Annotated in this window: 50 protein-coding genes and 1 tRNA gene (1 of these 51 running past the window's edge); 29 read left to right on the top strand and 22 right to left on the bottom strand. The window is 65.6% G+C overall.

Annotated features, from left to right (window positions below):
* Positions 1-780, bottom strand: partial view of a class I adenylate-forming enzyme family protein gene (locus E3O25_RS13365; RefSeq protein ID WP_134361353.1) — the 5' portion only. 795 nt of this gene lie to the left of the window's left edge; only the first 780 of its 1,575 coding nucleotides appear in the window; it begins with the start codon at positions 778-780; the stop codon falls past the left edge of the window.
* Positions 781-1,048: 268 nt separating this feature from the next.
* On the opposite strand from E3O25_RS13365, the gene E3O25_RS17945 reads away from it, so the two are divergent.
* Both E3O25_RS17945 and E3O25_RS17555 read left to right on the top strand, forming a co-directional pair.
* Positions 1,049-2,323: a DUF222 domain-containing protein gene (locus E3O25_RS17945; RefSeq protein WP_134361354.1), complete on the top strand. Its 1,275-nt coding sequence runs from the start codon at positions 1,049-1,051 to the stop codon at positions 2,321-2,323.
* A complete protein-coding gene (locus tag E3O25_RS17555) occupies positions 2,233-2,880 on the top strand; it encodes a hypothetical protein (protein ID WP_370448766.1) in 648 nt (215 codons plus the stop codon). The genes E3O25_RS17945 and E3O25_RS17555 overlap by 91 nt, the downstream gene beginning before the upstream one ends.
* A 12-nt stretch (positions 2,881-2,892) precedes the next feature.
* Here the strand turns inward: E3O25_RS17555 and E3O25_RS13380 are convergent, their stop codons facing one another.
* Positions 2,893-5,370 carry an HAD-IC family P-type ATPase gene (locus E3O25_RS13380; RefSeq protein ID WP_134361356.1) on the bottom strand — a complete coding sequence of 826 codons (2,478 nt, stop codon included), beginning with the start codon at positions 5,368-5,370 and terminating at the stop codon, positions 2,893-2,895.
* A 319-nt stretch (positions 5,371-5,689) separates the two neighbouring features.
* On the opposite strand from E3O25_RS13380, the gene E3O25_RS13385 reads away from it, so the two are divergent.
* The 3 genes from E3O25_RS13385 (at position 5,690) to E3O25_RS13395 (ending at position 11,230) form a co-directional block, all read left to right on the top strand.
* Entirely contained in the window at positions 5,690-8,908 is a 3,219-nt protein-coding gene (locus E3O25_RS13385; RefSeq protein ID WP_134450367.1) for a beta-phosphoglucomutase family hydrolase, read from the top strand.
* A gap of 367 nt (positions 8,909-9,275) precedes the next feature.
* Positions 9,276-10,430, top strand: coding sequence for an enoyl-CoA hydratase/isomerase family protein (locus tag E3O25_RS13390; RefSeq protein WP_241988595.1), 1,155 nt, complete (start codon positions 9,276-9,278; stop codon positions 10,428-10,430).
* Complete coding sequence (locus E3O25_RS13395; protein ID WP_092108539.1) at positions 10,427-11,230, top strand: enoyl-CoA hydratase; 804 nt, start codon at positions 10,427-10,429, stop codon at positions 11,228-11,230. Before E3O25_RS13390 ends, E3O25_RS13395 begins: the two co-directional genes overlap by 4 nt.
* Here E3O25_RS13395 and E3O25_RS13400 read toward each other — a convergent pair.
* Both E3O25_RS13400 and E3O25_RS13405 read right to left on the bottom strand, forming a co-directional pair.
* Positions 11,227-11,943: a response regulator gene (locus E3O25_RS13400; protein WP_370448765.1), complete on the bottom strand. Its 717-nt coding sequence runs from the start codon at positions 11,941-11,943 to the stop codon at positions 11,227-11,229. The genes E3O25_RS13395 and E3O25_RS13400 overlap by 4 nt on opposite strands.
* Complete coding sequence (locus tag E3O25_RS13405) at positions 11,936-13,594, bottom strand: sensor histidine kinase (protein WP_134361357.1); 1,659 nt, start codon at positions 13,592-13,594, stop codon at positions 11,936-11,938. The genes E3O25_RS13400 and E3O25_RS13405 overlap by 8 nt, the downstream gene beginning before the upstream one ends.
* A gap of 136 nt (positions 13,595-13,730) precedes the next feature.
* Here E3O25_RS13405 and E3O25_RS13410 point away from each other — a divergent pair, with 136 nt between their 5' ends.
* The 4 genes from E3O25_RS13410 to E3O25_RS13425 all read left to right on the top strand — a co-directional run bounded on the left by E3O25_RS13410 (position 13,731) and on the right by E3O25_RS13425 (position 18,753).
* Positions 13,731-15,137, top strand: a complete 1,407-nt coding sequence (locus tag E3O25_RS13410) for a cation:dicarboxylate symporter family transporter (RefSeq protein ID WP_134361358.1) — start codon at positions 13,731-13,733, stop codon at positions 15,135-15,137.
* Between the two features lie 338 nt (positions 15,138-15,475).
* Positions 15,476-16,798: a glycine betaine/L-proline ABC transporter ATP-binding protein gene (locus E3O25_RS13415; RefSeq protein WP_241988596.1), complete on the top strand. Its 1,323-nt coding sequence runs from the start codon at positions 15,476-15,478 to the stop codon at positions 16,796-16,798.
* Positions 16,795-17,730 (top strand): proline/glycine betaine ABC transporter permease, encoded by a 936-nt coding sequence (locus E3O25_RS13420; protein WP_092108545.1) that lies wholly within the window; start codon positions 16,795-16,797, stop codon positions 17,728-17,730. The genes E3O25_RS13415 and E3O25_RS13420 overlap by 4 nt, the downstream gene beginning before the upstream one ends.
* A 126-nt stretch (positions 17,731-17,856) precedes the next feature.
* On the top strand, positions 17,857-18,753 hold the full coding sequence (locus E3O25_RS13425; protein WP_092108547.1) for a glycine betaine ABC transporter substrate-binding protein: 897 nt from the start codon (positions 17,857-17,859) through the stop codon (positions 18,751-18,753).
* 69 nt (positions 18,754-18,822) lie between these two features.
* On the opposite strand, the gene E3O25_RS13430 is transcribed toward E3O25_RS13425, so the two are convergent.
* From E3O25_RS13430 to E3O25_RS13460, 7 genes are all read right to left on the bottom strand, one after another.
* Complete coding sequence (locus E3O25_RS13430; protein WP_134361359.1) at positions 18,823-19,815, bottom strand: FKBP-type peptidyl-prolyl cis-trans isomerase; 993 nt, start codon at positions 19,813-19,815, stop codon at positions 18,823-18,825.
* 154 nt (positions 19,816-19,969) lie between these two features.
* Positions 19,970-20,563, bottom strand: coding sequence for a CbiQ family ECF transporter T component (locus E3O25_RS13435; protein WP_134361360.1), 594 nt, complete (start codon positions 20,561-20,563; stop codon positions 19,970-19,972).
* Positions 20,560-21,243: an energy-coupling factor ABC transporter ATP-binding protein gene (locus E3O25_RS13440; protein WP_092108553.1), complete on the bottom strand. Its 684-nt coding sequence runs from the start codon at positions 21,241-21,243 to the stop codon at positions 20,560-20,562. The genes E3O25_RS13435 and E3O25_RS13440 overlap by 4 nt, the downstream gene beginning before the upstream one ends.
* On the bottom strand, positions 21,240-21,848 hold the full coding sequence (locus E3O25_RS13445; protein WP_134361361.1) for a biotin transporter BioY: 609 nt from the start codon (positions 21,846-21,848) through the stop codon (positions 21,240-21,242). Before E3O25_RS13445 ends, E3O25_RS13440 begins: the two co-directional genes overlap by 4 nt.
* A 45-nt stretch (positions 21,849-21,893) precedes the next feature.
* Entirely contained in the window at positions 21,894-23,711 is a 1,818-nt protein-coding gene (locus tag E3O25_RS13450; RefSeq protein WP_134361362.1) for a glycoside hydrolase family 15 protein, read from the bottom strand.
* 41 nt (positions 23,712-23,752) lie between these two features.
* The gene (locus tag E3O25_RS13455; protein WP_134361363.1) at positions 23,753-24,196 is read right to left on the bottom strand and encodes a hypothetical protein; all 444 of its coding nucleotides are present in this window, start codon (positions 24,194-24,196) and stop codon (positions 23,753-23,755) included.
* A gap of 114 nt (positions 24,197-24,310) precedes the next feature.
* Entirely contained in the window at positions 24,311-24,499 is a 189-nt protein-coding gene (locus tag E3O25_RS13460; protein WP_134361364.1) for a hypothetical protein, read from the bottom strand.
* A gap of 129 nt (positions 24,500-24,628) precedes the next feature.
* Here E3O25_RS13460 and E3O25_RS13465 point away from each other — a divergent pair, with 129 nt between their 5' ends.
* From E3O25_RS13465 to E3O25_RS13505, 9 genes are all read left to right on the top strand, one after another.
* Positions 24,629-26,890, top strand: a complete 2,262-nt coding sequence (locus tag E3O25_RS13465) for a bifunctional alpha,alpha-trehalose-phosphate synthase (UDP-forming)/trehalose-phosphatase (RefSeq protein WP_370448767.1) — start codon at positions 24,629-24,631, stop codon at positions 26,888-26,890.
* Positions 26,891-26,921: 31 nt separating this feature from the next.
* Positions 26,922-28,616, top strand: a complete 1,695-nt coding sequence (gene ilvD / locus E3O25_RS13470) for a dihydroxy-acid dehydratase (RefSeq protein WP_092108564.1) — start codon at positions 26,922-26,924, stop codon at positions 28,614-28,616.
* Positions 28,617-28,700: 84 nt separating this feature from the next.
* The gene (locus tag E3O25_RS13475) at positions 28,701-30,494 is read left to right on the top strand and encodes an acetolactate synthase large subunit (protein ID WP_134361365.1); all 1,794 of its coding nucleotides are present in this window, start codon (positions 28,701-28,703) and stop codon (positions 30,492-30,494) included.
* A gap of 2 nt (positions 30,495-30,496) precedes the next feature.
* Entirely contained in the window at positions 30,497-31,006 is a 510-nt protein-coding gene (gene ilvN / locus E3O25_RS13480; RefSeq protein WP_092108568.1) for an acetolactate synthase small subunit, read from the top strand.
* Positions 31,007-31,054: 48 nt separating this feature from the next.
* The gene (gene ilvC / locus E3O25_RS13485; protein ID WP_134361366.1) at positions 31,055-32,083 is read left to right on the top strand and encodes a ketol-acid reductoisomerase; all 1,029 of its coding nucleotides are present in this window, start codon (positions 31,055-31,057) and stop codon (positions 32,081-32,083) included.
* 74 nt (positions 32,084-32,157) lie between these two features.
* Positions 32,158-32,814, top strand: a complete 657-nt coding sequence (locus E3O25_RS13490; RefSeq protein ID WP_134361367.1) for a DUF998 domain-containing protein — start codon at positions 32,158-32,160, stop codon at positions 32,812-32,814.
* 156 nt (positions 32,815-32,970) lie between these two features.
* On the top strand, positions 32,971-34,269 hold the full coding sequence (locus E3O25_RS13495) for an Nramp family divalent metal transporter (RefSeq protein WP_134361368.1): 1,299 nt from the start codon (positions 32,971-32,973) through the stop codon (positions 34,267-34,269).
* 30 nt (positions 34,270-34,299) lie between these two features.
* Positions 34,300-34,815: a hypothetical protein gene (locus E3O25_RS13500; protein ID WP_092108576.1), complete on the top strand. Its 516-nt coding sequence runs from the start codon at positions 34,300-34,302 to the stop codon at positions 34,813-34,815.
* Positions 34,812-35,183 carry a hypothetical protein gene (locus tag E3O25_RS13505; RefSeq protein WP_134361369.1) on the top strand — a complete coding sequence of 124 codons (372 nt, stop codon included), beginning with the start codon at positions 34,812-34,814 and terminating at the stop codon, positions 35,181-35,183. The genes E3O25_RS13500 and E3O25_RS13505 overlap by 4 nt, the downstream gene beginning before the upstream one ends.
* On the opposite strand, the gene E3O25_RS13510 is transcribed toward E3O25_RS13505, so the two are convergent.
* Positions 35,180-35,575: a DoxX family membrane protein gene (locus E3O25_RS13510; RefSeq protein ID WP_092108581.1), complete on the bottom strand. Its 396-nt coding sequence runs from the start codon at positions 35,573-35,575 to the stop codon at positions 35,180-35,182. The genes E3O25_RS13505 and E3O25_RS13510 overlap by 4 nt on opposite strands.
* An 86-nt stretch (positions 35,576-35,661) precedes the next feature.
* Between E3O25_RS13510 and serA the strand changes: the two genes are divergently transcribed.
* Complete coding sequence (gene serA / locus E3O25_RS13515; protein WP_092108583.1) at positions 35,662-37,254, top strand: phosphoglycerate dehydrogenase; 1,593 nt, start codon at positions 35,662-35,664, stop codon at positions 37,252-37,254.
* Between the two features lie 70 nt (positions 37,255-37,324).
* Here the strand turns inward: serA and E3O25_RS17780 are convergent, their stop codons facing one another.
* Positions 37,325-37,888 (bottom strand): TetR/AcrR family transcriptional regulator, encoded by a 564-nt coding sequence (locus tag E3O25_RS17780; protein ID WP_134361370.1) that lies wholly within the window; start codon positions 37,886-37,888, stop codon positions 37,325-37,327.
* A gap of 220 nt (positions 37,889-38,108) precedes the next feature.
* Here E3O25_RS17780 and E3O25_RS13525 point away from each other — a divergent pair, with 220 nt between their 5' ends.
* Positions 38,109-39,602: an MFS transporter gene (locus E3O25_RS13525; protein ID WP_241988603.1), complete on the top strand. Its 1,494-nt coding sequence runs from the start codon at positions 38,109-38,111 to the stop codon at positions 39,600-39,602.
* Here E3O25_RS13525 and E3O25_RS13530 read toward each other — a convergent pair whose 3' ends face one another.
* Positions 39,603-39,854, bottom strand: a complete 252-nt coding sequence (locus E3O25_RS13530; RefSeq protein WP_092108587.1) for a DUF6458 family protein — start codon at positions 39,852-39,854, stop codon at positions 39,603-39,605. It abuts the gene before it with no gap.
* A gap of 123 nt (positions 39,855-39,977) precedes the next feature.
* On the opposite strand from E3O25_RS13530, the gene E3O25_RS13535 reads away from it, so the two are divergent.
* From E3O25_RS13535 to E3O25_RS13545, 3 genes are read left to right on the top strand one after another with little or no spacing between them, the layout of a single operon-like run.
* Positions 39,978-41,048, top strand: a complete 1,071-nt coding sequence (locus E3O25_RS13535) for a 3-isopropylmalate dehydrogenase (RefSeq protein WP_134361371.1) — start codon at positions 39,978-39,980, stop codon at positions 41,046-41,048.
* Complete coding sequence (locus E3O25_RS13540) at positions 41,045-42,148, top strand: branched-chain amino acid aminotransferase (RefSeq protein WP_092108591.1); 1,104 nt, start codon at positions 41,045-41,047, stop codon at positions 42,146-42,148. The genes E3O25_RS13535 and E3O25_RS13540 overlap by 4 nt, the downstream gene beginning before the upstream one ends.
* 34 nt (positions 42,149-42,182) lie before the next feature.
* Positions 42,183-42,902 carry a fumarylacetoacetate hydrolase family protein gene (locus tag E3O25_RS13545; protein WP_134361372.1) on the top strand — a complete coding sequence of 240 codons (720 nt, stop codon included), beginning with the start codon at positions 42,183-42,185 and terminating at the stop codon, positions 42,900-42,902.
* A gap of 59 nt (positions 42,903-42,961) precedes the next feature.
* Here E3O25_RS13545 and E3O25_RS13550 read toward each other — a convergent pair whose 3' ends face one another.
* On the bottom strand, positions 42,962-43,567 hold the full coding sequence (locus E3O25_RS13550) for a TetR/AcrR family transcriptional regulator (RefSeq protein WP_092108595.1): 606 nt from the start codon (positions 43,565-43,567) through the stop codon (positions 42,962-42,964).
* A gap of 101 nt (positions 43,568-43,668) precedes the next feature.
* Between E3O25_RS13550 and E3O25_RS13555 the strand changes: the two genes are divergently transcribed.
* Positions 43,669-44,700 (top strand): NADP-dependent oxidoreductase, encoded by a 1,032-nt coding sequence (locus tag E3O25_RS13555; protein WP_134361373.1) that lies wholly within the window; start codon positions 43,669-43,671, stop codon positions 44,698-44,700.
* A 60-nt stretch (positions 44,701-44,760) separates the two neighbouring features.
* On the opposite strand, the gene E3O25_RS13560 is transcribed toward E3O25_RS13555, so the two are convergent.
* Positions 44,761-45,849: an aminotransferase class V-fold PLP-dependent enzyme gene (locus E3O25_RS13560; protein WP_134361374.1), complete on the bottom strand. Its 1,089-nt coding sequence runs from the start codon at positions 45,847-45,849 to the stop codon at positions 44,761-44,763.
* Between the two features lie 81 nt (positions 45,850-45,930).
* On the opposite strand from E3O25_RS13560, the gene E3O25_RS13565 reads away from it, so the two are divergent.
* The 5 genes from E3O25_RS13565 (at position 45,931) to E3O25_RS13585 (ending at position 50,291) form a co-directional block, all read left to right on the top strand.
* Positions 45,931-46,884, top strand: coding sequence for a LysR family transcriptional regulator (locus E3O25_RS13565; RefSeq protein ID WP_134361375.1), 954 nt, complete (start codon positions 45,931-45,933; stop codon positions 46,882-46,884).
* 125 nt (positions 46,885-47,009) lie between these two features.
* Entirely contained in the window at positions 47,010-48,533 is a 1,524-nt protein-coding gene (gene gltX / locus E3O25_RS13570; RefSeq protein WP_134361376.1) for a glutamate--tRNA ligase, read from the top strand.
* A gap of 104 nt (positions 48,534-48,637) precedes the next feature.
* Positions 48,638-48,709: transfer RNA gene (locus E3O25_RS13575), tRNA-Gln, on the top strand.
* A 174-nt stretch (positions 48,710-48,883) separates the two neighbouring features.
* Entirely contained in the window at positions 48,884-49,090 is a 207-nt protein-coding gene (locus E3O25_RS13580; protein ID WP_241988597.1) for an AlpA family transcriptional regulator, read from the top strand.
* A gap of 7 nt (positions 49,091-49,097) precedes the next feature.
* The gene (locus tag E3O25_RS13585; RefSeq protein WP_241988598.1) at positions 49,098-50,291 is read left to right on the top strand and encodes a tyrosine-type recombinase/integrase; all 1,194 of its coding nucleotides are present in this window, start codon (positions 49,098-49,100) and stop codon (positions 50,289-50,291) included.
* An 811-nt stretch (positions 50,292-51,102) separates the two neighbouring features.
* Here E3O25_RS13585 and E3O25_RS13590 read toward each other — a convergent pair.
* The 6 genes from E3O25_RS13590 to E3O25_RS13615 all read right to left on the bottom strand — a co-directional run bounded on the left by E3O25_RS13590 (position 51,103) and on the right by E3O25_RS13615 (position 57,603).
* On the bottom strand, positions 51,103-52,140 hold the full coding sequence (locus E3O25_RS13590) for a hypothetical protein (protein ID WP_134361378.1): 1,038 nt from the start codon (positions 52,138-52,140) through the stop codon (positions 51,103-51,105).
* 401 nt (positions 52,141-52,541) lie between these two features.
* Complete coding sequence (locus tag E3O25_RS13595) at positions 52,542-53,108, bottom strand: DUF4913 domain-containing protein (RefSeq protein WP_241988599.1); 567 nt, start codon at positions 53,106-53,108, stop codon at positions 52,542-52,544.
* A gap of 7 nt (positions 53,109-53,115) precedes the next feature.
* The gene (locus E3O25_RS13600; RefSeq protein WP_134361379.1) at positions 53,116-53,565 is read right to left on the bottom strand and encodes a single-stranded DNA-binding protein; all 450 of its coding nucleotides are present in this window, start codon (positions 53,563-53,565) and stop codon (positions 53,116-53,118) included.
* A gap of 103 nt (positions 53,566-53,668) precedes the next feature.
* Positions 53,669-55,570: a type IV secretory system conjugative DNA transfer family protein gene (locus E3O25_RS13605; protein ID WP_134361380.1), complete on the bottom strand. Its 1,902-nt coding sequence runs from the start codon at positions 55,568-55,570 to the stop codon at positions 53,669-53,671.
* Between the two features lie 144 nt (positions 55,571-55,714).
* Positions 55,715-57,178 carry an ATP-binding protein gene (locus tag E3O25_RS13610; protein ID WP_134361397.1) on the bottom strand — a complete coding sequence of 488 codons (1,464 nt, stop codon included), beginning with the start codon at positions 57,176-57,178 and terminating at the stop codon, positions 55,715-55,717.
* Between the two features lie 23 nt (positions 57,179-57,201).
* Positions 57,202-57,603, bottom strand: a complete 402-nt coding sequence (locus tag E3O25_RS13615; protein WP_134361381.1) for a hypothetical protein — start codon at positions 57,601-57,603, stop codon at positions 57,202-57,204.
* Positions 57,604-57,671: the final 68 nt, after the last annotated feature.

Genomic DNA, 57,671 nt, shown 5'->3' on the forward strand with positions numbered 1-57,671 from the left:
GCTCGCGTGGGTTGCAGCCAGTCTCGCCGCCTGTGAGAACCAGCGCGATGCGCTGAAAGTCGAGGTGAGGGCAACACTGGCCCCGACCGCGATGGCCGGCGCAAAGCAATAGAACTGGCTGTTCCCGTGAAACAGCGGTAGCGTGACCAGCCATCGATGCTGCGGCTGGAGTGAGATGATTTCGGCCATCGAGCCGGCAAGCCCGCGGTAATTGCGCTGGGTGAGCACTACTCCTTTGGGTTCTGCCGTTGTGCCTGACGTGAACATGGCGGCAAGGCGATCCATCGGCAGGACGGTATCGAAGACACGATCGTCGATCATTGTGTTCGGAGCCAGAAGGGGGGAACCGGGCAGGGCGTCAGCTGCGGCCTCCGTGAGCTCAACGACCGATTCCAGTTGTCCGTCCGCGGCGGCAAGATAGACATCCCGCCTTGCTGCGGCGTAAAACCCCACTTTGGGCTTGGTCCGGCGAATTTGCGACGCCAGGTCTCGAGCAGTGGATGCGGGGTCGACGGGAATGATCCACGCGCCAAGTCGTGTCGCCGCGAGCCAGAGCAGTACGAAGGCGGGACAGTTGCGGAGCGCCAGGTGGATGGGATCACCGTGCCGGACGCCGAGATTGCACAATGTCCTTGCCGTGGCGGCGACGAGATCGTCGAACTCCCAGTAGGTCCACGCGGTGGGCTCGGAGTCCGAGTCGCTGAAGACCAGGAATACGCGACTGCTGTGCTCCGTGACCGCGTCGGCCCATAGCTGGTGGAACGTTTCTGTGTCGTGCATGGGAACCAAACGCCTTTGCTTTAGGGATCCGCCCGAACTTCGTTGATCGAAGACGTGTCCACACTATTCCCGCGCAACCCCAACCACGATGTGAGTTCCTCACTGAAAAGTGCGGTTGAGGTGTGCACTCATCACGGCTGTGCACGTCAGAGCGCCCAAAATGTTGTTCGCGAAATGCGACTGGACGTCCGAATGCAGCTTCGCTCAGAATTCCCAAAAGATCTGAGAATCCCTCGACTTGAGCGGTTGAGCTTGGTACACTTGTTCTATGAGCCAGAGCGGCGACACCCCCCAGCCGGGCCTCGTCGATCCGTTCTTCGCTGCCCACGGCTACCGGCCTTCCACCGCCGAGGAGCGCGCCGAGTTCGAAGTGTTCTGGGCGCAGTGCCAGGCAGACTGGCGGGTCGAGATTGCTGAGGGCCTCGGTCAGTTCGCTCCGTACGACGCCCTCGAAGACGTCGATACGGAGCCTTTCAGCACCGACCCCTTCCTATCAGATCTTGTCGGTCCGGAATGTGTCGGCCCGGAGTCCTATCGCCGTGAGATGCCTGACGGCCCGCCGCTGCCGGCCGGCCTGGACCTGACCGAGGTGTTCGCCGCCGTGCCGCCCGCGGGCCTGTTCGATGATGACCTGCGGGAGGAGTTCCTCTACGCCGAGTACCTGCGCACGGAGCACGACAGTGACGACGAACCGGGCCCGAAGCTCCCGGCCGACGATAGTCCGGCCGATGGCAGTCTGGCCGATGACTTGAGTCCGTTCCAGCGGCATCAGGCGCAGTTCGTTGACCGGGTGCTCTTCTTCGAGAAGATCATCGCCTGGGCGCAGGCGAGCAAGGCTGAGGTCCTCACCGAGGCGTGGGACTTCACCACCAACACCGCCGAAACCGGCTGCCCCGTGTCGGGGCCGGGCCACGAGCACGACTGGGACGCCGCCTTCGCCGCGCAACAAGGCCTCGTCGCGGAGATGGCGTGCGCGCTGCGCATCCCCCAGGGCACCGCGTCCGGGCTGCTCCGAGAGAGCCGCCAACTGGTGGTCGAGCGGCCCGACACGCTCACCGCCCTGCGCACCGGAGAGATCTCCCTGCGGCACGTGAGCCGCCTGCTCGACCAACTCGGCTCCGTGCCCCGGCCCGGTCGCACCGAGCTCGAAGCAGTCCTGCTCCCGCACGCGAAACGCCTCACTCCGGCCCAGTTCGATGGCAAGGCCCGCAAACTGCGGGAACGGTTCCACCCCGACAGCATCACCGTGCGCCGGGCCAAGTGCCTCGCTGATCGTCGGGTGGAGTTCTTTCCCGACCAGGACGGCATGGCCACCCTGTGCTTGCAAACGCGTGGTTGCGCGCGGCCGGTGACGACCTCCAGGCGGTCTACACCCGCGTCACCGACGCCGCGATCAGCCTGCAAGGCCCCGACGAACCCCGCACCCTCAACCAGTTACGCGCCGACGTCGCCATCGACCGGCTCCAGCAGGGCGTCACCGGCAGCGGCCTCGGCGCCGGGCTCACCGCGAACGTCAACATCACCGTGCCGGTGCTCACCCTGATGGGTAAGAGTGAAGAGCCGGGCGAACTCGAAGGCTACGGGCCGATCGACCCCGAAACCGCCCGCCGCCTGGCCGGCACCGCGACAAGTTTCCTGCGCGTCCTCACCCACCCGCACACCGGCATCGTCCTCGACGTCAGCGCGGAACCGTTCCGAGTGCCGGCGAGCCTGAAAAAGTACCTGCGACTGCGCGATGGAACCTGCCGCTTCCCCGGCTGCAACCGCTCCGCCGGGCACAGCGACCTCGACCACACCATTGACAAACAATTCGGCGGCCCCACCACCGCCACCAACCTGCACTTCCTTTCCCCAGCCCACCACAGCGTGAAGCACTTCAGCAATTGGAAACCCATCGCCGACCCCGACGGTACCCTGCACTGGACCAGCCCCGCCGGCAAACACTACGCCACCGACCCCGCCACACGCATCAGCCCCCACCTGCAACAAACCGCACCAGCACCACCCCCGCCGACCGCACCAGCACCACCCGCGCCCAACCCTTGGAACTCCGTCTGGGACACCGACAATGGCGGGGACCCTGACCCCGAACCGTTCTAAGTCAAGCTATCCTCACACTGGGCGTCCGCGGAACCGCGCGTTGACCCGCGCTCGGATCCGTCCCAGAATCTCGACCGCGAGGCATCCGACGAACGCCGTGATCACCGACAGCTGCAGCAGCGCCGGCGGCGGCACCGCCAGATTGAAGAAGTCCCTTGGCAGGGGAATCGTGAGCATACCGACGAGCACGATGTACATCGCGAGCACGATGCCGACCCGTGCCAGGTTCAGCGGTCGCGAGACCACCACCAGAACCCAGAGCGCGATGAGCGAGAGGGTGATCACCGACGCCCCATGAACATCCTCGGTGGAGAAACCGCCGACCAGGCGCGCATAGGCGTTCACCGCGAGGATGCCGGCGGTGACGATGAGTCCGGCTGGCACGGCGAACCAGAGCGAGCGTTTCAGGAATCCCGGCCGGTAGCGGCGGGTATTCGCCATCAGCGCAAGGAAGAAGGACGGGATCCCGATGGTCAGCCCGTCGGTCGCCGAGAGCTGGCGCGGCAGGAAGGGGAACCCCCAGATCAGCGCCCCGAAGATCATCGACATGGCAATGGCATACGCGGTCTTGCTCAGGTACAGTACGGAGACTCGTTCGATGTTGGCGATCACGCGCCGGCCCTCCGCCACGACGCTCGGTAGCCGGTCAAATCGGCCGTCCAGCAACACCAGACGGGACACCGCCTTGGTGGCCGCGGCGGCCGTGTTCATGGCGATTCCGATGTCGGCGTGTTTCAGCGCGAGGGCGTCGTTCACGCCATCACCGGTCATCGCGACCACGTGGCCGCGCCGCTGGAGGGCCCGCACCATATCCTTCTTCTGTGTCGGGGTGACCCGGCCGAATACCAGTTGCTGCTCCATCATGTCGGCAAGCTGGTCCGGGTCCGCGGGGAGCGTGCGGGCGTCGTAGCCCTCCTCGACGTGGATACCGACCTCCCGCGCCACTGCAGCGACGGTCTGGGGATCGTCGCCGGAGATGATGCGCACCCCGACACCCTGGTCGCGGAAGTAGGCGAGCGTGCGCGCCGCGTCGGGGCGGACCTTCTCCCGGAATGTCAGCAGCACCGTCGACGACAATCTAGAGGGGAGGCCGGCGCCGGCCGCAGTGCCTGCGGCGCCGGCGGCATTCGTTGAAATCATCTCCGAGCTGTGGGCGAGGACGAGCGTTCTCATACCGGCCGACGCGAGGGTGTTCGCTTCGTCCAGAACGGTGGCTGCGGCCGACCCCCGGGGTGATTCCGGATTCAGTACCAGCTCAGGGGCGCCCAGTACCCAGGTTCCTGCGGCGACAGTGTCAGCGCCGAACGCGACGGCACTCCACTTGCGCTCGGACGAGAACGGGATCGCGGCAACGGCACCGAGGGCGCTGTCGGCCGTGAATTCCTCGGCGAGGCACCGGGCTGTTGCGTTGGCGTTCGGGTCAGCGCCAAACCAGCCCAAACTCTCTCGCCAACCGGGCCATTCGTCGGCCCCCGTCTCGGGCGTTGTGGCGAGGGAATGCACGGCATCGAACACGATCGCGCCCTCGGTGAGCGTGCCAGTCTTGTCCAGGCAGATGATGTCCACCCGGGCGAGCACCTCCACTGCGGCCAGCTCCTGGATCAGCACCTTGTGCCGGGCCAGTCGCACGCCGCTCACGGCGAAGGCGACGCTCGTCATCAGCACCAGTCCCAGCGGCACCATGGCGATGATGCTCGCTACGGCGCCGACCACCGCGGTCCGCCAGCTGCCGCTGCTGATGGCCAGTTCCCACCCGCCCGCGGCCTGCATCTGGCCGTTGACGACGATCAGCATGATCGGCAGCAGCGCCCAGATGATCCACCGCAGCACCCGGTTGAGTCCGTTGCGAATCTCGGAATTTACCAGCGAAAACCGTTTCGCCTCGGCCGTCAGGCGGCTGGCGAAGGACTCGGCGCCGACGCGCGTAACTCGAGCCAGCCCGTGTCCGGCGACGACGCTCGATCCGGAGAGCACGTCGTCTACCGGAGCCTTCAGCACGGGATCGGCCTCGCCGGTGAGCAGCGACTCGTCGATTTCGAGGCTTTCGCTGTCGATCGTTGTGGCGTCGGCGGGAATCTGGTCCCCGACTCGGAGCACCAGGATGTCTTCGTGCACCACGGCTTCGACCTCGATGTCCTGCACGGTGCCGTCTCGGAGCACGCGGGCGTGCGGGGTGTTGATCACGGCGAGCCGGTCGAGCGCGCGTTTGGCGCGGTATTCCTGCACCACCCCGATCACGGCGTTGCCAACGGCCGAGAATCCGAACAGCGCATCCCTCCACTGGCCCAGCACGAGCAGAAGAATGAAGCTCCCCGCCACAATCGCGTTGAACAGCGTGAGCACATTGGCGCGAACGATTTCCCACAAGCTTCGACTGGAGGCCTGCGAGAACCGGTTCGTGAGCCCGGCCGCGTTCCGCTGTGCTACCTGCTCGCCCGACAGGCCGAGCTGCGCGTGTGGGTGCGCGATGATTTTGGCAGTCCTGCTCACGACGGATCAGCCTCGAACTTCACCATGCCTGAACCCTACGGGAATGGCTCGGCGCGGACTGAGAGAGTTACCACCAATGCGGCGACAGCTCAAGCGCGGGGAATCGACTCGGCCAGCGCCTCAAACGCCCCGAACTCCTGCGCCACCAGCTCCCGCAGCACCACCAGGTCGTCGGCGGTGACCCGGCTGATAGGCTGGGGCTGGCTCATGGCCTGACGCTACACCCAATCAGACACCCCGACGATTGCCTCGACCCGCCGGACACGCAGACCGGCCTGCCGCCGCGTCCCCAGATCGGCTGGCTCCTAGACTGGCTGGTGTGACCCGATATTCGAAGTCGATTACGCGCTACGAGGCCGTCATCTTCGACATGGACGGCGTCGTCACCGACACCGCCCTCGTCCACGCCGCGGCGTGGAAGCGTCTCTTCGACGAGGTGTTGCCCATGCTGGCGCCCGACGCCACGCCCTTCGACGAGGTCGAGGACTACCGGCGCAGCGTCGATGGTCGCCCGCGCGAGGACGGCGTGCGCACCTTCCTCGCTTCGCGTGGCGTGAAGCTGCCCGAAGGAACGGAGCACCGCCCGCTCGGCGCAACGGCCACCCCCACCGTGCAATCCCTGGCGGCCCGCAAACAGTACTTCTTCGACCAAGAGGTCGACGAAAACGGGGTGAGGGCCTACCCCGACGCCGTGACACTGCTGCACCGCCTACGGGCTCGGGGCATCCCGACTGCCGTGGTCACGTCGAGCCGCAACGGCCGGCGGGTGCTGCGGGCAGCCGGAGTCGGTGACCTGTTCGACGTCACAGTCGACGGCACCGACGCCCTGCGGATGCACTTGGCGGGCAAACCCGACCCGGCTACCTTCCTCGAAGCTGCACGACAGCTGCACGTGACCGCGGCGAAGACCGTCGTACTCGAAGATGCAGAGGCCGGTGTCACGGCGGCATCGAACGGAGGTTTCGGCTGGGTCGTCGGCGTCAGTCGGCACGGCGCCGACGGGGGACTTCGTGCTGCGGGTGCCCACCTGATCGTGACCGACCTGAGCGACCTCGACACCCGCCTTGCCGCCGCCCATCCCGGTTGGGCCGGCGGGGAATCCGCGAGCGACCCGTGGCGGCTGCACTATGTCGGATTCGATCCGATGGCCGAGCCGTTGCGGGAGACTCTGTGCACGCTGGGGACCGGCTACTGGGCCACCCGGGGTGCTGCCCCGGAGGTCGATGCCACCGCACTGCATTATCCCGGCACCTATCTCGCCGGCGTCTACAACCGGCTCCACACCCAGGTCAACGGGCACAGCACCGAAGACGAAAGCCTGGTGAACGCACCAAACTGGCTGCCCCTCACCTTCCGCACCGGCGGCATCCACGACGGCGACGCCGAGCCCTGGTTCGACGTCGACACGGCCGAGCTCCTGGACTACGAGCAGACACTCGACCTCGGTCGCGCTGTGCTCACTCGCACATTCCGTGCCAGGGACTCTGCCGGCCGCATCACGCGCATCACCCAGCAGCGCTTCGTCTCGCAGCACGACGACGGGGTGGCGGGCCTCACTGTCACGTTCGCGGCCGAAAACTGGTCGGGTCTGCTCACCGTGCGCTCGGCGTTGGAGGGCCGCGTCGCCAACCGCAACGTGCCAGAGTACCGCCTTCTGGCCGACACCCACCTGGTGCCGCGCGCTACCACCGAGCCGGACGCCGACACCGTGCTGCTTGAAATGGCGACCTCCCAGTCGGGCATTCACATCGTTATGGTCGCCCGGACACGGGTGCTTGTTGACGGGGTGGTGCAGCATCCGCCCCGCACTCTGCTGACGGATGCCGCGGGCTGGGTCGCCCACGAAATCTCCCTGGAGGCCCGAGAGGGGCATCCGTTGACCGTGGAGAAAACCGTGGCCGTGTGCACGTCGCGCGATCGGGCCATCTCGTCGCCCACGCTCGCTGCCACCAATCGGATGCGCCGGCTGCCCGACTTGGCGGCACTGCTTTCCGTGCACGAGAGCGCGTGGCGAGTGCTGTGGAACGACTTCACTGTGCTGCTGGAGACCGATCCCCACACCGATGGGCGCCAGCAGCTGGCACTGAACATCAACACATTTCACGTGCTGCAGAGCGTCGCCGCCGTCACCGCTGACCTCGACGCAGGGCTTCCTGCCCGTGGTCTGCACGGTGAGGGCTACCGCGGTCACATCTTTTGGGACGAGATGTTCGTCTACCCGACGTTGTCGATGCACCGCCCGGAAACGAGCCGGGCGCTGCTCGGCTACCGCTACCGTCGGCTCGGTGAAGCGCGGGCGGCCGCCCGGGCGGCCGGCCATCAGGGGGCAATGTTTCCGTGGCAGAGCGGCATCGACGGGCGCGAGGAGACGCCGACCGAATTGTTCAACCTGCGCAACGACGCTTGGATGCCCGACAACTCACGCCTGCAACGTCACGTGGGACTGGCCATCGCGTACAGCGCGTGGAGGTTCTACGAGTCCACCGGCGACCTCGGCTACCTCGTCGAGCAGGGCGCCGAGTTGATCGTCGAGGTTGCCCGGTATTTCGCCAGCGTGGCCACGCACGACGAGGCGGCCGACCGGTACGACATCGCAGGCGTGATGGGGCCCGATGAGTTCCACGACGGGTATGCGGATGCCCCTGGGAAGGGACTTCGCAACAACGCTTATACGAATGTGATGGCCGCCTGGGTGTTGCGGCGGGCAGCGGATGTCGTTGACCTGCTCCTGCCCCGGTACGCCGACCAGTTGTGGAACCGGCTCCGGCTGCGTCCCGGTGAGCCGAATCGGTGGCGGCTCATCGGCAACCGGCTGCGCGTCCCCTTCCACGCCGACGGCGTGATCAGCCAATTCGAGGGCTACGAACAGCTGAAGGAATTCGACTGGGCCGGCTACCGCGCGCGCTACGGCGCGATCGGTCGGCTCGACCTCATCCTGGCCGGAGAGGGCGACAGCACCAACAACTACAAACTGTGCAAACAAGCGGACGTCCTGATGCTGCTCTACCTGTTCAGCGCCGACGAGCTGCGCGAGGTGCTGCGCGGGCTCGGCTACGACTTTCCGGCGGAGGCGATCCCTCGCACCGTGGAGTATTACCGCGAGCGCTCCAGCCACGGCTCAACCCTCAGCAACGTGGTGCACTCGTGGGTGGAAGCGCGCGGCGACCGGGCGCGTTCCTGGGACTTCCTCGTGCAGGCACTGGAGAGCGACCTGGCCGACATCCAGGGCGGTACCACCCACACCGGCGTGCACCTGGGCGCGATGGCCGGATCGATCGACATGGTCACGCGCTGCTATACCGGTCTGGAGTTGCGTGACGGCAGGCTGTGGCTGCATCCAGTGCTGCCCCCGGAGGTCGAACAGATCGACTTCACACTGTATTTCCAGCAACAGCTGGTCCGGGTGACCGTGGATTCGGCCGTGCTGCGCCTATCCGTCTATCCGGGCGGGGCAGTGCCGATCACGGTGATGGTGGACGGAACGGCGGCTCGTCTGAGTCCTGGCGAGACGCGCGAGTTCGCCTACAGCAACTCATAGACCGTCGGCCTCGGTCGATTCGCCTCGTTAGAGGGCGCATTCCACCCCGTCACCCTGTCGCCCGAGCGCAACCGCCTCGGCGTGCTGGGGCTGACGGGGAAACGACCAGACCCCGACGACTCCCGCGCCACCCTTCTCCGTCTGACACCGTCCGGAACAGACGTCGTAACGGCGTTGGTTCAGGCGGGCGACGCATCCATAACGCGTGAGTGTGTGAGGTGTTCGACTATGTGTGCGCTGCCCTCTGCCCCGACGCCGGGCGGTGGCGATAGTGGTTTGCGCCCGGCCGGCAGTTGCCTCGCTAGACTGTGGCCAAGAGTCCGGGTTCGTGCAGGAGTACGGCCGCATTGTCGCGGAAAGGTGACGTTTGTCCCACACCGAGTTGTCCCATTCCGAGTCCGGAGCCCGATCCGGCAACCTGTCCAGCAGCGAAACCGGCAGCGAAGTGCTCCTACGCCGCGACGGACCGCTGGCCTGCATTATCCTGAACCGGCCGAAGGCCCTCAACGCCCTCACCCACGACATGATCCGCAGCATCGCCGCAGCGCTCACCGAGTGGGCCGATGACGACGCCGTGCAGACCGTGCTGCTCACCGGAAGCGGCGACCGCGCCCTGTGCGCCGGCGGAGACATCGTCTCGATCTACCGCGACGCGCGCACCGATCCAGACGAGAACGCCCGATTCTGGGCCGACGAGTACACCCTCAACGCGCAGATCAAGCGCTACCCCAAACCGTTTGTCGCCCTGATGGACCGCATCGTGCTCGGCGGCGGAGTGGGCCTCTCCGGCCACGCCTCCCACCGGGTCGTGACCGAACGCACCAAACTCGGCATGCCCGAAACCACCATCGGCTTCGTGCCCGACGTCGGCGGAACCTACCTGTACACGCGCACCCCCGGCGAACTCGGTACCCACCTCGCCCTCACCGCGGCAACCATGACCGGCGCCGACGCGATCGCGCTCGGCCTCGCCGACAGCTTCATCGACTCCGCCCGGCTCGAGTCTCTTGTCGACGACCTCAAACGGATGCCCGCTGCCGCCGCGATAACCCAGCTCGCCTCCCCGGCACCCCCGGCACCGCTCCTGACCGAACGAGTGTGGATTGACGAGTGCTATGCCGGAGCTGACCTGCCGACGATCATCGGCAGATTGCAGCAGTCGCCCGTCTCCGTCGCCCGCGATGCGGCAAAAAGCATTCTGGCCAAATCGCCGACCGCCGTCACCGTCACCCTGGAAGCCCTCCGCCGTGCCCGTGCTCTCGACACCCTCGAAGACGTCCTCGAGCAGGAATACCGGGTGTCCCTGCGCATGGTGGCGGGCCACGACGTGATCGAGGGCATTCGCGCGCAGGTCGTCGACAAGGACCGCAACCCGTCCTGGCAGCCGAGCACCCTCACCGCGGTGAGCGACGCCGACGTGCAGGCGCACTTCGCACCGCTCGGGGAGCGCGAGCTGCGCCTGCCGCGGGCAGTGACCACCGACCGAGAGCACCAACCCACCGAACGAAAGGCCACCGCGTGAGCGACACGAGCACAGACACCACCACAGACTCCTACGACAACATCCTGCTGGAGCGCCACGGCCGGGTCGGCGTCATCACCCTCAACCGCCCCAAGGCGCTGAACGCCCTCAACTTCGCCACCATGCAGAACGTCGTCGATGCTGCCACCCGGCTCGACGCCGACCCCGCGATCGGTGCAATCATCATCACCGGTTCGGAGCGAGCCTTCGCCGCCGGCGCCGACATCAAGGAGATGTCGACGATGAGCTACATGGACATGTACCTGAACGACTGGTTCGCCGGCTGGGACCGCCTGGCCGCCGTGCGCACCCCGGTGATCGCCGCGGTCTCCGGTCACGCCCTCGGCGGAGGCTGCGAACTGGCCCTGATCTGCGACTTCATCATCGCCTCCGACACCGCCACCTTCGGCCAGCCGGAGATCAAGCTCGGCGTCATTCCCGGCATGGGCGGATCCCAACGCCTCACCCGCGCCGTCGGCAAGGCCAAGGCGATGGAGATGATCCTCACCGGTCGCACCATCAATGCCGTCGAAGCCGAACGCGCCGGCCTGGTCGCTCGCATCGTGCCGGCAGCCGACCTGCAAGCGGATGCCCTGAAAACCGCCACAGACATCGCGGCGAAATCGGCGCCGATCGCCATGCTCGCCAAGGAGGTCGTGAACGCGGCGTACGAGTCGACGCTGAGCAGCGGCATCCACTTGGAACGTCGCCTGTTCCACTCGGTGTTCGCCACCGATGACCAGAGCGAGGGCATGGCTGCCTTCGTCGAGAAGCGCACGCCGGTCTTCACGAACCGCTAGCGCGCGCTCTTCCAGCTGTACTCGTTCTCGGGCCGACCCGGCGTTCCGTAACGCGGTGCGCGCAGCACGAGGCCCATGTCGGCGAGATACTCCAGGTAACGCCGCGCCGTCACCCGCGACAGGCCGAGCGGTTCCATGAGCTCGCTCGCCGACACCGGCGCGACCTGAGCCTGCAGGTAGGAGACCACCGGGGTCAGGGTCGAATCAGACAGCCCCTTGGGCCGGGGAATATCGGTGGGCGCGCGCAGGCTCGCGAACGCATGATCGACCGCTGACTGCGTCACAACGGATGCCTGCGCGTTCAGCTCCGCACGAAAGTCCCGGTAGCTGGTCAATTTCGTGGCGAAAGTCGAGTAGGTGAACGGTTTGATCAGGTACTGCACGACCCCGGCTGCGATCGCCCCGCGCACGTTGTCGAGGTCGCGCACCGCGGTGATCGCAATGATGTCGGTGGCCAGACCGGCCGCGCGGATGCGCCGACTCACGTCGAGCCCGTGGCTGTCGGGCAGGTTCATGTCCATCAGCACGAGGTCGATCGGTGTGCCGGCCGAGGCAGCCGCCGCGACCCGGCGAAACGCATCTTGCCCGGTGCGGGCCGTACCGACGAGCTCGAAACCGGCGAGACGACCGACATAGACGGCGTGCGCCTCGGCGGCGAGCGATTCGTCCTCGACGACGAGCACACGAATGAGCGGCAGAGCGGCCTCAGTCATGATCGACCGCCACCGGCGAAACGGTCGGCCACAGAGCGGCCGGAATGGTCACCGTGAAGACGGCGCCCTCGCGACGCCCGATGGTGAGCGTGCCGCCGAGGCGGGTCACCGCCTGCCGCACCAGCGCCAGACCGAGCCCGCGGCCACCGATCGAGCGACCCATCGAGCCGCCACCCTTGGTGCTGAAGCCGAGCCGCAGCACGTCGTCGATGACATCGAGTGCCACACCCGCTCCGCTGTCGGCGACCTCGATCGTGACGGCCTGCTCGGTCGATGACACCGTGACCGACACCCGCCGGGGGGCGGCGCCGGCGGCCGCCGCGTCGAGGGCATTGTCGACCAGGTTGCCCAGTACGGTCACGAGATCCTGGATCGACAACCCCGACTGGGCCAGGGTGCCCGACGCGCTGACCGTCAGGGTGACCCCGAGCTCATTGGCCTGCGCCGACTTTCCCATGATCAGTGCGCTGATCACGGGTTCATCGACCGAACCGACCATTTCATCGGCGAGTTGCTGGCTTAACTCAAGATCGGCCGTGGCGAATTCGAGGGCCTCGTGCGTGCGACCGAGTTCCATGAGCGACACGATCGTGTGCAATCGATTGGAATGCTCGTGGGTCTGTGCCCGCAAGGCATCGGAAAGAGTCTGCATGGACTGCAATTCGCTGCCCAGGTTCTGCAGATCGGTGTGGTCACGAATCGTGGCCACGAAACCCATCGGCTTTCCGCCGGCGATCGAGGTGGATGGGGCCAGGGCCGGTTCCTGGTTGACCACGAGCACCCGGGTACCGGTGAGATGGATCTCGTCGTGCGCGGTGCGGCCGCTCTGCAACAACTCTCCAAGGCTCGGCGGCAGGCTCAAATCGGCCAGCGCCGGCGGGGCAGTGGTACTGCCCGCCGTCGGCCGCGGCGGAATGCCGAGCAACCGCGCCGCCTGATCGTTATAGAGCACGAGGTCTCCGTGTAGATCGACCAGCACGAGCCCCTCCCGCACGGAGTGCAGCACCGAATCGTAGTAAACGAACAGCTGAGCGAGATGTTCCGGGCCCCAGCCGAGCGTCACGCGGCGCAGATAGCGCCCGATCAGCCAGGTCACCACGGAGCCCGACGCGAGCAAACCGAGCGCCAGACCGAGCACCGATGGGAGACGGGCGTTCAGGGCAATCGTGATGTTCGACGTCGTGGTGCCCACCGCGACGAGGCCGCGCACGGTGCCGTCGGCATCCGTTATCGGCACCACGGCACGAACGGATGGCCCGAGCGTTCCGGTGCTGATTTCCGTGAAGGCCGTTCCCGACAACGCCGGTTCGATCGCACCGATATAGTCTTTGCCGATTTCCGTCGCCGTGGGGTGGGTCCAGCGGGTGCGGTCCGGGGCCATGATCGTGATGAAGTCGAGTCCGGCATCCTTGGTCAGCGCAAGGGCGTATGGCTGCAGAGACGCGCTCGGATCGACCGATGTGCTCGCGGTGAGCACGAGGGGACTGTCGGCTATGGCGGTGGCGACCGCGAGCATGCGGCTGCTGGTCTCGTCGTAGCCGCGATCGCGGGCATCGACGAAAAAGGCCGTTCCGACGAAGACGGTGAGCACCACGATGAACAGGGCGTGCGCGAGGAACAGCCGCCGGGCAATGCTCCATTCCCTGCGCACTAACGGCCTCTCTCGTGGGTTCGTGAACAATATGACCGCAACCGTGCATACAGGAGCCGCAGCGGGCACTGTGGAACGAATCGCAGCAGCCGGAGCCCGTGGTGGGCCAGGTTAAGCCTAGACATAGGAGTCTGACATGGCATCGACGCCATCAACCCGTACTAAATCTAACAAATCTGGCAAGCCCAAGAAGAGAATCGACTCGTCGCACTACCTCTACATGGCCGTCATCATCGCCGTCGTGCTCGGTATCGTCGTCGGACTGGTCTGGGGCGGCGAAAAGGGCTTCGCCGTATCGCTCAAGCCACTCGGTGACCTGTTCATCGCCCTGATCAGGATGATGATCGCCCCGATCATCTTCTGCACGATCATTCTCGGTATTGGCTCGATCGCCAAGGCCGCCACCGTCGGTAAGATCGGCGGACTGGCCCTGGGCTACTTTCTGATCATGTCGACCTTCGCGCTCGGTATCGGCCTTGTCGTAGGCAACATGATCCACCCGGGTGAGGGAATCAACCTCTCGGACGCCACGTACGAAGCCACCGAATCCGCCGACACCCAGTCGTTCCTGCTCGGAATCGTGCCCACCACCCTGTTCTCGTCGCTGACCAGCGGCAACATTCTGCAGACACTCATGGTGGCTCTGATCGCCGGTTTCGCTCTGCAGCGCATGGGGCCGGCCGGCAAGCCGATTCTCGAGGGAATCGCCCACGTTCAGGCCCTGGTCTTCCGCATTCTCATCATGGTCATGTGGCTCGCCCCGATCGGCGCCTTCGGCGCGATCGCCGCCGTCGTCGGCGCTACCGGCATTCAGGCCGTGATCAGTTTGTTCACCCTGATGGTCGCGTTCTACATCACCTGCATCGTCTTCATCGTGGTCATCCTCGGCGGACTGCTCAAGCTCGTCACCGGTGTGAACATCTTCAAGCTGATGCGTTACCTCGGCCGCGAATACCTGCTGATCGTGTCGACCTCGTCCTCAGAGGCCGCCCTGCCGCGACTCATCGCGAAGATGGAACACCTCGGCATCTCCAAGCCCGTCGTGGGCGTGACCGTGCCCACCGGCTACTCGTTCAACCTCGACGGCACCGCAATCTACCTCACCATGGCGTCGCTGTTCATCGCCAATGCGCTCGGCCAGCCGCTCGCCCTCGGTGAGCAGATCGGCCTGCTCGTCTTCATGATCATCGCGAGCAAGGGAGCCGCCGGAGTCTCCGGCGCCGGCCTCGCCACCCTGGCCGCCGGACTGCAGGCCCACGCCCCGCAGCTCGTCGGTGGCGTCGGGTTCATCGTGGGCATCGACCGCTTCATGTCCGAAGCCCGCGCGCTGACCAACTTCACCGGCAACGCCGTCGCAACCGTCATGATCGGCTCCTGGACCAAGGAGATGGACCGCGTGCAGGTGGACCGCGTGCTCGACAAGCTCGAACCGTTCGACGAGCGCACCATGCTCACCCACGGTCACGTGAGCGCTGCCGACACGCAGCGCAGCACTGAGAAGGCAGCGCAGTCCGAAGTTTTGGAGCGCGCCCAGCTGAAATAGCGCGCGCTACTAGACTCACGCTAAGGGTGTCGTCCGGAGGAATCCTCCCGGGCGGCACCCCTTTTCTCTCTCGGTTTCGGCCCGCCTAAATATCAGTGTGTTAGGATTGTTTACGGTCTTACAACCCTTCACCAGGACGCGCATGCGTAGCCCCCATTTGAGATGGGACGGCCGCCTTCGTATGGTGAGGTGCCGACGGACGCGATCCCATGATTGCTCCACGCCCGCGCTGAATCACTGAACGCGTCTGGGCTGCTCGGTGCCTACCCGTCCGACAAGAGAGCATGTCGCTTCGTCAGCCGTGAAATCGACTACGTTCGACGTGCACCGGAGAACACGTGACCGAGAGTATTCCTCGTCCAGCCACCATTGCCGTCAAGGCAGATCACCTCTACAAAGCATTCGGGCGCCGCCCGCACGAGATCGTCAAGAAACTCAAGGCGGGCAAGAGCCGCGCCGAGATCTCGAACCTCGGAGTCGCCGCCGTCATCGACGCCACCTTCGAGGTTAAGAAGGGCGAGATCTTCGTCGTCATGGGCCTGTCCGGTTCGGGCAAATCGACCCTTATCCGTATGCTCAACGGCCTGTGGGACACCACATCGGGCACTGTGACCGTCGGCGGCACCGACATCACCGGCGTCTCCGCCAGAGACCTGCGCGACGTACGTCGCAAGAGCATCTCCATGGTGTTCCAGCACTTCGCCCTGCTGCCGCACCGCACGGTGATCGACAACGTCGCCTACGGGCTTGAAATTCAGGGCATGGGTCGCACCGAACGCCTCGCCAAAGCCCAGACGATCATCGACCTGGTCGGCCTCGCCGGCTGGGCCGACAACTTGCCGTCCGAGCTGTCGGGAGGGATGCAGCAGCGCGTCGGCCTCGGCCGTGCCCTCGCCGCCGACACCGACGTGCTGCTCATGGACGAAGCGTTCAGCGCCCTCGACCCGCTGATTCGCCGAGAAATGCAGGAGCAGCTGATCGAGCTACAGGCCGCTCTCGGCAAAACGATCATCTTCATCACCCACGACCTCAACGAGGCCATGTTCCTCGGCGACCGCATCGCGGTCATGCGCGACGGCCGCATCGTGCAGATCGGCACGCCGGAAGAGATCCTCACCGACCCGGCTAACGACTACGTGGCCCAGTTCGTGCAGGACGTCGACCGAGCCCGCGTGCTCACCGCCGCGAGCGTGATGGAACCGGTGCGTTCGGTCATCACCAAGACGGCCGGCCCCCGGGCTGCGCTGCGCACGATGCGCGACCTGCAGACATCCGTCACCTTCGTGCTCAACCGCGACCGCAGCTTCGCCGGGATCGTGCGTGACCGCGACGTGCTGGGGCTCGTCAAAAACGGCGAGACCGACCTGCGCGGCATCATTCGGGACGACGCCACCTCGGTGCTGCCCGAAACCGCGCTGGTCGACCTGGTCGAGCCGTCGGTGGGGAGCGAACTGCCCATAGCCGTCGTCGACGAGAAGAACCGCCTGCTCGGTGTGATTCCGCGGGTGACCCTGCTGGCCGCCATCGGCAACGTGAACACCAACACCGGCGCCCTGCCCATCGTGATGCCGCCGGCCACGATTTCGATCAGCCAGATCACGAAGATTCTGGGCGACACCGCCGAAGATATGCCCATCGACGCCGAAGGAGTCCGCGCATGACCGACTTTCGCCTACCCCTGGGTTCCCTCGTTGAATCCTTCGTCGACTACATCACCGACACCTTCGGCTTCATCTTCGACTTCATCCGCGCCCTGTTCGCCGGCGCCTACGACGGGGTCGAAATTCTGCTCGGTGCACCGCCGTTCTGGGCGATCATGCTTGTGCTCGGGGTTCTCGCGTTCGGTATCCGCGGCTGGAAGTTTGCCGTTGGTACCATCGTCGGCTTGCTCGTCATTCTTGGGGTGGACCAGTGGGACAACGCCATGGATACCCTCGCCCTCGTGCTCGTGGCGAGTGTGCTGGCGATTGCGCTCAGCGTTCCGCTCGGCATCCTCGCGGCCAAGTCCACGCTCGCCTCGAACATCATTCGCCCGGTGCTGGACTTCATGCAGACCATGCCGGCGTTCGTCTACCTCATTCCAGCACTCATCCTGTTTCGCATCGGGGTGGTACCCGGAATCGTCGCGACCATCATCTTCGCGATGGCCCCCGGCGTGCGCCTGACCGAGCTGGGCATTCGCAGCGTCGATAAAGAGGTGGTTGAGGCCGGCCAGGCCTTCGGCGCATCGCCGTGGCGCATCCTGCGTCAAATTCAACTGCCGTTGGCGACCCCGACCATCATGGCCGGCATCAACCAGGTCATCATGCTCTCGCTCTCCATGGTCGTCATCTCCGGCCTGGTCGGAGCGGGCGGGCTCGGCGCGCAGGTCATCGCGAGCCTGAATCGCATCGACATCGCCCTCGGATTCGAAGCCGGGCTGGCCGTGGTGATTCTCGCGATCTTCCTCGACCGCATCACGGCGTCACTCGGCAGCAGCGAATCGGCGGGCTTCTTTGGCAGCCTTCGCCGCGTTCTGCGGGCCCGCCGGGTGACGGATGCCGCGGCATCCGCTCCCCGCACCGCCAGCGCACCGCAGCCCTCTCGCGTCTGACGCGATCATTCTGACGCACCTCACAGATTTACGGATGCGTCCGCATCCGTTTCACAGTGCGGCTCACGCCGTATGCACCTCGAGTCAACCCAGTCACCCACAGCAGGTGGCACGAAAGGAAGACCTATGAAGAACCGCTCCACATCAATTCTCGCTCTGGGCGCCGTCGGCATTCTGGCCCTCACCGGCTGCGCCGCCTCCGGGGAGACCGAAACCGTCGGCAACGGCAACGATGACAACAAGGACATGTCCATTGCCGTGTTCAACGGTTGGGACGAAGGCATCGCCGCGTCGCACCTGTGGAAGGCCATTCTCGAGGAGAAGGGCTACAGCGTTGAACTCGAGTACGCCGACCCGGCTCCGGTGTACCTCGGCCTGTCCGAGGGCGACTACGACCTCAGCATGGACGTCTGGCTGCCCGTCACCCACGCGTCCTACCTCGAAGAGTACGGCGACGACATGATCGACCTCGGTGCCTGGAACGAGGAGTCACGCAACGCCATCGCAGTCAACGCCGATGCCCCGATCGATTCGCTCGAGGAACTCGCGGCCAACGCCGACCTGTTCGGCAACCGCATCGTCGGCATCGAGCCCGGCGCCGGCCTGACCGAAGCCACGACCGACAACGTCATCCCCGGCTACGGCCTCGAGGGCATGGAATACCTGACCTCGTCGACGGCGGCCATGCTGACCGAGTTGCAGACGGCCACCGATAACGGCGAGAACATCGTTGTGACCCTGTGGGAGCCGCACTGGGCGTACGGTGTGTTTCCGCTCAAGAACCTCGAGGACCCGCAGGGCGCCCTCGGCGGTGTCGAGAGCATCCACTCCTACGCCAAGAGCGACTTCAAGACCGACTTCCCGACGGCTGCCGGCTGGGTTGAAGGCTTCGAGATGGATCTCGACCTGCTGTACTCGCTCGAGAACGCCATGTTCGTCGACTACGAGGGCCAGGACTACGAGCCCATCGTCGCCCAGTGGATCGAAGACAACCGGGAGTACGTGGACGGCCTCACCAGCTAGTCACTGACCTTCTGAACCACGAACGGCCCGCATCCTCGGATGCGGGCCGTTCTGCTTGAAACTGTGATGCTAGGCCTCCGGGCCGCCAGCGACGGCGAGAATGTCGATCACGAACACGAGCGTATCCGTGCCCGAAATACCCTGGGTGCCCTCGGCGCCATAGCCGAACTCCGGCGGAATGACGGCGATGACTTGGGAACCGACGGTCTGGCCGACGAGTGCCTGGGTGAAGCCGGCGATCACGCCGCCGGTCGGGAAGACGGCGTACGGAGCGCTGCCCCACGACGAATCAAAGGTCTCACCGGTTGCCCAGAGGGCTCCGGTGTACGCGACGGCCACGCTCGCACCGTCGGTGACGACCTCGCCTTCGCCCTTCTTGAGGGTGGAGATCTTCAGATCGGCGGGAGCATCCGTCGCGGGAATCGTGATGGTCGGAGCTCCGTCGTCGGCGAGAGCCACGGTGGGGAAGCCGTCTTCGACGGGCTGGTCGTCACCAGACGCCTGTGTCGGCACGTCGGCGATCACTTTGATGACGTCCATGACAAAAACGACGGGATCGCCGACGGCCACGCCGGTGGTCTCCTGGTCGGCGAAGGCATCCGCTGCGGTGCTCACGGTCACGATGCGGTCGCCCTCGACGGCGCAGTTCGCTGACCGCACGAGACCGTGCAGCAGGCCGGTGTCATTGATCGGAATGACGAGGCTGGCTCCGTCGGTGGAGTAGGTCGTCGCCTGCACGAGTTCGTCGGTCTTGGCGTTGTACAGGGTGATCGCGACCTCGACGATCGAGTCCTTCTTAGCCGTGTCGGTTCCGGTTCCCTCGATCGCGACCGTGCGTTCGGTGGCCGAGGGCTCGAGCGGAGCGTCGATCGAGATATCGAGGGGAGCGCCGAAATCACCGGTGACCTTCACGCTGTCCGAGAGCTTTCCCGGCTCCGTGCAGTCCGCCGAAGGGGAACTGGCGGCCGCAGCATCCGTTGCTTTGGGGGTGTCGCTGGTGCCGCAAGCGGTGAGCGCGAGCGTGAGTCCCACAATGGTGAGCAGGGCGGGAATTTTCGACACGGGGCCTCTTTCGAGTACGTAGCTGCGGGCAGGCGATCAATGCGGTGAAGGCGGTGTGGCTCGACGAGCCAAGTCCTTACTCTGCCACGCCTCGCCTATGAAGGGGCTGAGTGGATGCCGCGTGGCTGATTGAAACTGCGCCGCAGAAGAACGCTCAGTCGTCGAGCCCGCGCGCGATCAGGGCCTCGCCCAGGGCATCCGCTGCGTAGAGGGAGCGCACCACCACCGGCACGGCGATCGACAACAGCGAGCCCTGCGTGCCGCGGGCGGTGCGGGCCTCGAGCACCTCGCGCACTATGTCGGCGACCAGGGGGATGCAGCGGATGGTCAGGGCAACGAGCAACCCCACCCGATCGGCGTCGATGAAGCGCCGGAACGGGCGCAGCAGCGTCTGGAAGGCTTCGAGCACCGCGGTGACCGTGGTGGTCATGGTGAACAGAGCGGCGAGAGCCACGGCTACGAGCAGGCGACCGGCCATGAGGGCGGCGATCAGCCAGCCCGAGAGCAGACCCTGGATCGGCACCGCAACGAGCAGAATTAGCAGAATGGGCGCGACTTGGGCTGCGGCCGCCTGCACCGGAACTCGGGCCACCACGAACAACAACAGAACGACGACCGCGGCACCGCCGATGACCCAGGGGTCGGGCGAGGTGCCGATCAGTACAACGCAGAGCGAGAGCAGAAACAGCTTGAGCAGGGTCGGCGCCCGGTGCACGATGGAGGTGCCCGGGCTATACAGGCCGATCATGCGAGCAACAGGGCGCGGTAGGCCGCGAGCGATTGCTGCGGCGCTCCGTCGGCGACGACCGAGCCCTCATCGATCACGATCACCCGGTCGAAATCCTCGACCAGGTTCAGGTGGTGCGTGACCACGATGACCTGCTGTGGAAGTGTCTGCATCAGGTCGCTGATGCGGCGCGCGTTGCGGGCGTCGAGCAGGGTGGTCGGTTCGTCGGCGACGATGGTCGCCGGCTCTGCCACCAGAACCGCCGCGAGGGCGAGGAGCTGCTTCTGCCCGCCAGACAAACGGTGTGCCGGATGCTCGGCGTGCTCGCTCAGCCCGAACTGGTCGAGAGCGGCCGCCGTGCGCCGCGCGATTTCGGCAGGGGAGAGGCCGCGACGGCGCAGGGTGAACGCGACATCCTCCTGCACGGTCGGCATCACGATCTGATTGTCGGGATTCGTGAAGATGAACCCCACCTTGCGGCGCACCTCGCGAGCATGGCGGGCCACGTTCTGACCGTCAACCGAAACGGTGCCGGATGTCGGTGTCATGAGCCCGTTGATCATGCGCACGAGGGTGGACTTACCGGAACCGTTCGCACCGATGATGCCGATGCGGTGCTCGGTCAGGTGGAGCGTGATATCGCGCAGCACCGTGCGGTTGCCGAACGACTGCGAAACCTGCTCAAAGCGGATGCTGCTCACTGGTGTGGGCGCCGACCCTTCGGCAGCGCGATGAGCCCTGGGTAGGCCCGGTGCACCTGGCCGGCGACGAGCACGGTCAGCACGACCTTGATCAGGTCGCCGGGGATGAACGCCACGTTGAGGCCGAGCGTGGTCCAGAGCGGCAGGCTGAGGTTGAGAGCCATCACCGGAATGCCGACCGCATAGACGGCGACGATGCCGCCGAGAATGGTGGCGCCGAGCGCCAGCCAGAATGGGTACTTCGGCAGCAGGCGAGCGGTGAGGTAGCCGGTGACGAAGGCGCCGAGCAGCCAGCCGTAGAGGTAGCCGGCCGCCGGGCTCACGGTGAACACCCCGATGCCGCCGCGCGCGCCGGCGAGCAGGGGCAGGCCAACGGCCGTCAGAACGAGAAAGAGCAGAACGGCGAGCGATCCCTTGCGCGGACCGAGAATCGCCCCGGCGAACATCACGCCGAGCGACTGCAGGGTGATCGGCACCGGACCGATGTTCAGCGGACCCGGCAGGCCCAGGGCGGCGATGAGGGCCGCGAAAATGGCGATCTGGGCAAGGTCACGGGCGGGCAGAATACGCCTCGTCGGAGTGCTCGTACGAACGGTGTCGGTCATGATTCCAAATCTAGAATTCGGCGTCCACCCGCCGCTGAACAATACCTACAACAAAACACCGCGAACTGTAGAGGTCCTGGTTTTCTGAGCGGCCAGGCCGGCGACGATCGCATCCGCTGCCCGCACCAGCGCCAGGTGCGAGAGCGCCTGCGGGGTGTTGCCCATCTGGTGCCCGTTGGTCACGTCGTACTCTTCGGAGAGCAGCCCGACAGCATTCACGAAGCCGACCAGGGTGTTCATGAGCTCGGTGGCATCATCGAGTCGCCCCGAACGGGCGTACTGCTCGACCAGCCAGAACGAGCAGGCCAGAAACGGATGCTCACCCGGCGGCAGGCCGTCCACCGCGGAAACCGTGCGGTAGCGCAGCAGCAGGCCCGAGTGCAGCAGGTCGGCCTCGATCGCGGCCACGGTGCCGAGCATGCGCGAATCGGTGGCTGCGCAGAAGCCGACCTGCGGGAGCACGAGGAGGGAGGCGTCCAATGCGGTGCTGCCGTAATACTGCACGTAGCTGTTTCGTCCCGCGTCAAAACCGCGGGTTTCGATGTCGGCGCGAACCTCGTCGCGCAGGGTCTTCCACCGCTCGAGCGGACCATCGAGCCCGCACTCTTCGATGCCGCGCACTGCACGGTCGAATGCTGCCCACACCATGACGCGGGAATGGGTGAATTCGCGGGCTGGGCCGCGGACTTCCCAGATGCCTTGGTCTGCCCGGCGCCAGTTCTTTTCGAGAAAGCTCATGAGTGCCCGCTGCAGCGGCCAGGAGAATTCGGTTTCGCGCACTCCCGCCGCGCGTGCGGCGTGGAGGGCCACCATGACCTCGCCGATCACGTCGGACTGGAACTGGTCGACCGCGCCGTTGCCGACCCGCACGGGGGACGAACCGTTGTAGCCGGGCAGGCTGGTCAGCTCACGCTCGGGCAGGTAGCGCTCGCCGGAGAGTCCGTACATGATCTGCACGTCGGCCGGATCGCCGGCAATGGCGCGCAGCAACCAGGCGCGCCAGTCGTTGGCCTCAACCTCGTAGCCGTGGCTGAGCAGCACTTCGAGCGTGAGTGAGGCGTCACGCAGCCAGACGTAGCGGTAATCCCAGTTGCGCATTCCGCCGGTCTGTTCGGGCAATGAAGTTGTCGCCGCGGCGACGATTCCGCCGGTCTTTTCGTGGGTCAGCGCGCGCAGCACGAGAAGGGAACGCACGACCTCCGCGCGGAGTGGCCCCTCATGGCTGCAACTCGAAGCCCAATTCTGCCACCAGCGCGAGGTCGAGGCGAGAGCCGCGTCGATGTCGACGGCCGGTGGGATCTCGCCCTCCGAGGGGTACCAGCTCAGCTGCGCGTCAATCGTCTGTCCGGCGACTATGTCGAAGTGGGACACGTGACGGTGGTCGGAAGCGCGCAGCTCCGGTCCGCGCACCACGATGGCGTCGGGCCCGGCAATGGCAACGAGGCCACGCATCGACTCACCCTGCAGCTGGCGAACCCACGGCATTGTGGTGGCATATCCGAAACGAATGCGCAGGTCCTGGGTCATGTGCACGCTGCCGCTGATTCCGCGCACGCGACGCACAAGGTCGGCTCGGCGGTCACCGTGCGGCATGAAGTCGAGCACTTCGACCTGGCCGGTCGACGTGGTCCAGATGGTCGACAGCACAAAGGTGTCGCCCTGGTAGCTGCGGGTGGCCGTGGCCTGCGCCTCGGACGGGGCCAGCAGCCACCGGCCGTGGTTCTCGTCGCCGAGGAGCGCACCGAACAGCGAGGCGGAATCGTAGCGCGGCAGGCAGAGCCAATCGATGCTGCCGTCACGGCCGACGAGCGCCGCCGAGTGGCAGTCGCTGATGAGCGCGTAGTCCTCGATGGGGAGTGCCATCAGGCCATTCTGTCAGCAGCTGGATTCGCTCAGTGCTCGAATCAGGCGACGAGCCGAGCCGATGCGAGCGTCGCGGACGCCTTTTCGATCCAGGCAGCGGATGCCGCAGCCGCGTCGTCCGCGTCGGCATCTGCTGTTGCGACCGCCGGGACGCCGGTCGCAGCCGGTTCGTTCCACGTCGTGATCGGCGCGGGAGTCCACGACAAAGCGGTCGGCTCGCCGGTGCTCTCGCCGCGCAGGGCAGCTTGCTCCGTCGTGATCGCGGCGGTCAGCTCGGTTGCGATCTCGCGGGCCTTCAACGCGTGAAAGATCACCTCGGTGTCGTCACCGGTGCGGGGTACCAGGGTATAGGCACCGTGTTCGCCGACCAGGGCGCCCAGCCGGTCGTGCAGCAGGTCGAAAATCTGTTCGTCGCGCAGTATCGGAGCGGAGGCGACGCTCAGCGCCGCACTTGCGGCCAAACGTCGGCGTCGACGACCAAACATGACGAGCCCCTTTCAGGTGCACAGTGAGAACAGGTGCAGCCGAAACAGCCGCTGTGCCTATTTTCGGTGACCTGGGGCCGACTCGCCCGGGGACACGCCGCTAACGAGTCGAAGTCAGCTTTCGATTTTGCGCTTGTTCGCGTCTTCAATGACCGTGCCGACGGCTACGGCGGCGCTCAACGCCCAGCCGAGCCACAGCATAATGAGGCGCCAGTCACGCGGACCGTGCCGCGTGGCCTGCACGGTATTCCAACCGCCGGCGATCACGCCGATCATTGCACTGCTGAAAATGAACTTTCGCATGTAAACCTCCGGCATCAGAGTACCCGCCCGCTCGCGCACAGTGTGCCCCGAACGGGTGTAAAAAACGACTGGTAACCTTGGGAGGGCAACACAGGTGTGCACTTCGAGTGTGCCCGGAACGGATGATCCATTAACTCTTCAGCCGAACCCACCCGGTCCCAGACCCACCCTGCCCCCGTCGTGCCCGCCGATGCCATGGCCGGCACGTACAGGCTCGTCGTCGTCTCGAACCGGTTGCCGGTCGACTACGAAGAAGCCGACGACGGCGCCATCATCTGGCGCACGTCTCCCGGCGGGCTGGTCACCGCCCTCGAACCGCTGATGCGTTCCTCGCATGGAGCCTGGGTCGGCTGGCCGGGGGTCGCCGACCGCGATTTCCAACCGTTTGAGAACGACGGAATCTCCCTCGTTCCGGTGCGGCTGAATGAAGACGACATCGAGGACTACTACGAGGGTTTCTCCAACGACACCCTCTGGCCCTTGTACCACGACGTCATCGCGCCGCCGAGCTTTCACCGCGAAACCTGGGATGCCTACGTGCGCGTCAACCGCCGATTCGCCGCGGCGGCCGCCGCCGTCGCCGCCCCGGGAGCCACGGTCTGGGTGCACGACTACCAGCTGCAGCTCGTGCCGCGCATGCTGCGCGAAGCCCGCCCCGACCTCGTCATCGGCTTCTTCAACCACATCCCGTTTCCGCCGTACGGCATTTACGCGCAGCTGCCCTGGCGCAAACAGATTCTGCACGGCCTGCTCGGCGCCGACGTGATCGGCTTTCAGCGGGTAGCGGATGCCGGCAACTTCTCCCAAGCCGTTCGTCGCCTCTACGGCTATCCGACCCGCGGCGTCGTCATTGACGTGCCGGCGGGGGAGAAGGGCGACAGCCGCCGGGTCATCGCCAAGCACTTTCCCATCTCGATCGACGCGGCCGCCTTCGAAGAACTGGCTCGGCGTCCCGAGATTCAGGCGCGGGCTCGACAGATTCGGGAGGACCTCGGCAACCCCAAGACCCTCATGCTCGGTGTCGACCGGCTTGACTACACCAAGGGCATCGGCCACCGCATCAAAGCGTTCGGGGAGTTGCTCGCCGAGGGTCGCCTGAGCGTTGAAGACGTCACTCTCGTGCAGGTCGCGAGCCCGTCCCGCGAACGTGTCGGTACCTACATGGCCCTGCGTGATGAGATCGAGTTGGCCGTCGGTCGGCTCAACGGCGACTTCTCCACGATCAGTCACACCGCTATCAGCTATCACCACCACAGTTATCCGCGCGAAGAAATGGTCGCGATGTACCTGGCGGCCGACGTCATGCTCGTCACTGCGCTGCGCGACGGCATGAACCTCGTGGCCAAGGAATACGTGGCCGTGCGCTTCGACGCTGACGGGGTGCTGGTTCTGAGCGAGTTCGCCGGCGCCGCTGACGAACTCAAACAGGCCATCCTGATCAACCCGCACGACATCGACGGCACCAAGGACGCCATCGTGCGCGCGGTCGAGATGCCCAAACGGGAGCGCACGAGGCGCATGCGGTCGCTGCGCCGCACGGTCGCCGAGAACGATGTGGCTGCCTGGTCCGCGTCGTTCCTGCGCGCACTCACCGGCGGAGCAGCCGTACCGGCCGGGATCCCCGACGCTCTCGATCTGGCCCTGAAGAGCATTGCCGGCGCCGAGAACCTGCTCATCGCCCTCGACTTCGACGGCACCCTGGCCCCGCACGTCGATCACCCCGAAGACGCTCGCGCCATCGCCGGCACCCGGGAAGCCGTTCAGGCCCTGCTCGACCTGCCGGGCGTGCGCGTGGCCTTTGTCTCCGGCCGCGCCCTGGTGAGCCTGCAACACGTCGCGCAGCCGCAGAGTTCGGTGCTGCTCACCGGCTCGCACGGCATCGAGGTACAGCTGGACACCCCCGAGATCGAGCTCAACCTGCTCTCCAGCGAGTTGGAGCAACTGGATATCCTCGCCCGCGTCCTCGAAAGCATCTCCGGGTCGATCGCCGGCACCACGATTGAGCGCAAGCCCGCCGGTCTCGCCCTGCACACCCGCCTCGCCACCGAGAAGGACGGCCAGCGGGCCGAGCGAGCGGCGCGCGACCAACTCGGTGAGCAACTGCCCGGACTCACCGTTCGCGAGGGCAAAAACGTGCTCGAATTCTCGGTGCGCTCGAGCACCAAGGGTGATGCCGTCACCCAGCTGCTCGAGTACACCGGCGCCGATCGGGTGTTCTACGCCGGCGACGATGTGACCGACGAGGATGCCTTCGCCGTACTCCGGGAGGACGACGTGGGGCTTAAGATCGGCCAGGGCGCCACCCTCGCCGGGTTCCGGGTGCGCAGCCCGCACGAGGTGACCCAGGTGCTCGTGCGCATCGCCGCCCTGCGCTCGGGACGGCTGCATTGACCGGGTGCGCCAAGGTTCTAGACTCGGAAGCATGTCTGAGATCGATGTGAAACCCCGTAGCCGCGACGTCACCGACGGGATCGAGGCCACCACTTCCCGGGGAATGCTCCGTGCTGTCGGCATGGGCGACGCCGACTGGGACAAACCCCAGATCGGCATTGCGAGCTCGTGGAATGAGATCACACCGTGCAACCTGTCGCTGGACCGCCTGGCCCAGGCCGCCAAGGAAGGCGTACACTCCGGCGGCGGTTACCCGCTGCAGTTCGGCACCATCAGCGTCTCCGACGGCATCTCGATGGGTCACGAGGGCATGCACTTCTCCCTGGTCTCCCGCGAGGTCATCGCCGACTCGGTCGAGGTCGTCATGCAGGCCGAACGCCTCGACGGCTCCGTACTGCTGGCCGGCTGCGACAAGTCGCTGCCCGGCATGCTCATGGCCGCCGCCCGCCTCGACCTCGCGAGCGTGTTCCTGTACGCCGGATCGATCGCCCCGGGCTGGGTCAAGCTCTCCGACGGCACCGAAAAAGACATCACCATCATCGACTCGTTCGAAGCGGTCGGCGCGGTCAAGGCCGGCCGGATGAGCATCGAAGATGCCAAGCGCATCGAGTGCGCCTTCGCCCCCGGCGAGGGCGCCTGCGGCGGCATGTACACCGCCAACACCATGGCGAGTGTTGCGGAAGCCCTCGGAATGAGCCTGCCTGGCTCGGCGAGCCCGGCATCCGCTGATCGTCGCCGCGACTACTTCGCGCACCGCTCCGGCGAAGCCGTCGTCAACATGCTGCGCCTCGGCATCACCGCCCGCGACATTCTCACCCGCAAGGCGTTCGAGAACGCGATCGCCGTGGCCATGGCGTTCGGCGGATCGACCAACGTGGTGCTGCACCTGCTCGCGATCGCCCGCGAAGCCGAGGTCGAACTCACCCTCGACGACTTCAACCGCATTGGCGACAAGGTTCCGCACATTGGTGACCTCAAGCCCTTCGGCAAGTACGTCATGAACGACGTCGACCGCCAGGGCGGCGTTCCCGCCGTCATGCGCGCGCTGCTCGAAGCCGGCCTCATCCACGGCGACGCACTCACCGTCACCGGCAAGACCGTGGCCGAGAACCTCGCCGAGATCGACCCGCCGGCCCTCGACGGTGAGGTGCTGCGCACCCTCGACAACCCCATTCACAAGAGCGGCGGAATCACCATCCTCAAGGGCACCTTCGCCCCCGAGGGTGCCGTCGTGAAGACCGCCGGCTTCGACGCCGCCGTCTTCGAAGGCCCCGCCCGGGTGTTCGAGCGGGAACGCGCCGCGATGGACGCCCTGACCGAGGGCAAGATCTACCAGGGTGACGTCGTCATCATCCGTTATGAAGGTCCCAAGGGTGGGCCGGGCATGCGCGAGATGCTCTCCATCACGGCCGCCATCAAGGGCGCAGGCCTCGGCTCCGATGTACTACTGTTAACGGACGGTCGATTCTCAGGCGGCACAACCGGACTGTGTATCGGCCACATAGCACCCGAAGCGGTGGACGCAGGTCCAATCGCCTTCGTGCGCGATGGGGATCTGATACGGGTCGATATCGCAGCTCGCACGCTTGACCTACTGGTTACCGATGCAGAGCTGGCCGCCCGCCGAGATGGCTGGGCGCCCCTTCCCCCGCGCTATACCCGTGGCGTACTCGCAAAGTACTCGAAGCTCGTGCATTCCGCTGCCGAAGGCGCCATTACCGGCTAGCAGCGCACGGGCTACCCTGGTGGCCCGTGAGGGCAACCGGTTCAATGTCGAAACGACCGATTTCGAAGTAGGGATTCAACGATCATGACCACGGAAACCACTCCCGTGCCCGCGGCGCCCGCGTCTGCGGAGCCGGAAATGCTCACCGGTTCGGGTGCAATCATTCGCACCCTCGAACTGCTCGGTGTCACCGACGTCTTCGGCATTCCCGGCGGCGCCGTCATCCCGCTCTACGACGAGCTCATGACGCAGACCAAGATTCGCCACATCCTGGTGCGCCACGAACAGGGCGCCGGCCACGCAGCCGAGGGCTACGCCTCGGCAACCGGTCGCGTCGGCGTCGCCATCGCCACGAGCGGTCCCGGTGCCACCAACCTCGTCACCGCCATAGCGGATGCCTACATGGACTCGGTTCCGCTGCTCGCCATCACCGGCCAGGTGTTCTCGACGTCGATGGGAACGGACGCCTTCCAGGAAGCCGACATCATCGGCATCACCATGCCGATCACCAAGCATTCCTTCCTCGCCCGCCGTGCCGAAGAGATTCCCGCCGCAATCGCCGCGGCATATCACATCGCCTCCACCGGCCGGCCCGGTCCGGTGCTCGTGGACATCACCAAGGACGCGCAGCAAAACCTAGCACCGTTCATCTGGCCGCCCAAGCTCGACCTGCCCGGCTACCGGCCGATCGTGAAGGCGCACGGCAAGCAGGTGCAGGCGGCAGCCCAACTGCTGCTGGCCGCGAAGAAGCCCGTGCTGTACGTGGGAGGCGGAGTCATCCGCGCGCACGCATCCGCTGAACTGCTCGGGCTCGCCGAAGCGACCGGGGCCCCCGTCGTCACCACACTCATGGCTCGCGGCGCCTTTCCCGACTCGCACCCGCAGCACCTCGGCATGCCGGGTATGCACGGTACGGTTCCGGCCGTACTCGCGCTGCAGGAGAGTGACCTCATCATTTCGCTCGGAGCGCGCTTCGACGACCGGGTGACCGGAAAGATCAGCGAATTCGCCCCCAATGCGAAGATCGTGCACGTTGACGTCGACCCGGCCGAGATCTCCAAGATCCGCCTCGCCGATGTACCCATCGTCGGTGATGCCAAAGATGTCATTGCCGACCTGACCCTCGCCTGGGCCGATGCTGCCCGGGGCGCCGCACCCGATACCAGCGAGTGGTGGACCTACCTGCACGGCCTGAAAGAGGAGTTCCCGCTCGGATTCACCGAGCCGACCGACGGCCTGCTCGCCCCGCAGTATGTGATCCAGCGCATCGGCGAGCTCACCGGCCCTGAGGCGGTCTACGCGGCCGGCGTGGGCCAGCACCAGATGTGGGCGGCGCAGTACATCAAGTACGAACGCCCCAACTCCTGGCTCAACTCCGGCGGCGCCGGAACCATGGGCTACTCCATCCCCGCTGCGATGGGCGCCAAGGTCGCCGAACCCGACCGCGTGGTCTGGTCGATCGACGGTGACGGCTGCTTCCAGATGACCAATCAGGAACTCGCCACCTGCACGATCAACAAGATCCCGATCAAGGTCGCGATCATCAACAACTCTTCCCTCGGCATGGTGCGCCAATGGCAGTCTTTGTTCTACGACGGACGCCATTCCTTCACCGACCTCAACACCGGCCACGGCACCGCTATGGTGCCCGACTTCGTCAAAATGGCGGATGCCTATGGCGCGCTCGGCATTCGGGTCACCAGCAAGGACCAGGTGGATGATGCCATCAAGCTGGCCCTGGCCACCAACGACCGTCCGGTCGTGATCGACTTCATCGTGAGCCCCGGCGCCATGGTCTGGCCGATGGTTCCGCAGGGAGTGAGCAACAGTTTCGTTCAGTACGCCAAAGACCATGCACCGACCTGGGGAGAAGAGTAACCGTGACGAGCCACGTTCTGAGTCTGCTCGTCGAGGACAAGCCGGGCCTGCTCACGCGCGTCGCCGGCCTGTTCGCGCGCCGCGGCTTCAACATTGAAAGCCTGGCCGTTGGCCACAGCGAGATCCCCGGCCTGTCCCGCATCACAATTCTCGTCGACGTCGAAGACGTGCCGCTCGAGCAGGTGACCAAGCAGCTCAACAAGCTGATCAACGTCATCAAGATCGTCGAGCTCGATCCGGCCCAGTCGGTGCAGCGCGAACACCTGCTGATCAAGGTCAAGGTCGACAACACGACCCGGTCTCAGGTGCTCGAAGCGGTCAACCTGTTTCGCGCCCGCGTCGTCGACGTGGCCACCGATGCGGTCGTCATCGAGGTCACCGGCGACAGCGGCAAGACCCAGGCGCTGCTGCGGGTACTCGAACCGTTCGGCATTCGCGAGCTCGCCCAGTCGGGTCTGCTCGCCATCGGCCGCGGCTCCAAGTCCATCACCGAACGAGTCTTCAAAAACTAACGTTTTTCAGCTTTTTTCTAACAATCAATCCACGAGGAGAGAAACACATTGTCTGAGATTTTCTACGACAAAGACGCCGACCTGTCGATCATTCAGGGCAAGAAGGTGGCCGTCATCGGCTACGGCTCGCAGGGTCATGCCCACGCTCAGAACCTGCGCGACTCCGGCGTGGAGGTCAAGATCGGCCTGAAGGACGGCTCCAAGAGCAAGGCCAAGGCCGAAGAAGCCGGCTTCACCGTGCTGTCCACAGCGGATGCCGCAGCCTGGGCTGACGTCATCGTCATCCTCGCGCCCGACCAGGTGCAGCGTCACCTGTACAAGGACGACGTGCTTCCGAACCTGTCCGCCGGCAAGGCGCTCGTCTTCGGCCACGGCTTCAATATCCGTTTCGGTTACATCACGGCGCCCGACGGCGTCGACGTCGTCATGGTCGCGCCCAAGGGCCCCGGGCACACCGTGCGCCGCGAATTCGAAGCCGGTCGCGGTGTTCCCGTGATTGTTGCCGTGGAGAAGGACGCGTCGGGTAACGCCTGGCCGCTCACCCTGAGCTACGCCAAGGCGATCGGCGGCCTGCGTGCCGCCGGCATCAAGACCACCTTCACCGAAGAGACCGAAACGGACCTGTTCGGCGAGCAGGCCGTGCTCTGCGGTGGTACCTCGCAGCTGATCCAGTACGGCTTCGAGGTGCTCACCGAGGCCGGTTACCAGCCGCAGGTCGCCTACTTCGAGGTGCTGCACGAGCTCAAGCTCATCGTCGACCTCATGTGGGAGGGCGGCATCGCCAAGCAGCGTTGGAGCGTCTCCGACACCGCCGAGTACGGCGACTACGTCTCGGGACCGCGCGTCATCGACCCGAGCGTCAAGGAGAACATGAAGGCCGTTCTCGCTGACATCCAGAGTGGCGCGTTCGCCGAGCGTTTCATCGCCGACCAGGACAACGGCGGCGTGGAGTTCCTCGCCCTCCGCAAGAAGGGCGAAGAGCACCCGATTGAGGCCACCGGCCGCAGCCTGCGCAAACTCTTCGCGTGGAACGCCTCGAACGACGACGACTACACCGACGGCTCGGTCTCGCGCTAGCGGCATCCGTTTAAATCAGTGAAGGGGCCCTCGTTCGCGGGGACCCCTTCATTTTTTCCCCAGGACCGGTGATCATGAGAGCGCACGGCATGAACCTGCGCCGGTGGAGCGCCACGGCTGCGATGGTCGGCGTCGTGCTCTACGTGCTCATCGACGTGGTACTGCAGTTTCTGCCGCCGCACTACAGCCCGATCAGCGACGCCGAGAGCAACCTCGCCGTCGGCCCGTACGGCTGGGTGATGAACCTCAACTTTCTGGGCCGGGCGGTATTCTGCGTCGCCGTCGTCGTCGCACTCGCCGGGGCGGCGCCGACACCGGCGTTTGGCCGCAAGGACCCGCTGCTCGGCACCGGCCTCGGGCTGTTGCTCCTCGGGGGAGCCAGCTCGGCGGTGCTCGCCTTCTTTCCCACCGACGTCAGCGCAGAACACACGAGCACCCTGCAGACTTCGACTCTGAGCGGTGCCATCCATCTCGCCGTGGCTTCCTTCGGCTTCCTCACCGCCCTCGCCGCGATTCTGCTGCTGACCATCTGGCTGCGGATTCGCCGCGTGCTGCCACGGGCGGCGCCGTGGGCGATAGCGTTCGCGGCGCTCACCCTGGCTGGGCTGCTGCTGGTTGTCGCCGCGAATGCGTGGTTGCCCGGCGGCGTCGGTCTCGCCGAACGCGCCGCCCTGGCGGGCATTCTGGGGTGGACGTTCTCGGTCAGCGTCGGCATCCGTCGTCTGCAGTAGACGAAGAGTCTGCCCCAACCCGGTAGAGTCGAGCAATACCCGGTGTAACCACCGGTTCACCTGGTCCTGTGCACCGACGCACAGCTTCGCCACTGGTCGTCTCGAGAACGATGCCGGTGGGGCCGCCCGCTCCACACGCGTAAGGCCGGCACCACCATGACCTCAGGCAGAAACCTCGACGATTCGAAGCTGGTAGCACCGGTCGACCTCGAGGATGGAAAACTCCCCAAGTGGAAGATCGTGGGCCCCGGCCTCGTCGTGGCCGCCACCGGCGTGGGAGCGGCCGACATGGTCGCGACCCTGGTGGCCGGCTCCCGCTACGGCTACGCCCTGCTCTGGGCGGTCATCCTCGGTGTGATCCTCAAGATCGTGCTGGTCGAGGGCGCCGGCCGATACACCCTCGCCACCGGCAAGACCATTTTTGAGGGCTGGCGGTCGCTCGGCAAGTGGACCACCTGGTACTTCGGCCCGTACATCATGCTGTGGGGCTTCGTCTATGGTGCCACCGCCATGTCCTCGGCCGCCCTGCCGCTCGCGGCACTGTTCCCGGTCCTTCCGCTGCCGGTTTGGGCCGTACTCATGGGCCTCGCCGGGCTCACCATGGTCTGGTTCGGCCGCTATGCCATCTTCGAGAAGATCACGGCGGTATTGGTGGGCATCATGTTCATCACGGTGGTCGGTCTCGCCGTCATCGCCGTGCCGAATTTTCCGGCCATGCTGCGCGGCCTCGTGCCGATCATTCCCGAGGGCGGTGTGCTTTACACGCTCGCCCTGGCCGGCGGTGTCGGCGGCACCATCACCCTGGCCGCCTACGGCTATTGGCTGCGCGAAAAGGGCTGGTCAACTCCGCGCTGGATGAAAGTCATGCGCATCGACAACCGCATGGCCTACGTCATGACCGGCATCTTCGTCATCGCCATGCTCATCGTCGGTGCCGAGGTGGTCGCCGCCGCCGGCATCACCCTGAGCGCCGGCGACAAGGGCCTGCTCGACCTCTCGACGGTGCTCAACGAGCAGTACGGAGTCGTGGTCGGCACGGGCTTCCTGGTGGGCTTCTGGGCGGCATCCTTCTCGTCGATCATTGGCGTGTGGAACGGTGTGAGTCTCATGTTCGCCGATTTCTGGGGCAACATGCGCGGCAAGAAGTCCGGTCACCGCGACACCCTGGTCGGCGGCAAGTACTTCAAGTTTTACCTGTTGTGGCTCACCTTTCCGCCGATGATCCTGTTCCTGCTCGGCTCGCCGATCGGGCTGATCCTCGCCTACGGCGTACTCGGCTCGCTGTTCATGCCATTCCTCGCCATCACTCTGCTGGGCCTGCTGAACGGCAAGCGCATTCCGCAGGAATGGCGCAACCGGTGGTTCACCAACATCGCCCTCGGCATCTGCGCCCTACTCTTCATCATTCTGGGCGTGCAGCAACTGATCACGGCGGTCAAGCCGCTGTTCGGCTAGCCTCAGCCCGTAACCGGATACTCTGGAAAAATGAATCCGACACGCGACGAAGACGCACTGAACTGGGCCGGTGACGACGACCCGACGCTGCAGAACGGAAGCACCGATCCGGCGAGGACCGAACCGTCCGCGCTGCCGGCAGGGTGGACCATTCCGCAGGGTGCCGCGCACCCGACCGCTGTCCCCAGCACAACGGATGCCGCCAGCCCCGAACCAGACGGGGCCGATGTCACTGCGCAGCCCGACAGCGCGGCAGCGAGTTCGGCAGCCCTGGTCGGCATGGGGATCCTCGCCGGCATGTACCTGCTCTACACGGTCGGCTGGTTCATCGGCGTCGCACGCATCGAGAAACCCATCAGCGACCCCGTGGCCGAATTCATGTTCTCGCTCGGTGCCTGGCTGGCCGTGGCCGCACCATTGGCCTGGTTCGGCGCGACCTATTGGCTCACCACGGGCAGTCCGCGCGCCCGCCGCGCCTGGCTACTGATCGGCGTCCTCGTGCTCGCCCCGCTGCCGTTCATCCTGGGAACGGGGACACTCGCATGAGCGACACACACGGAAACGAGCAGGACAGCACCACTGTGACCCGACGCCGACCACCACGATGGCTCATGTTCGCTATCGCTGCCTTCTTCGGACTGTTCTACGCCTACGACGTCTGGGAAGCCGTCGGCAACCTGGTCGGGCTCAACGGGCTGGCGCAGTCCCTCGACACCAAGCTGAGCGGATTCGGCTGGACCGTGCTCATCTTCGCGGTAATCCTGCCGGTGCTGGTCTACGCCCTCGCCTATTGGCTTGGCCGGGGCCGCGCCTTCGGGGTGCAGGCCCTCACCCTGTTCGTCGGGCTCTGCACGGTGGCCGCCGTGTCGCTCGACATCACCGCGGTGTTCAGCCTCGCCAGACTGATCGTCTAGAGTACAGCCACCACAATCAGGCCCATCAAGACCAGCTGGGCGATCAGTCGGGGAACGAATGGGATCGCCACTCGCCCGAACCGTTTCGGGTGCCGCGCCGCATAAGCGTTGGCGGGAAACACCGCCGCCAGAAACAGCACGAGCGCGCCGGCCGCAACCACCATGGTCGGCGGATAGAGCAGCCCGAGCCCGCCGGCCACCTCGCACACCCCCGTGAACAGCACGAGATTGATCGGGCTGGCCAGGCCGCTCCGGCGCAGCCGCGGTGGGATCATCGCCGCCATGGTGCGTTGCACCGACGGCAGAAAGTGGGTGATACCGGCCCCGATGAAGACCAGTGCCAGAACTATTCGCAGCACCAGCTGGAGTCCGCCTATTATGTCGTTGCTCATTGGTCTATTGTGCAGCCGGTAGGGTGGAAGCCGAGTAGCGCCCTTTGTCGCGCCACCGACAAATGCAATCTAAGGATCCGATTTTATTGTCGAAGCCCGTCGTCCTGATCGCCGAAGAACTTTCCCCCGCCACCGTCGATGCCCTCGGGCCCGATTTTGACATTCACCACGTCGACGGCACGGATCGCTCCGCGCTGTTCGCCGAGCTTGCCACCGCGCAGGCCGTTTTGGTGCGTTCAGCCACCAAGATGGATGCCGAAGCCATCAAGGCTGCGCCGCACCTGAAGGTCATCGCCCGTGCGGGCGTCGGCCTCGACAACGTTGACATCAAAGCCGCCACCGCGGCCGGTGTCATGGTCGTCAACGCGCCCACTTCCAACATCATCTCGGCCGCCGAGCTGACCGTTGGTCACATCCTGAGCCTGGCCCGTCACATTCCGGCCGCTTCCGGCGCCCTCGCCGACGGACAGTGGAAGCGCTCCAAGTACACCGGCGTCGAACTCTACGAGAAGACCATCGGCATCATCGGCCTCGGTCGCATCGGTGCGCTCATCACCGCGCGCATGCAGGCCTTCGGCACCAACGTCATCGCCTACGACCCCTACATCACCTCCGCCCGCGCCCAGCAGCTCGGCGTGACCCCGGTCAGCCTCGACGAACTGCTCGCGCAGTCCGACTTCGTCACGATCCACATGCCGAAGACCCCGGAGACCACCGGCATGATCGGTGCCGCGCAGCTCAAGCTGATGAAGCCGACCGCCTTCGTCGTCAACGTCGCACGCGGCGGACTCATCGACGAAGAGGCGCTGCACGAGGCCCTCCTCGCCGGCACGATCGCCGGCGCCGGCCTCGACGTTTTCGTGAGCGAACCGCCGACCGGTTCGCCGCTGCTCGGCCTCGACAACATCATCACGACCCCGCACCTGGGGGCATCGACCGACGAAGCCCAGGAGAAGGCCGGCGTCTCCGTGGCCAAGTCCGTGCGCCTCGCGCTCTCCGGCGAGCTCGTTCCCGACGCGGTCAACGTGGCCGGCGGCGTCATCGACCCGTACGTGCGTCCCGGCATCCCGCTGGTGGAAAAGCTCGGCCAGGTGTTCTCCGGCCTTGCCGCGCACAGCCCGCTCACGAGCGTGGACATCGAAGTGCGCGGCGAACTGGTCGAGTTCGACGTCAGTGTGCTCAAGCTCGCCGCGCTCAAGGGCATCTTCACGAACGTCGTCAGCGAAACCGTCTCGTACGTCAACGCACCGCTGCTGGCCGAGCAGCGCGGCGTCGCCGTGCGCATGCTCACCGACGCTGAATCGCCCGAGTACCGCAACGTGATCACCCTGCGCGGCGCCCTCGCCGACGGTTCGCAGGTCTCCGTCTCGGGTACCCTCACCGGCACCAAGCAGATCGAGAAGATCGTCGAGATCAACGGCTACGACGTTGAGGTTCAGTTCGCCAAGAACCTCATCGTCATGCTCTACACCGACCGCCCCGGAATCGTCGCCGTTTACGGCCGCGAATTCGGTGAGGCCAACATCAACATCGCGGGCATGCAGATCGCCCGCCACGTGGCCGGCGGCAAGGCACTGAGCGTGCTGACCGTAGACACCGAGGTTCCAGCCGGTTTGCTCGCCTCGGTGCGCAGCGCGATCGACGCCGAGATCATGGTGGAGATCGACCTCACTGAGTAGGTTCCATCAAACGGATGCGAGTGGGCGCCTGCAGTGCAGGCGCCCACTCGTTTTTTCTACCCGGGCCGCGTTATTCGTGCGGCAGGAGACGTCCGATCAGGGCGATCAGCCGTGTCATCGCGGCATCGGTGTGGTTTTGCGGTGCGAGCTCGTTCTCGGCGAGTGAGCTGTTGACGTAGAGACCGTCACTGATCAACATGATCGCCTGGGCCACGTCAGGGTCGTGCACGGCGTCTTCGATCACCGAAAGCCAGCGTCGACGAATCTCGGTGAGTACCTGCACGGCCCGGGGGTCCCGCCCCTGGGCGAGTCGGGAGCCGGCGATGTAGGCTCGATCTAGCGGGCTGCCGGTATGCACCGACGTGCGAATGAGGTAATCGACCGCGCCGGCCGGGGCGGTGCGAATGTTCTCGGCGTCTTCGAGGGCGAGCGCATCCAGGCGAGCCAGCAGGCCACCGACCAGGGCGTCCTTCGAGGCGAAGTGATAGAGCAATCCGCCCTTGGACACCGCGGCCGCCGCCGCGACGGCATCGAGAGTGGCCGAGCGTTCGCCGCCCTCGACCAGCAGCTCCTCGAATGCGTCGAGCAGCCGATCCCGGGTGGGAACGGAAGGCGCGGCGGCATTTTTCGACATAGGGGCCATGGTAACGAACACGCAGACTGTCGGTTGAACATGACAAGCGGACTAGACAACTATACCGTCTAGCCGGTACAGTCGATTCTGTTGCTCCGCCGATGGCGGTCGAGAATGAACCCGGAAAGTGAACGAGATCGTGTCTGCCCCCGCTGCTCCCACCCAACCCATTGACCTGACCCGTGCTGCCGAGCAGGCGGGCGGGGGAGCGGCATCCGCTCTGCCGGGGCAGCACGACCGACGCCGCTGGTGGGCGCTGGCCGTGCTGATGCTGCCGGTGCTGCTCGTCTCGATCGACAACACCGTGCTCAACTTTGCCCTGCCGGCGATCTCGACGGCCACCCTGCCGACCGGCGTGCAGCTGCTCTGGATGGTCGACATCTATCCGCTCGTGCTGGCCGGACTGCTCGTGGCGATGGGCAGCCTCGGCGACCGCATCGGGCGTCGTCGCCTGTTGCTGATCGGCTCGGCCGGTTTCGGTGTGGTCTCGGTATTCGCGGCGTTTTCCCCGAGCATCGAGGGTCTCATCATTGCCAGGGCGGCACTCGGATTCTTCGGCGCGATGCTGATGCCGTCGACCCTGTCGCTGCTGCGCTCGACCTTCGTCGACCGAGACCAGCGGCGCCTCGCCATCGCGATCTGGGCCACCGGATTCGCGGCCGGCAGCGCCCTCGGGCCGGTCGTCGGCGGCATCCTGCTCGAGCATTTCGCCTGGGGATCGGTATTCTTGCTCGCCGTTCCCGTTCTGTTGCCGCTGCTCGTACTGGCGCCCATTCTCGTCACGGAGTCTCGTGACCCGCATCCCGGGCGCATTGACTTTCTCAGCATCGCCCTCTCACTCGCCACCATGCTCCCGATCGTCTACGGCATCAAGAGCATCGCCGAGCACGGTGTCTCCTGGCTTTCCCTGGCCCCGATCGTGCTCGGGCTGGGCCTCGGCGTGTGGTTTGTGCGCCGGCAGGTGCGGGTGCCGAACCCCATGCTCGACATGGGTCTGTTCCGGCGCGGCGCCTTCAGTGGCGCCGTCGGTGTCAACCTGCTCAGCGTGACGGCGCTCGTCGGGTGCCTGTTCTTCATCTCCCAGCACCTGCAACTCGTGCTCGGACTCTCGCCGCTGTCGGCCGGACTCGTGCTCGTTCCCGGCCTGGCCGCGATGATCGTGGCCGGACTGCTGATCGTGCCGATCGCCCGCCGGGTGCGGCCGTCACGGGTGGTGCCGGCGGCCCTTCTGGTGTCGGTCGCCGGGTTCGCGTCGATCGCCCTGCGCGGAGGGCAGATCGACGCCTTCTGGATCGGCGTGGCCTTCGTTCTGCTCGGCATCGGAATCGGTGCGGCCGAGACCGTCTCGAACGAGCTGATCGTGGCGACGGCGCCGGCCGATAAGGCGGGCGCGGCATCCGCTGTGTCGGAGACGGCCTACGAACTGGGCGCGGTGCTCGGAACGGCCGTTCTTGGCACGATCCTGACCGTGTCGTATCGCGCGGCCGTGCTGCTGCCGGAGGGGCTGACCACCGCCGAACGGCTGGCGGCGGGGGAGACCCTCGGCGGAGCCGTGGCCGTGGCCGAGCAGCTGCCCGCCGGGGTGGCCGAGCAGCTGCTCGATTCGGCGCGGCACGCTTTTGACAGCGGTGTCGGCCTCACCGCCTGGATCGGCGTGGCCCTTGTGCTCGGAGCGGCCGTCGTGGCGCTGGTCGCGCTGCGTCGAGCCCGCTAGCTACAGGTCATCGATCGAGTTCTCCCGACGGGTGACCTGCTCGCCGTTCACCGGGTCGGCGATGGTGCGTGTGGTGGTCACGCTGTTGCGGCGACGTGTCATCAGCACGATGCCGAGGATCGTCACGAGGGCACCGGCCGCGAGCAGAATGTAACCGACGAGCTGCAGGTCCACTCCGGTGACCGTGATGTCGAGGGCCCACACCAGAATGGCGCCGACAACCAGCAGAAAGATTCCCAGTCCGATACTCACGATGTCCTTCTTTCCGTTGGGTGTGCAGTGGTGATGCGCTGGTGACCAGCCTAGGCAGTTCAGCGACAAAGGTAAGGTTTGACTATACGCAATTCAGGTGTTCGCTGACTGGTTCGGAGCCGCATGTCTCGTACTATCAAACTCGCTGTCATTCCCGGAGACGGGATTGGACCGGAAGTCGTCGCTGAGGCTGTGAAGGTGCTCGGCGCCGTAACCGCCCGTGACGAGGTCACGATTGAGACGAGCACCTTTCAGCTCGGTGCCGCGAGGTTCCTCGAGACCGGCGACGTGCTCACAGATGCCGACCTCGCGGCGATCAGTCAGAACGACGCTATTCTGCTCGGCGCCGTCGGCGGCGTTCCGGGCGATCCCCGCCTGAAAGGCGCCAACATCGAGCGGGGACTGCTGCTCGGCCTGCGCTTCGCGCTCGACCACTACGTCAACCTGCGTCCCTGCACGATCTACCCCGGCGTCACCAGCCCCCTCACCGCTCCCGGCGTGGTCGACTTCGTCGTCGTGCGCGAGGGCACCGAAGGCCCCTACGTCGGCAACGGCGGCGCTATTCGCCGGGGCACCCCGCAGGAGGTCGCCAACGAGGTCTCGGTCAACACCGCCTACGGGGTGGAACGCGTCGTGCGGTACGCCTTCGAGGTGGCTCAGGGTCGCGAACGCAAACAGCTCACGCTCGTGCACAAGACCAACGTGCTCGTCTTCGCCGGCAGCCTGTGGCAGCGCATCGTGAACCAAGTAGCCGCCGACTACCCCCTGGTCGCGGTGGATTACCTGCACGTCGACGCGGCGACTATCTTCTTCGTGACGAACCCGAGTAGATTCGACGTGATCGTCACCGATAACCTCTTTGGCGATATTCTCACCGACCTGGCGGCGGCAATCAGCGGCGGCATCGGCCTGGCGGCCTCCGGCAATATCAACCCGACGGGTCGCTTTCCCAGCATGTTCGAGCCGGTACACGGCTCGGCGCCCGATATCGCCGGCCAGCAACTCGCCGACCCGACCGCGGCTATCCTCTCGGTGGCGCTGCTGCTCGATCACCTCGGGCTGACGGATGCCGCGACTCGCGTCAACGAGGCCGTGGCCGACGACCTGGCGCGTCGCACCAAGACGGTGCGACGCAGCACCGCTGAGGTGGGGGACGCCATCGTGACGCTTTTGACAGACAAGGTACTCAAATGAGCAAGACCGACACATTTCCACTGAGCTTCGCGCTGACCCCGTCGACCGAAGCACGCGCCGAAGCTGAACGCGACGAGATCCTCGCCGACCCGGGGTTCGGCAAGCATTTCACCGACCACATGGTCACGATCGATTGGTCGGTCGACGCCGGCTGGCACGACGCCCGCGTCACTCCCTACGGCCCGCTGCTGCTCGACCCCGCTTCCTCGGTGCTGCACTACGGCCAGGAGATCTTCGAGGGCCTCAAGGCCTACCGGCACGCCGACAACTCCATCTGGACCTTTCGGCCCGAGAAGAACGCGCAGCGCCTGCAGCGCTCGGCGCACCGCCTCGCGCTGCCCGAACTCTCGGTGGAAGACTTCATCGAGTCGGTCAAGCAGATGATCGCCATCGACGGCGACTGGGTGCCGTCCGCGCCGGAGACCAGCCTGTACCTGCGGCCGTTCATGATCGCCAACGAGAGCTTTCTCGGTGTGCGCGCCGCCCACAAGGTGAGCTTCTACGTGATCGCGAGCCCGGCCGGCGCCTACTTCGCCGATGGCGTCGCCCCGGTGAAGATCTGGCTGTCGACCGAATACTCCCGCGCGGGCCGCGGCGGAACGGGCGCCGCCAAGTGCGGCGGCAACTACGCCGCGTCCCTGCTGCCCCAAATGGAGGCCTACGAGAACGGCTGCGCCCAGGTGCTCTTTCTCGACGGTGAAACCGGTAGCCACATCGACGAACTGGGCGGCATGAACGTGTTCTTCGTGCACGGCACCGACACGATCGTCACGCCGCGCCTGACCGGGTCCATCCTCGAGGGCGTCACCCGCGACAGCATCATGCAGCTCGCCCGCGACCGCGGCATGACCGTTGAGGAGCGCGACGTGACGCTGGGCGAGTGGCGTGACGGTGTCGCATCGGGTGCTATCACCGAGGTCTTCGCTTGTGGAACCGCCGCCGTCGTCACTCCGATCGGCCAGCTGAAGGCCAGGGACTTCACGATCGGCGAAGCGGATGCCCCGGCCGGCGCGATCACCCTGTCGCTGCGCCAGGAACTCACCGACATTCAGTATGGGCGCGTGCCCGACCGGCACGGCTGGCTCACCCGCCTAGACTGAAGCTTTTGGCCTTGTATAGGGGGAATCGAGACACGTGAAGATAGCACGCTACAGCTACCAGGGCGCCATCGCGTTCGGCATCGTTGACGACGACGAACTGGTCGTGCTCACAAACGACCCGATGTTTGCCGGATTCGACACGACCGGCGACCGGGTGGCCCTGGCCGACGTGAAGCTGCTCGCGCCGGTGATTCCGCGTTCGAAGATCGTCGCAGTGGTGTCGGCCGAGGCGTTCGTGCTTCGGCCCAACACCGCCGTCGTTGGCCCCGGCGACGCCATCGTGCTGCCGGCCGCCTCCTCGCGGGTCGAAGTCGACGGCCAGCTCGCCATCGTCATCGGCAAGGTCGCCAAGAACGTCTCGGCAGCGGATGCCCTCGGTCGCGTCTTCGGCTACACGGTCGCGACGGTCGTGACCGCGGCCGACCTGGCTTCAGGGTTAGCGGGGGCCTTTGACACATTCCTGCCGCTCGGCCCAGTCGTCGAGACCGAGTTCGACGAGGCTTTGTCGCCCCTGCGCGGGCTCATCAACGATGAGGAATTTCAGGCTCTCTCGCTCGGCGACGACGACCGGACGACCGAAGACGTCGTTGCGGCACTCGTGGCGTTCGCCTCGAGCGTGTCCACCCTGCTGCCCGGCGACGTGATTCTGGCCGGACCGCTGGACACCCCGGCCGACGTGGTCGACGGCGACACCGTCACGGTGTCGATCGCCGGAATCGGAACGCTCGTGAACCCGGTGGTGCGCCCGGCCTGACCCGCGCAGCGGGTGCCCAGATCCAGACACAGATCCGGGGCCGGATCCGGCCGCGGGACTCAGCCCATGGCGTCGGGGAACCAGGCCCTGACCTGGTTCGACGCCGTGTTCAGCAGGGCGATCGCTTCATCCCGGTTCACCCGGGCGACGAGCATCGCGCTCATCGACAGGGAGGCCAGGGTGCGCACGCGCTCATCGATGCGCACTGGTGCGGCATCCGCGTGGGATGACACGGCAGCGAGGGCCTGCCGCAGAGCCTCGGACAGTTCGGCGCGATAGCCTTCCACGACAGTACGAGCCGAGTCGTCGTGGGCGCCGAGGCCGGCCGCGCAATTGACCAGGAGGCATCCGGAACGCGGCGAGTCGTCCGCCAGCGCGGCTGTCGACTGAGCGAGGCTGTCGAAGTAGTCGAGCAGCGCCGAGGCATCCGTTGCGCCCGCGCGCAGCCCGACCAATCGAGGCCCAATAACACTCTGCAGATAGTCGGAGACCGCAGCGTCAAAGAGCCCGCGTTTACTGCCGAAGGCGTGGTAGAGGCTGGAGCGGCCCACGCCCGTCGCCGACTCCAGCTCAGCCAGGGATACACCGTCGTACCCCTTATCCCAGAACAGGTCACGTGCAGCCTGCACGACCACGCCGCTGTCGAAGGTTTGCAGCCGCCCCATGTTCGCTCCTCGGATCCGCTTCGACGATCGGCAAATTTTGTGTACCGATTGGTCCAATATATAGTAAAACGATCGTTCTAAAACTAGCAGAGGAGCCCAGCATGGCCTCATCCACCGTCAGCACCCAGATCCAACTCGTGAACCGTCCCGTCGGCTGGCCGACGAATGCGGACTTCCGCACCGTGACCGTCGACCTGCCGGAGCTTACGGCCGGCCAGGTTCGCGTCGCCAATGAATTCGTATCCGTTGACCCGTACATGCGAGGTCGGATGAACGATGTGAAGAGCTACGTGCCGCCGTTCGCGCTCGGTGAGACCATGACCGGCGCGGCGGTCGGCCGGGTCGTCGCCTCCGCTACCGATGCGTTCGCCGTCGGCGACGTCGTCACCCACGCTTACGGCTGGCGTGACCTGGTGCAGGAGGATGCCGCCGGATTCCGCGTCGTTCCCGAGCTTCCGGATGTCGCGCTCTCCGCCTATCTCGGGGTGCTCGGAATGACCGCCCTGACCGCTTACGTCGGCCTGCTCGAGGTCGCCAGGCTCAAGGAAGGCGACACCGTGTTCGTCTCCGGCGCAGCGGGTGCCGTCGGCAGTATGGTCGGACAGATCGCCCGGCTCAAGGGCGCCAAGCGCGTTATCGGCTCGGCCGGATCGCCCGAGAAGGTGGCCCTGCTCACGAGCAAGTACGGCTTTGACGCCGCGTTCAACTACAAGAACGGCTCTATCACGGATCAGCTGGCCATTGCAGCGCCCGACGGAATCGATGTCTACTTCGACAATGTCGGTGGCGAGCACCTCGAGGCAGCTTTGGCCTCCTTCAACGACGGCGGGCGTGCGGCGCTGTGCGGCGCGATCTCGTTGTACAACAGCACGGATGCTCCGGTCGGCCCGAACAACATGTCTAACATCGTCACCCGCGGCCTGACCCTCACGGGCTTCACCATCGGCAACTTCTGGTCGCACCTCCCGGCATTCTCCGCTGAGATGGCGGACTGGCTCGCTTCCGGCCAGATCGTCTTCGACGAGACAGTCGTCGACGGCGTCGAGAACGCAGTCGACGCGTTCCTCGGCCTCATGCGCGGCGAGAACACCGGCAAGATGATCGTGCGCACCGGCAATTTGGTTGTCAACTGATCTGAACCATCGACCTCGCGGACATCCGAGGTGATTGTGGGGACTCCTCGTCCGCTCGCGTCAGGGACGAAGCGCGTTCAGAGCCAGGGTCACGTCGTCCTCGTCGTTGAAGAGGTGAAATGCGACGCGGGCGCGGCCGGCCCGACCCGAAGCTGTGAGGCCGGCGGCGGTGAGGCGTGCGAGGTCGCGACCACCGGCATCCGGCCAGCTGATGATGGCCTGGCTGAGTCGCGGCAGGCCGAGCCCGTCGCACAGGGCATCGCCGAGGCCCGCATTGTGGGCGGCCACCGCAGCCAGATCGAGGCTGCGGAACAGGTCGATGGCCGGTTCGGCACCGACCCAGGCCGGCCAGGCCGGCGACACGTCGAAGCGGCGGGCATCGGCGGCCAGCGCCATCTCGGGGCCGTAACAGGATGCCCACAGGTCGTCTCCCGCGTACCAGCCGGCATACACCGGGTGCAGTTTCGCTGCGAACGCGTCGGAGACGGTGAAGAAGGCCACTCCGCGCGGGGCGCCGAGCCACTTGTAGCTGTGGCAGATGGTGGCGTCAAAAACGGATGCGTCCACCGGCATCCACCCCGCCGCCTGGGTCGTGTCGCACAGCGTGAAGGTGCCCGTTGCACGGGCGGCGGCCCGGATGGCGGCGCTGTCGGCGAGGGTTCCGGTGGCGGACTGCACGAGCGAGAACGCCACGAGCCAGGTGTTCTCGGTGAGGCTCGCGGCCAGGTCTGCCAGGTCTACTTGCCGCACGGTCACACCGCGGTGCGCCTGGGCGAGGAACGGGAACACCATCGAGCTGAAGTCACCCCGCGGCAGCACGACTTCGGCGCCGTCGGGAATGCTCGCCGCGACCAAGCCCGCCATGACCGAGGTCTGCGAGCCGATCGCGACGCGGTCGGGCGTGACCCCCACCAGGTCGGCGTATCCCGCGCGCACCCGCTCGACCACCTCGCCGTAGCGGGAGGCGCAGGACTCACCGCGCGCCCAGGCCTCTGTGTCGGCGCGCATCGCGGCGATTGTGTCGATCGTCGGCAGCCCGAGGGTGCAGGCAGCGAGGTAGCCGCGACCGGAGGTATATCGGGTACGGGCTTCGGCGAGAGTCAGGGTGCTCACAGCGGGGCTGCTGGTGCGAAGCGGTGCTGGAGTCATGATTCCAGTCTGGCCAGAGGCTATTCATGCGACAATGGCCAGTATTCGATGCAACGCATAAGCCGCCGTTATGATTGGTGCATGAGTCATCTCCCTGGCCAGGGCCCCGACCTCGACGCACTTGCCCTGCGCGTGGTGCGGGCGGTGCACGAAACCGGCTCCATCACGGCCGCCGCAGCCGCCCTCGGCTACAGCCAGCCGGCGGTGAGCCAGCAGCTCAAACGACTCGAGCAGAGGCTCGGACTCGCCGTGGTTGAGCGGGTCGGACGAGGCGTTCGCCTCACCGAGGCCGGTCTCGTGCTGGCCCGGCACGCCGTGACCGTGGAAACCGCGCTCGATGCGGCGGCGGGGGAGATCGCCGAGCTGCAGGGGTTGCGTTCTGGGCTCGTGCGTCTGGTGGCGTTCCCGTCGGCATCCGCTACGCTCGTGCCGAGCCTGCTGGCGCGCATGAAGCAGCAGCATGCGCAGATCAGCATCACCTATCTCGAGGCCGAACCACCCGAAGCCGTTGCAGCCGTGCGCGAGAACCGCGCCGACCTGGCCATCACGTTCAGCTACCCGGGAGACCGGGTGGATCCACACCGGGAGAGCGCGCAGGGGCTGCGGGTGGCTACCCTGCGGCGAGACGAGATGATGCTCGTGCTGCCGGTCGGGCATCCGCTCGCCGGCGCTGAGCCCGAAACCGGTGCGCCAGTCGACCTGGGCGGCCTCGCCGACGAGAATTGGGTGGCCGGCTGCCCGCGCTGCCGCGGCCACCTGCTCGACCTGTGTGATCGCCGCGGATTCACGCCACGCATCAGCTATGAGACCGACAATGTCGCCGCCGTGTTCGGCCTGGTCGAGGCCGGCATCGGCGTGGCACTGCTGCCGGCGCTCGCGATCGAATCGGCCGGCGTTCGCGCGGGCGTCTCAATTCGCGCCACAACCGGGCAGGATCATCGCACCCTGCACGCCGTGACGGCGGCCCGGGCCGAGCGCGTGCCCGCCCTGGCTGCGGCATTGCGCGCCATCGCCGCCATCGCGCAGGTCGGCTAGGTCGAGCCTGCCCGAATCTCGGGCCCACCTTACGGAACCGGGACCACGATTGATCATGGGCCCAGTTTCCGGGCCCGGGCCCGGAAAGAAGTAGGGCAGGGCTCGCGCAACTAGAATCGTGAGTAATGTCTGATACCACTGCACACCCGTTTTCCACCGCCACCGGATCCGACGTTCGCGTGCGGTTCTGCCCCTCGCCGACCGGAACCCCCCACGTGGGCCTCGTTCGTACCGCCATGTTCAACTGGGCCTACGCCCGGCACACCGGTGGCAAGATGATCTTTCGCATCGAAGATACCGACGCCGCCCGCGACAGCGAAGAGAGCTTTCTGCAGCTCGTCGAGGCAATGCGCTGGCTGAAACTGGACTGGGACGAGGGCGTCGACGTCGGTGGACCCCAGGCGCCATACCGCCAGAGCGAGCGCTACGACATCTACCGCGGTGTCATCGACCAGCTCAAGGCCAGCGGCCACATCTACGAGAGCTTCGTCACCGGCGAAGAGATCGAGACCCGCAACCGCGACCTCGGCCGCGACCCCAAGATGGGCTACGACAACTTCGAACGCGACCTCACCGACGAGCAGAAGGCCGCCTACCGCGCGGAGGGCCGGTCCCCGGCGCTCCGCCTGCGGGTACCGGACACCGAGCTCTCCTTCGTCGACCTCGTGCGCGGCGAGATCACCTTTCCGGCCGGCTCGTTCAGTGACTTTGTGGTGGTGCGCCCGAACGGGCATCCGCTCTACCCGTTCGTCAACCCCGTCGACGATGCGCTCATGGGCGTCACCCACGTGCTGCGCGGCGAGGATCTGCTCTCGTCGACCCCGCGCCAGATCGCGCTGTACCACGCGCTCATCGACATTGGCGTGACCACCTTCGTGCCCCGCTTCGGCCACCTGCCCTACGTGATGGGTGACAAGAACAAGAAACTCAGCAAGCGCGACGCCGAGGCGAATCTGTTTCTGCACCGCGACCACGGATTCATCCCCGAGGGCCTGCTCAACTACCTCGCCCTGCTCGGCTGGTCGCTCACTCACGACCGCGACGTGTTCTCGATCGATGAGTTCACGGCCGCGTTCGACGTCGTGAACGTCAACCCGAACCCGGCCCGCTTCGACCTCAAGAAGGCCGAATCGATCAACGGCGACCACATTCGTCAGCTCGACGCCGCCGACTTCGCCGCTCGCCTGGTTCCCTACCTGGTGACCGCCGGCGTACTCGGCGAGACCCCGAGCGAAGCCGACCTGGCCCTGCTCGCCCAGGGCGCCCCGCTCATCCAAGAGCGCATCGCCCTGCTCGGTGAAGCGCCCGCCATGCTCGGTTTTCTGTTCGTGACCGGCGCTGACCTCACTCTCGAAGCGGATGCCCTCGCCTCGCTCCCGCAGAACGCCGCCGACATTCTTGGCGCCTCGCGCACCGCACTCGAACATATTCCGTCAGCGGAATGGAACACCGATCGGGTGCACGCGCTGCTCGCCGACACGCTCATCGAGGGACTGGGGCTGAAGCCGCGCGTCGCCTTCGGACCGTTGCGCGTCGCGCTGTCGGGCCGCAAGATCTCACCGCCGCTATTTGAGTCCATGGAGATTTTGGGACAGGCCGAGACCCTGGATCGCCTCGATCGGGCCCTCGCGGTCGTAGCGGCCGCGTGATCGCGGGGCCGGAGGGGCTTCGACTCGCCGGGGGACACCTCGGTTTGGCCTCTCCGGCCCGAGTGGGCTAGGCTACTACTCGGCCCGATCTTCGGATTAGGCATTGGGGTATGGTGTAATTGGCAACACGGATGATTCTGGTTCATTTGTTCTTGGTTCGAGTCCAGGTACCCCAGCACTAGCCCCTGAGTTTCCGCGGAAACCAGGGGCATTTCTTGTTTCCAGACACACCGTTCACGGCCCAAAGTGCCACTTTGGGTGCCAAAAACGATTCCCAGACGCCTTTTTCGCGCCACCGACGGCGACTAGCCCGGCCACCTACGTGTCGCTGCGTACTAGGTCGGAAGGCTGTGTCGCACCTCATTGTCATGAGTGACGACGACGCAGAAATCATGACCGGGCAGCAGGTTGCCGACCTGTTGCAGGTCTCGCCCCGCACGCTCGAGGAGTGGTGGCAGACTCGCACCGGGCCGCCATATCGACGCATGGGCCGTCATGTTAGATATATGCGCCGCGAGGTTCTCGCCTGGTTTGAGTCATTGGCCATGCATGCCTAGGCGGCGAATGCGCGCGGGCGAAGTTGGCACCATCCGCCTCGTCGTTCTGGCGAACGGACAGATCCAGGCACATGCACGGATGCGGGATGAGTTCGGTACGCTCCACCGGCTGAAAGGAACACGTGCCACCGAGGTGGAGGCCCGCCGAGCACTAGACGACCAGGCCGAGCTGCTCCGAAATGGCATGACCGGGCTGTCATTGACTGCGTACTCGACGATTGCGGAGGCTGCGATGGTCTTCCTGGACGACAAGCGTCGGTCGGGAACGGTCGAAATCTCCACAATCGAGACGTACGAGTTCAGCGTCAACAACGTCATCATTCCCGAGTGCGGGGACTTGCTCCTCACCGACCTGACTGTGTTGCGGTGCAACCGCATTCTGCAGCACATCCGCGAGACCAAGTCGCTATCGGCAGCTCGCAAGGCTCGCAGTATGTTCTCGCAGATTTGCGCTACCGGGATCGAACACGGAGTGCTCGCCTTCAACCCCGTGCGCGACGCCCGCGCCCTGCCGTTGTCGCCCAAGAAGGAATCGGCCCTCACCCCTGGGCAATTGGAAATCGTGCGCGCCCTCATGCGATCCTGGCGGTCTGGGGGAGACCATTTTGGTCCGCGCCCTAACGCACGACTGTTGGAGAACGCCATGTGGATCATGGTCGGCACCAGCGCCCGTATCGGCGAGGTACTGGCCTTGCGGCGATGCGATGTCGACGTGACCGCAAACCCGCCCACTCTGCTCATCGCGGGCACGATCACTCAGACTCGCGCCGAGGGGCTGCGTAGGAAGCCTTCGCCGAAACGGTCCCGGCAGAAGCGGCGCATCGCCCTGCCGAGTTTCGCGGCGACCGCGATCCGCCGACAACTGTCAGAGGCGAGCCGAGATAAGGAGGCTTACCTCTTTGCGACGAAGACGGGCGAACCACGTAGTGTCAGCAACGTCGAACGGTTGCTCCGGACCTTTGTGGCCGACAATGAGACCGCGCTGGAAGTCGCCGGGATCGAAGTGCGGGAGTTCTCAACCCACATCTTTCGACGTACGGCGGCCACGCTCATTGAATCCGTTGCGGGCATCACACTCGCGTCGCGGCTCCTCGGACACTCCAACGAACAGGTCACCCGCGCCAGCTACGTCGTTTCCGCCGAGTTGGTCGACCCGATCACCGCGCAAATAATGGACGACGCGCTCGGAAGCCTCCTTTAAAGAGTCGAACTTACTAAGTTGATTTGGGCTAATCTTGCCGCGTGTGGGAAGGGTGCGCTTGCTCATTCCGCTGCGGGTGAACCTATGGTTCGGCACGTCATGACGTCGACAATGCCGCTCGATGTGGCGTGAATCTGGAAGTTTTCAAGGCAACATTGGCCGAGGGTGGTACGAGTGAAGGGTCCCGCAGATCCTCTGATTGCGACCTGGAATCTACGTGCGTTTGGAAACCTCACGGCCAAGTGGCACGCAAAACATGGGGAACTCTCCGGTGAGGGATTGGTACTCCGGAGCTTGCATTGCTCAGGTCGTCTCACGATTTGACGTGTTCGCAGTCCAAGATGTGCGGCGTAACACAACCGCCCTGCGGTTTGCTGCTGCTGTTCAGTGGCTGATAGAGGGACACACGATTAACTACGGGTGCTGCGTCTCGACTTATAGACCAACAGCTGCAATGGCCTGAATTTATCCGCCGAACGCCAGGAGGTGTTAGAAAAGTTCTCGATCGCGCCTTGGGATGCCTGAGATTCCCTCGCAGGGTCCGGCTAGGAGAACCTGCTCAGGCCAACTTTGGACGTGGAACTCCGCAAGGCGCTGCTCGCGTTTTTTTTCACAACATGGGCTGACGTTCGTTGTAGCGCAATTGTCGTCATGCGGCCGCCCGAGACGGTCCGTTCGTTCCGGCGCACGTTAGAAGTGGGTTCGGATGAGTCTCTTTTTGCCACGGGGGTTTCCTTCCTCTGCCGACTTTTGTTGAGCCTACCGTGGGCCGCTGACATTGGGGGTTTCCATCGCCCTCTTGACACAAATTTTAGGGTCGAATTCGGCCAACGAGAAGAAGGAAAAGAAACAACGACGCTGCCGATGCGACGGTCCACCAGAGCGCCGTGCTCCACGGCTCGTGGAGAACGCCCACAACGCTGCCTGCCACAGCGAACAGGCCCATCGAACAGCTGAGAATGATGAAACGTAGTGGGCCAAGGCCCCATGCAGCTAGTGCGCTCTCTCGCTGCCCAGCAGTAAGGCCAATGAGGAGAGCAGGCGCAGCGAGGATTAGGGCAGCTGCCCCGTCTGCTGAATCTATCAGGGCAGTCTTCGCGCCCGGCAGCAATATAGCCAACCACATGATCGTGGCCGTAAGAAATGTCGAGAGTGTCGCATTCGCCGACAACCCGCTGCGGGACACTTTGAGCAATATACGAGCTGTCCCTGTGGGCGGATGCGCGTAAGTGGCGTGAACGTGTGCCACAGGTTGGCCGCTTGCGTCGAGCATCCCAGGTGATTCGACACGTCCCCCTGACGGCAATTCGAGACGAGAACAATCGAGTCCGTCGGGCGTCTGAAACTCGAGATGGTACGAACTTGCATCGCTGGCGGCCGTCATCGGCAATTCGATGGATCGACTTGCGAACCGAAGACTCGCTCGAAGCCGGTGAAGGGCGAGAGTGAAATATCCGCCCTCTGCGGGCTCGATCCTCCAGTGGAAGGACACTTTCAGAATTTGACGGACACCAGCACGATCGGAAGGCAGCAAGCATGAGAGAAGAAAACCATGCCCCAAATCACGCACCAGATTACTCACAACAGGGTCGAGGTCGTCGGGTCGCCAGAACTGTTCACCACGGAACGATCCGGATTGAGCAAGATCATCGGCCACGTCGCCGGGGAACGGAGCAATGCTTGCTGGACCTGCAATTAGTCTCAAGACTCTCTCCAGCGAAGAGCCAATGGGGATGCCTTGCGTCTGGAGCGCATGTGCGAGCATAGCCACGCTAAGGTCCACATTCTCACCCATGCCGAGCAAAGGTAGCGGAGTGCCGTCACTGAGCCGGGCGTCGAGTTCGCGCATCGGCCCTTTAGACACGATCCCTAAGGGGATCACAACGGGACCGCCCACGTGGTCGACGCGTCGTTTTCGCCGTTGGCTCGGGAGATACGCGAGGCGCGGGTCGGGTGGTGGGGTGCAATCAATCGAATGACGTACGCGGCCGCGCTCACCCTCCAGCGGATGGATACTATCAACCCTGCGGTGGCACCATTCGCTCCACCCCGCGACCGCATCCAGCAGCGCTTCGCCGATTCGTACGTCATTAAACTGCGCTCTGCTGTTTGCCGCTCGCCTCGCCTTAGCCCCCATGAGGACAACTTATCGTGGACGCGACACGCTCAACTGTCTTGAGATGCTCGCGGTGACGTTCTTGGGTCTGGTTGTGGGCAAGCGGTGTCCTGATTTCTCGCCCATAATCGGAACTAACCGGATTTTGCCCGAGCATCAAACACAGCCTCGGACTCGCGCCGCCTGGCCACGTCGTCGACGACGAACTGCACGAAGTCCTCGTCGCGATCGCCGATGACGACGTCCTCGACGGCGTAGGCCGGCGGTTCTCCTGGCCATGCCGCCTGCCGCGTCGATCGGTCGCGTTCCAGTCGGGTCCCTGAGACCGCCACCCAGTCGCGGAGGCGCTGGCGGGTATCCGCGAAGTCACGGTGCCAGCCGAGCGGGGCGGAGCCGTGCTGGTCGGGGTCGTAGGCTCCGAGCCAGTGCAGGTGCAGTGCGGAGAGTTCCCAGACGAGTTCGGGGTGTCGATGCCAGAACGGCGGGACGACGGATGCTGGCAGGCCGTAGGTGCGTCGCAGCCAGTTCACCCAGCGGTTGAGTTCGATCCATTCGGCTTCGGCGTCGTCGGCGCTGAGGAGGTTCCAGTTGATCGGATGCGGCGGCTCCGCCATGAGTGGCGTGTCGAGATCGTCCAACGAGCTTGCTCCGAAAGCGTCGTCGTGTTCACCGGATGCCCACTCGACCAAGGATTCTGCCATCGCTGTTTCACCACCACGAGCTGGCGTGAGCAGGTTCCGTCTCGCTGACGATTGCCGTCTGCGTTGCCGCAGCGTCTTGTTCGCTGCCCGGAGCTGAGCGATTGGTTCTAGTGACCTGATAGTTAGTGCGCGCGAGATCATGGCCGATCTTCTTGGCAACGAACTCTTCGCGTTGAATGAATTCGCCGTCGCGCTCGACCTGGAAGGTGCGCACATACCCTTCGGCGACAAAGCTGTCACCTTTGGCGAGTCGGTTAAGAGCCCGTTCGGCGGTGGCGCGGTAGGCGACGAGGTCGTGGAACGTCGGCTCGAGCGCGGTGAAGCTGCCGCTGTATTCGTGACGGAAGTGCGGCTGGCCGACGCGCACGTAGAAGCGGGTGTCGCCGTTCTCGATGACCGACTGCTGAGGGTCGGAAGCGATGAAACCGGATAGCGATTGCTGGGTGTGAAATGCCATGGGACTTGACCTCCTGTGATTGGGACGGACCATCGTGGTCCGCGCTCACCAGGAGGTGCGCAGCACACTCCATGCCGCAGACCTGCCGGATAGGTGAATATTCTTAATCGTCCGAGGCCTCGACGGGATGCATCAGGTCACCGTCGCTGACAGTATCCGCTTTCGACGGCGCAGGAGCCGAGCGACCTCGACTTGGGTCGTCAGTTCGGATTTTTTTTGGCTCCGACTCTGGCACGCCCCGGTTTGGCGCTCTCATCAACCCCTCGATCTCCGCTCGATTCGCGCGCAGGGCTTTGGCATCCGAGCGGGCGGTCCACATTTGCAAGCTCGCGATGATCGGCGGCGCCGCCCGGAGCATGATTAGGCCGGTGCCGAAGGGCAGGGTGCGGATTGTGTCGGGCGGCATGATCGGTACACGGCGGATGGACCGCTGCGATGACCGTGACCCGCGATCGCCAACGGTCGTCGAGTCCGTGGTTTCGTCCCGGTCGCCGATCAGGGTGGAGAGGTCGTGAAGGTCCCGCGAGTTGGACCCGCCGCCGAGCACGATCTTGACGATCGAAGAGTCCCAGATGGTGCCGGCAGCGTTGTCGCTCCACTTCGTGCGGGCCTGAGCGAGTGACTGCAGCACGGGCATGGTTGTGATTCCGGTGCCGCCGCCCTCCGCCATCAGCGTGGGAAGCGAGGGGAGTGGCGCTAGGTTGCCGATCTCATCGAGCGCCAGCAGCAGCGGCGGGTCGAGTCGCGCACCGGCGCTTCGGGCGGCGATGCGGCGGGCAGTTTCGACGAGGTCCTCGACGAACGCCGACACCAGAGCGGCCGAGTTGTTCGAGCCCGCGCCGGTGGCGAGCAGGTAGAGGGTGCCGTTGCTGCGTAGGAACCCCTCGGGGTCGAACCCCTCGCCCTCTGGCGGAGAGACGGCATCCAACACGCGTGGGTCAGCCAAGGCGCCCAACGACAGTGAGACCCCTTGCCATATCGAATCCCGGGTGCGCGGGTCGGCCTCGAGCGTGGCCCGGAGGGAGTCGCCCCAGCCGGTGGCCGCGCCCGGCGTGCTCAACAGTATGGAGACTGCATTGTGGGCGGCGGCCGGGTCGAGGGTCCACCGAAAGAGGTCAGCGGGCGAGCAGTGGTCGAGCGCGGCCGCGTGCAGCATCGATTGCAGGGCCGTGCGGGTCTTGGCTTCCCAGAACCCGCCGCCGTCGACGCCGCCCGCGGCGAGTCCGGTCCCTGCAGCGAGCCCGGCCGCGCGAATCATCGCCGTGAGCGGATCCTCGCAGCCCCGAATCGGCGACCACCGCAGTCCCACCGGCACGCCCGCGGCCAATTGCTGCGGATCAAATACCGCAACTGGTCCCATTCGTTGCCGCGCACGTAGCGTGGTCGTGAGGTTATCGGGGCGTGTCGACGTGGTCACGACCGGGCCGGGAGCATCGAGAATGGCATTGATCACAATGTGCGCCCCCTTGCCGGAACGAGGCGGGCCGATGACCAGAATGGAGTCTTCGACGCTGGCCCACACCGCCGTACCGCGCGATCGCCCGATCCGATACCCAACATCGCTCGGGCTGGCCTTCGCGAGCGACGGTCGAAGGTGCGCTGCGCGCTTCATGATGGCCGAATGCGACGCGGCCCGGACGACTTCGGTACGGGTCGCGATGCCAGCGATGCGGAAAGGGTCGGTCTTTATTGTGACTCCCCTAGACAAACGCCACAACCAAAATCCCAGACCGGAGGCAAGCCCCACCAGCAAGATCACTGTCACCCAATACGCGACCGCGCTCAGACCAGGCGCCTTCAGCGCCCCTGACGGGTTGCCTGGGTCGAGGAGCACGGCGAGCCCGGTCTCCGTCCCGCCAGCGGGTTGCTTGGTGCCAGCTGCCCAGGCCGCGATAGTACCCGAGCCACGAAGGAGCAGGGCCAAAAATGCCGCACCGATCAGGAGTCCAATGCCGAGGTTGGTCAGCTCGTCACCGAGGGTGGTCTGCGGTCGCTGGGTGGTCATCCGCTTGAAGATTCATACTTGGGCCGGTGCGGCTGAACGGGCTCGTGGGGGAGCGGGAGAAGTTTCGCTCGTCGGATGGAGACGACGCTGGCCTTGAGTCGTCCGGCGAGCGTCAGCCGCGCTTCTCGTTCCATAACCAGACCTCTATTGCCCAGACATCATCCGCGCCGTCGTATCGAACGCCGCGAGCTCGTCCGGATGCAGCTGATGCTGCACGATAAAGCTGCGATCTTTCACCCGCCACAACCCCTGCCCGGTACCGAGCGCAGGCAGCAGCTTCTGCTCGGTTCGGCTGAGCCCGAGCGCACTCGCGGTGGATCCGAGCTGGTCCGGCTCCTGCCGGTAGACGATGCGCGTCTCGGCGTTCGCCAGCAGCGACGATGCCAGCGCGCGCATGGCGGATCCGGAGTCGCCGACGTTGTCGAGGTCGCTGAGCTTGTGGAAGATGAGCATGTTGGCGATGCCGAAGTGGCGGGCGAGCCGCCACTGGGCATCCATTCGGCGCAGCAGAGCCGGATAGGCCATGAGCCGCCATGCCTCGTCGTAGATGACCCAGCGTTGGCCGCCGGCTGGGTCGGCGAGGGCGGATTCCATCCACGCCGACGAGCACGTCATCAGTACCGAGATGAGCGTCGAGTTCTCGGCCACCCGCGACAGGTCGAGCGAGACCATCGGGAGCGACGGGTCGAAGCGCACGGTGGAGGGTCCGTCGAACAGCCCGGCGAGGTCGCCGGCGACGAGTCGGCGCAGTGCATGGCCGACGAGGCGTCCGTCTGCGGCGAGGCGGCCCTCGTCATCTTCGGGATTGGGGGAGAGGATGCGGTCGACCACCATGGGCAGGATCGGCACCTCGGCGCTTCGAACTGCATCGGCCAAGGCGAGGTCGATGGCCGTGTGCTCGAGCGGGCTGAGCACGCGATCGAGCACGGTTTCGGCGAGGGCGCCGATCAGATCGCGCCGCCTCGCCGCCAGCTGCGCAGACCACTCGGCATCAGACGCGGAGGCCGCCCGGTGGCCCTCGTCGAGCGGGTTGAGCCGGTTGCGAAGTCCGTGGCCGAGGATGATCGCCTTGCCTCCGACGGCCTCGGCGACGGCGGTATGCTCGCCCTTCGGATCGCCCGGCACATAGACCCGCCGGCCGAAGGGGAGCGAGCGCGTGTAGAGCGACTTCGCCAGGGAGGATTTGCCGGAGCCGACGATGCCGGCCAGCACGATATTCGGCGCGGTGATCATTCCGCGTTGGTAGAGCACCCACGGGTCATAAACAAAGGAGCCGCCCGAGTAGAGGTCCTGACCGACGAAGACGCCGGCCGAGCCGAGTCCGGCCTCGGCGAGAAACGGGTAGTGGCCGGACAGCGTCGCGGTCGTGTCTTGGTGCTTGGGGAGTTTTAGTCGTCCGGGCGTTCGCAGCTGAGCTGGACCCGGCTCGCCGGCTTTGGGCAGGTACCCGCCCGATCGTGCTTCGTCACGCTCCGCCTGCCAGCGCGTGCGGGCGGCGACAGTCTTGGCCTTCTGCGCATCCGCTTCGATCTTCGCTGCCGCTCGTCGGCGGGCGCGACGGTCGCGGCGCAACTCGCCGCGCGGCTCGACCAGCGCGGCCGTGTGCATCCGCTCGGTCACAGCGGTGTCTTTCACAGCGTGACCGTGCGCTCGGTCTGGCGCGTTGACCGCGGGGCTGCCCAGATGTCGTCTCGACGGGGAGCTGGGCGGGTTGGCTGCACTTCAGATTCAAGCGGATGCCACCGCAAGAGCGAAACGTACCGGTACGTCCTGCTGTAGGTCAGTGCGTACGGAGAGCCGTCGTGCTCGATGGTGTGGTCGGTGCGGCCGGCCGGGATGCGGTCGTAGACGTACCCGTTCTCGAGGGCGGCATCAGTCGTGGCCTTGCCGAGATCCCGTGGCTGCAGGTAGTCGAAAGCAGCGGATGCGCCGCTCCGGTCGATCAGGCCGAGCACCGCGTCGGCCTCAGCTCCTTGCAAAAAAACGACACTGATCCATCGAGATGTGCGGCTCTTTGATTCGTACTCAGGCATGCGTCGCTCCAATCACGTTCCTCGCTTTGATCTGGAGGTGCGCGGCGGCAACCGCAATGCGACCGTCA

Source organism: Cryobacterium sp. TMT1-3, from assembly GCF_004402315.1.
GTDB lineage: Bacteria > Actinomycetota > Actinomycetes > Actinomycetales > Microbacteriaceae > Cryobacterium > Cryobacterium luteum.

Bases quoted from the DNA above. Each gene is read 5' to 3' on its own strand.
- E3O25_RS13495 (WP_134361368.1), top strand. From the start codon at position 32,971: ATGACCTCAGGCAGAAACCTCGACGATTCGAAGCTGGTAGCACCGGTC.
- E3O25_RS13490 (WP_134361367.1), top strand. From the start codon at position 32,158: ATGAGAGCGCACGGCATGAACCTGCGCCGGTGGAGCGCCACGGCTGCG.
- E3O25_RS13535 (WP_134361371.1), top strand. From the start codon at position 39,978: ATGTCTCGTACTATCAAACTCGCTGTCATTCCCGGAGACGGGATTGGA.
- E3O25_RS13420 (WP_092108545.1), top strand. From the start codon at position 16,795: ATGACCGACTTTCGCCTACCCCTGGGTTCCCTCGTTGAATCCTTCGTC.
- E3O25_RS13425 (WP_092108547.1), top strand. From the start codon at position 17,857: ATGAAGAACCGCTCCACATCAATTCTCGCTCTGGGCGCCGTCGGCATT.
- E3O25_RS13460 (WP_134361364.1), bottom strand. From the start codon at position 24,499: ATGCGAAAGTTCATTTTCAGCAGTGCAATGATCGGCGTGATCGCCGGC.
- E3O25_RS13400 (WP_370448765.1), bottom strand. From the start codon at position 11,943: ATGACTGAGGCCGCTCTGCCGCTCATTCGTGTGCTCGTCGTCGAGGAC.
- gltX (WP_134361376.1), top strand. From the start codon at position 47,010: ATGTCTGATACCACTGCACACCCGTTTTCCACCGCCACCGGATCCGAC.
- E3O25_RS17945 (WP_134361354.1), top strand. From the start codon at position 1,049: ATGAGCCAGAGCGGCGACACCCCCCAGCCGGGCCTCGTCGATCCGTTC.
- E3O25_RS13595 (WP_241988599.1), bottom strand. From the start codon at position 53,108: ATGGCAGAATCCTTGGTCGAGTGGGCATCCGGTGAACACGACGACGCT.
- E3O25_RS13600 (WP_134361379.1), bottom strand. From the start codon at position 53,565: ATGGCATTTCACACCCAGCAATCGCTATCCGGTTTCATCGCTTCCGAC.
- E3O25_RS13540 (WP_092108591.1), top strand. From the start codon at position 41,045: ATGAGCAAGACCGACACATTTCCACTGAGCTTCGCGCTGACCCCGTCG.
- ilvD (WP_092108564.1), top strand. From the start codon at position 26,922: ATGTCTGAGATCGATGTGAAACCCCGTAGCCGCGACGTCACCGACGGG.
- E3O25_RS13590 (WP_134361378.1), bottom strand. From the start codon at position 52,140: ATGCGCGAACTCGACGCCCGGCTCAGTGACGGCACTCCGCTACCTTTG.
- E3O25_RS13475 (WP_134361365.1), top strand. From the start codon at position 28,701: ATGACCACGGAAACCACTCCCGTGCCCGCGGCGCCCGCGTCTGCGGAG.
- E3O25_RS13505 (WP_134361369.1), top strand. From the start codon at position 34,812: ATGAGCGACACACACGGAAACGAGCAGGACAGCACCACTGTGACCCGA.
- E3O25_RS13585 (WP_241988598.1), top strand. From the start codon at position 49,098: ATGCGCGCGGGCGAAGTTGGCACCATCCGCCTCGTCGTTCTGGCGAAC.
- E3O25_RS13560 (WP_134361374.1), bottom strand. From the start codon at position 45,849: ATGACTCCAGCACCGCTTCGCACCAGCAGCCCCGCTGTGAGCACCCTG.
- E3O25_RS13435 (WP_134361360.1), bottom strand. From the start codon at position 20,563: ATGATCGGCCTGTATAGCCCGGGCACCTCCATCGTGCACCGGGCGCCG.
- E3O25_RS13445 (WP_134361361.1), bottom strand. From the start codon at position 21,848: ATGACCGACACCGTTCGTACGAGCACTCCGACGAGGCGTATTCTGCCC.
- E3O25_RS13450 (WP_134361362.1), bottom strand. From the start codon at position 23,711: ATGGCACTCCCCATCGAGGACTACGCGCTCATCAGCGACTGCCACTCG.
- E3O25_RS17780 (WP_134361370.1), bottom strand. From the start codon at position 37,888: ATGTCGAAAAATGCCGCCGCGCCTTCCGTTCCCACCCGGGATCGGCTG.
- E3O25_RS13565 (WP_134361375.1), top strand. From the start codon at position 45,931: ATGAGTCATCTCCCTGGCCAGGGCCCCGACCTCGACGCACTTGCCCTG.
- E3O25_RS13610 (WP_134361397.1), bottom strand. From the start codon at position 57,178: ATGCACACGGCCGCGCTGGTCGAGCCGCGCGGCGAGTTGCGCCGCGAC.
- E3O25_RS13605 (WP_134361380.1), bottom strand. From the start codon at position 55,570: ATGACCACCCAGCGACCGCAGACCACCCTCGGTGACGAGCTGACCAAC.
- E3O25_RS13410 (WP_134361358.1), top strand. From the start codon at position 13,731: ATGGCATCGACGCCATCAACCCGTACTAAATCTAACAAATCTGGCAAG.
- E3O25_RS13615 (WP_134361381.1), bottom strand. From the start codon at position 57,603: ATGCCTGAGTACGAATCAAAGAGCCGCACATCTCGATGGATCAGTGTC.
- E3O25_RS13500 (WP_092108576.1), top strand. From the start codon at position 34,300: ATGAATCCGACACGCGACGAAGACGCACTGAACTGGGCCGGTGACGAC.
- E3O25_RS13510 (WP_092108581.1), bottom strand. From the start codon at position 35,575: ATGAGCAACGACATAATAGGCGGACTCCAGCTGGTGCTGCGAATAGTT.
- E3O25_RS13555 (WP_134361373.1), top strand. From the start codon at position 43,669: ATGGCCTCATCCACCGTCAGCACCCAGATCCAACTCGTGAACCGTCCC.
- E3O25_RS13455 (WP_134361363.1), bottom strand. From the start codon at position 24,196: ATGTTTGGTCGTCGACGCCGACGTTTGGCCGCAAGTGCGGCGCTGAGC.
- E3O25_RS13550 (WP_092108595.1), bottom strand. From the start codon at position 43,567: ATGGGGCGGCTGCAAACCTTCGACAGCGGCGTGGTCGTGCAGGCTGCA.